Origin of the sequence: Xanthomonas sp. NCPPB 1325, assembly GCF_041477645.2 — a bacterium.
Taxonomy (GTDB): Bacteria; Pseudomonadota; Gammaproteobacteria; order Xanthomonadales; family Xanthomonadaceae; genus Xanthomonas; species Xanthomonas cannabis.
The window spans coordinates 1,952,311-2,009,981 of record NZ_CM192985.1 but is presented as its reverse complement, the minus strand read 5'-3'; the positions used below and the strand labels follow the sequence as shown (position 1 = coordinate 2,009,981).

Sequence of the window (57,671 nt, the reverse complement as noted above, 5' to 3'; positions counted from 1 at the left end):
CGCCCAGGAACGCTTCGGCCGAGGCCAGCTCGAAAATATGCAGCGGCTCCAGCGACCACTCATGCGAGGCGGCCACTTCGGTGAGCTCGTCGATGGTTTCCGACAAGGTCACATACAGGCAGCTTTCGCCCCTGGCTGCGCCATCGAGCAGAAACTGCAACGCCATCGTGGTCTTGCCGGAGCCCGGTTGGCCCTCGAGCAGATACAACCGGTTGGCGGGCAGGCCACCGCGGAGGATGGTGTCAAGCCCCGTCGTCCCGGTGGTAATACGGTTTGCGATCATCGGCTTCACGTTTTCCATGCCGCAGAATTTATCACGCGCCGGTGATACAGCCGCGTCAGGGACTGAATTGATCAGCTTGTTTGGCATGACGTGCTGTGTGTTTTATCGCCCTTCTGCCGTGACACCGCTAACGTTTTACGCCGGCGATGAATCGCACAAAAACTTGCTTGGATCTTGCCTGCCTGCGCCGCCGGCTTTGTGGCAACTCCGACACATCCGTCACGCGCATGCGCATAGCGTGGGCAATGGAAGCGAACGCGCTGTTGCGATCGCTCGAGGACGGCAGTGAACGACGCATCAGGCAATGCACGCATTCTGTTGGTTGAAGACGACGATGCCATCCGTGCGATGGCCGCAGACATTCTGGGTGACGAGGGCTATCAGGTTGTTGTGTCCGCTGACGCCGAGCAGGCGATGCAGCAACTCACCACGGCGTGTCCGTTCGACTTGCTGCTCTCGGATATCTGCCTGCCCGGCATGAACGGACGCGACCTTGCCGACAATGCGCGGCGCCTGTATCCCGCGCTCCCGATCGTCTTCATGACCGGCTATGCCGGTGCGATTGCCAAGCGCGCGGACTTTCTGGACACCGGCATGCGCCTGCTGCCAAAACCATTTTCGTTACGCGACCTGTTGGGTATCGTCCAGAAAGCGTTGTAACGCGTCGCCGAGTGCCACGTGTAGCCGCTGCGCTTGAGCATACCCCAGTAGATGCCGGCGGCTTTGCTCCCGCTGCGCGGTGGAGAGCACAACGCCTGAAGCGCCTCGTCTCGCGCCGTGTCTCCACGCGTGACCGCGCACCGCCCTGAATCACTACGGGCGCCGCTCCAGCAACTGCGCCACGCGCCGTTCCAGGTCAGCCGCCAGGAAGGGCTTGGTCAGAACTTCCATGCCGTCATCCAACTGCCCTGCGCCCACGGCCGCGGTCGCCGCGTAGCCGGTGACAAACAAGACCGGCAGCATCGGGCGATATTGCCGGCCCGCATCCGCCACCTGACGCCCGTTCAAGCCGCCGGTCAGACCGACATCGGTTACCAGCACATCGATCGTTTCCGCTGACCGCAGGCGCTCCACTGCCGCGCTTCCCTCGGCCGTCTCGATGACCCGATACCCGGCGTCCGTGAGCACTTCGGAAATCAGCACACGGATCGCGGTTTCATCTTCGACCAGCAACACCGTGCAACTGTGCATCGTTGCGCGCTGCGGATCATCCTGCGTGGCCGGCCCTTCGTCATGCACCTGCTCGCCACTGAAGCGCGGCAGATACAGCGCCATGGTGGTGCCCACTCCAACGTCCGATTCGATACGCACATGCCCGCCGGATTGGCGGGTAAACCCATAGATCATCGACAAGCCCAACCCGGTGCCCTGACCGATGGGCTTGGTGGTGAAAAATGGCTCGAAAACCTTGGACATGATCTCTTCGCTCATGCCGGTGCCGGTGTCCTGCACGCTCAGGCACACATAGTCGCCGGGCGGCAAATCGAGCAGCTGGGCCGCAGCGTGATCCAGCGAGCGGTTATGCAGGCTGATGGTGAGCTCGCCACCATCGGGCATGGCATCGCGCGCATTGATACACAGGTTGAGCAAGGCATTTTCCAGCTGCGGCGCATCCACCAGCACCTTCCAGGCATCGGCCGCCGGAATCACCTGCAAACTGATCGACGGCCCCAGGGTGCGCGCGATGATCTCGCGCATGCCATGCACCAGTGCCTCCACTTCCAGTGCGCTCGGCGCCAAGGTCTGCCGACGCGAAAACGCCAGCAGACGCTGCGTCAACGCCGCCGCGCGCGCGGCGCTGGTCTGCGCCATCTCCACGTAGCGTTCCAGCCGGTCGTATTTGCCCTGCTGCACGCGCGCTTGCAGCAGCTCCAGCCCCACCGTGATGGCGGTCAGCAGGTTGTTGAAATCATGCGCCAGGCCGCCCGTCAGCTGCCCAACGGCTTCCATCTTCTGGCTCTGGCGCAATTTTTCTTCGGCCAGCAGCAGCGCCGCGCTGCGCTCGCGCACGCGTTCTTCCAGGGTTTCGGTCAGCAGGCGCAATTGCTCTTCTGCCTGGCGTCTATCGGTGACGTCCGATGCAGTGCCGAACCATTCTTCGATCGCGCCGTGCGCATCCAGCAGCGGCACTGCGCGCAGCAGGGTCCAGCGCACGCGCTGGCTGGCATCGAGCACCCGTAGCTCCAGCTCCAGCCCGGATTTGCCAGCGATCGCCGCACCGATGGCGCTCGACAACAGCGCGCGATCGTCCGGGTACACCCAGTCCTGTTGCCAGCGCGCGTTCGCCGGCAAGCTGTCGTTGAGCAGCCCGTCGCGCACGTGCTGGCGCAATGCGCTCCAGTCGGCAGCCGCAGAGAAGATCGATTGCGACGAGGCGCGCACCAGCGCATCCAGGCGGCGCTCGCTCCTGATCAAGGCTTCGCTGGCCAGACGCTCGGCAGTGCGGTCGCGCAGGACCTTGACGAAACCGATCGCCGTGCCGGTTTCTTCGCGCAACACCATCAACGACCCAGTGGCCCAGAACAGCTCGCCGGTCTTGCGCACGTGCCAGCGTTCGTCCATGCCGCTGCCGCTTTCCAGGGCGGCGGCAGCCTCGATGAGGATCTGCCGCTTTTCCACGTCTTCCGGTGTGAACGTGCGCTCCAGCGATTGCCCGAGCATCTCGCTCTCGCTCCACCCCAGAATGCGGCGTGCGCCCTCGTTCCACGAGGTCACCCGGCCGCGCATGTCGGTGGCGATGATCGCGTAGTCCATGACGCTGTCCAGGATCTGCCGGTTGCGCACTTCGGCCTCGCGCACCGCGCGTTCCAGGCTGATGCGGTCGGTAATGTCCAGCCCCTGCACAAAGATGCCCGACACCGTGCCGTCGGCACCGGCGATCGGTTGATAGACCAGATCCAGCAACCGGCGCTCGGTCGGCCCGCCCGGCACGGCCTGCACGTCGTAGGCGAGCGCCGTGGCCGAATACGCACGTCCGGACTGAAACACCTCATCCAGCCGCGCCAGGTGTCCTTGCGCCACCACGTCCGGCAACGCCTCGGCCAACGGGCGGCCGATCACGTCGCGGTGACCGATCAGCCGCGAGTAACACGGATTGACGAACTCGACGACATGCTGCGGCCCGCTCAAGAACGCCATGAACATCGGCGCCTGCTCGAACAGGCGGATCAGGCGTTCGTGCTCGTCGGCCAACCGCGCCTGCGCCACCTTGCGTGCGGTCACCTCGTTGGTCACGCAGAACGCGCCACCCACGCTGCCATCGTCGAGATAGATCGGCGAGAACGAGAACGTCCACCAGGTGTCTTCGGGCGTGCCATAACGGTTCATCGCGATCGGCACTTCTTCGAAGCGCGACGCGCGCCCGGCAAACGCCGCCTCGATCGGCGCACGCACGGCATCCCAGGCATCGGCCCACAACTCGCGCAGCGGCGCACCCAATGCCTGTGCCTGGCGCGGCCCCAGGATCGGCGTATAGGCATCGTTGTAGAAGAACGTCAGCGCCTGCCCCCAGACCACATACATGCTTTCGGGCGAGGCGAGCATCAGATCGACGACATTTCGTAACGGCAACGGCCACTGCGCGGGCGGCCCCAGTGGCGTGCCGCTCCAGTCATGGGCACGGACCGCCTGCGCCATCGCGCTATCGCCATGCGGGAATGCCGCGCTCATGCAGCGCACGACCATGGCGCGCCGCACCGCGCAGCGCACCGCGCAAGTGCAGCACTACGGGGGGCCAGGTGACCTGTCGACCATGGAAGCATCGTTGTGACCATCGGAAAGACTCAGGAATCGGCGCGTGGGTGACAGGCGACACCCACGCCGGGCGCCTATCATCTTGCCTGCGACCGACGCCGTCCAGCGAACGGGCGACACGCCACTGAATCGATTACCTGCCAGCTCGGCAGTGATTGTTCGCTGGCTACCGTACTCCGGCCGGGAGTGGGTGGAGACAGGCCCCTTGGCAGAACGGCCTTACAGGCGGGCATGACGTCTCCACCGGACGATGTGGGTCATGCCAGCTCCGCTCCGGGCTTGGCTCGGCCTTCGCGCGCCCACGCATCGCCGACGCCACCCGGGCGAGCTGGCTGGCGGCTCGACGCCGCCCCGGACGCAGCAACCGTACCTGAATCCCCCGGGCTGCAAAGTTCAGTTCTCCTGGCCGAGGCCGCTAACGGATAGGTCGAGACACACCCAACGCAGCGGCCTTGCGCTGCCCACGGCCGTATCGCGCCTTTCGCCTCGCCATTGCCGCGGGGACCCCTGCCATCCCGCTGTCGGATCACCGATCGAACCCTATGCATCTCCTTTCGAATCTGCGCATTGGTCAGCGCCTGGCGCTCGGCTTTCTGTCCATCATCGTGCTGATGGTGATCCTGACCGTGGTTGGCATCCAGCGCGTACGAAGCATCGACCAGCAACTGACCGCCATCAACGAGGTCAATAGCGTCAAGCAGCGTTACGCCATCAACTTTCGCGGCAGCGTGCATGATCGCGCGATCGCCTTGCGCGATGTTGTCCTGATGGACGCGCCGGCCGACCGCCACGCGGCCGAGCAATTGATCGACAAGCTCGCCGCCGACTACGCGCGTTCCGCGCAGCCGCTCGACGACATGATCGCGGCTTCGACCGACGCAAAAGAAAAAGCCATCCTTCAGCAGATCAAGTCCATCGAGCAGCGCACCATGCCGCTGATCACGCAGGTGCGCTCGTTCCGCGATGCATCGGACCGGTTGCATGCCGAGCAACAATTGCTGCAGCAAGCACGCCCGGCCTTCATCGACTGGCTCGCCAGCATCAACGCCTTCATCGACCTGCAGGAAGCCAAGAACCGCGCAGCGGCCAAGCAGGCCGTCGCCACCGCGCGTGGCTTTGCGATGTTGATGGTGATCTCCACCGTCGTCGCGCTGCTGCTCGGCGCAACCATCGCCTTCCTGCTCACCCGCAGCGTGGTGCTGCCGTTGCGTCAGTCGCTGCAGCTGGCCCAGCGGATCAACGAAGGCGACCTGCGCAGCCAGGACGCCCCGACCGGCAGCGACGAATCCGGCCAACTGCTGCGCGCCATGCAGCTTATGCAGCATCGCCTGCAGGACGTGATCTCCGCACAACGCACCATGGCGTCGCGCCACGATGCCGGCGAGATCAGCTATCGTACCGATGCGCAGCGCTTCCCCGGCGAGTACGGCCACATGGTGCAGGACACCAACGCATTGGTGCACGCACATGTGCAGACGCAGTTGCGCATGACCGAGGTCATGGGCCGCTATGCAGTCGGCGACCTGGCACCGGAAATCGAACAGTATCCCGGCGAAAAGGCCGCCATCACCGCCACCATGCAGCAGGTCAAGCAGAACCTGCGCGCGATCAACGCGCAGATCCACGCCCTGACCCAGGCTGCCTGCGCGGGCGACTTCGCACTTCGCGGCCAGCCGGACAAGTTCGAGCACGATTTCCGCCTGATGGTGGAGAACCTCAACACCATGATGGCGACCTCCGACACCAACCTGGCCAAGTTCTCCGAACTGCTGCGCGCCATCGCCGACGGCGACCTGACCGTGCGCATGTCCGGCAACTTCCACGGCGTGTTTGCGTCCATGCGCGACGACGCCAACAGCACCGTGCACCACCTCACCGATATCGTGACGCGCATCCAGACCACGTCCAACAGCATCGGATTCGCCGCCGAAGACATCACCGGTGGCAACCAGGAACTGACCCGTCGCAGCGAACAGCAGGCGGCCAGCCTGGAAGAAACCGCCGCCTCGATGGAAGAGCTGACCTCCACCGTCAAGCAGAACGCCGAGCATGCAGGCCGCGCCAACCAGCTCGCGCTCGGTGCGGCTACCATCGCCTCGCAAGGTCGCGATGTGGTCGGCCAGGTCATCGAGCAGATGTCCGGCATCGAAGCCTCCTCCAAACGCATCGCCGACATCATTTCCGTCATCGACGGCATTGCCTTCCAGACCAACATTCTGGCGTTGAACGCCGCTGTCGAAGCCGCGCGCGCGGGCGAACAAGGCCGCGGTTTTGCGGTGGTCGCGTCGGAAGTGCGCACGCTCTCGCACCGCTCATCGGATGCAGCGAGGGAGATCAAACGCCTGATCGACGATTCCGTACAGCGCGTGGCCGATGGCTCGACCCTGGTGCATCAGGCCGGCACCACCATGGGCGAAGTCGTCACCAGCGTCCAGCATGTCACCGACATCATCGGACATATTTCCGCCGCCTCGCAGGAACAGGCCGGCGGCATCGAACAGGTCAACTACACCATCGCCCAGATGGACGAAACCACCCAGCAAAACGTGCGCCTCGTGGAAGCCGCCAGCACCGCCGCGCATGCTTTGGAGGAGCACTCCACGCAACTCACCCGCGCAGTGGAAGTCTTCAAGGTCAATGCAACGGTGCTGTGAGCCCGTATGATCGCGTTCAACGCGCATGCAATGGTTGCGGCCATCGTCTCGGCGTCGACCTACCGCAGGCGCCTACTCGGCAGAAAACAGACCAACCTGCCGCGGCGGATAGATCAGATCGCGCCCAACCGGGCGCGCATCGGCATTCAGCTGGTGCGGCTGCGCCGTGGTTTCGCCAAGGATATGCAGCACCTGCCACCCTCGGTGCAGCAACAGATCTGCAATCAAACGGCGATGGCACTGCCACCATAGCGCTTCGGCACACATCAGCGCGGTACGCCGCTCCCGTGCCATGGCCGTCGCCTGCTCCAGTCCGGCAGCGAACTCGCCACTGGTCATGTGGTCGGCATAGCCCTGAAACGCCGCGTTGCGCCACCCGCCATTCGGCGATCCCGCCTGCGCCTTGCGACGGCCGCCCAGCTCGGGCAGCCACAGATAGCGCACCGATACGGCATCCAGTGCCTGCGCCATCGTGTCGCTGGCAAACCAGGGGTAGCGGCGCGAACCCGGAAAACGACGCACATCCACCAGTGCCTCAATCCCATGCGCGCTCAGCAGCGCAACGAACGCCTCCCAGGTCCTGGTGGAGTGACCGATCGTCCAGACTGTTTTGCCCGCATCGCCCGCCGTCTGCTGCGAACGCGCGTTGGTGTTGATCAAGGGTGAGGTGTCATGCATCGCGGCAGTGGATTGAAGGAGTGCTAGTACAGCACTATCACCGCAAGCGACCATGCCAGGTGATGCCCGCGCGGCCCCACTGCCGTGCGCAATGCGGGCCCGCCTGATTCACACGCCTGCGATTCCTCGCACTCCGGAAGAACGCTGCTTGCTTCAAATCGCCCTGGAAGCGTTAGTCCAGCGCTGCGAGTGGCGGCAACATAACCACCTGCGGTGAACGGTTGACGGGGCTGCTGAGCGATCAGCCTGATGAGAAGTAGCCGCCACGGAAACCATAGCGCTGCGTATGGGATGGAAGATGGGACGACAGCGGACCTTGCAAAAGAAGTCCATCGCCTCAGCAACTTGTGGCAGCGTGTGGCGGAGAGAGTGGGATTCGAACCCACGGAAGGTTTGACCCTTCGCCGGTTTTCAAGACCGGTGCCTTAAACCGCTCGGCCATCTCTCCGATGCTGCTGCGCATGACCGCCGAAGGCATCGGCTGTCACGCTAGCGACCCGCACTGCGCGGGTGGCGCCTGACGGTGGCCGCAGGGACATCTTGTGCGGATCCACAATCCCCGGAACGCTCCCGGGCGCGCATTCTCGCATGCCCTGACGCGTTTTGCTTGGTGGCAGCACGCGCTTCTGGCTGGCCCAGCGTCGTGCGGCGCTACTCGTGGCCGGCCGCTGCATGTCGTGGTCGGCGGGCTGCACCCAAGCATGGATGCGGCCTGCCGAAGGTCTGCAGCGAAATGACTGCCGAGCAGCTCGCTGGCTGCCAGCCAACCTGTCAGCCAGCCGCGGCGGCCAGACGCAGCCCTCAGCCGGCATTTGGCCACGACCGCTCAGCCGGCTTCCGCCACCACCAAGCGCGGCGCGGTGCCGGCGGCGCGCTTGAGCTTTTCCGCCAGCTCGGCGCAGTTGCCGCCGCAATCCAGGCGCGAGCGTTCGATTTCCTGCGGCAGGTGCTCGGCCAGGAAGTCGATGAACACGCGCACCGCGGGCAGCAGGCCGCGGCGCGAGGCGAACACCGCATGGCAGATGCCCTGCGGCAGCGACCAATGCGGCAGCACCACTTCCAGTTCGCCGCTGCGCACCGCTTCGGCGCACACGGTCTCCGGCAGCATGGTGATGCCGAAGCCGTCGCGCGCCATCGATTGCAGCAGCGGGAAGTCGAAGCCGGCCAGGCGCGGCTGCAGGTCCACGCGGCGCATCTCGCCGTTGGGCCCATGCAGCTCCCAGCGCTGGTGCGCCTCGTCTTCGCTGGTGCTCATGGTGGTGTGGTTGGCCAGCTCGCTCGGGTCCTTGGGACGGCCGGCGCGGTCCAGGTACTTCGGGCTGGCCACCAGCAGCTCCTGCACCTGGCCGAAGCTGCGCATCACCAGGCTGCCGTCGTCGTCCAGGCGCGAACGCACACGCAGGGCGATGTCGTAGCCCTCGTTGATCACATCGACGCGGCGGTTGCTGATGTTGAGCTGCAACCGCACCTTGGGGTACTTGGCCAGAAATTCCGGCAACAGCTTGGGCAACTGGATCTGCGCGAGCGAGACAGGAACGCTCACACGGACAAGACCGCGCGGCTCGGCGCTGAGACGATCCACCACCTCGCGCGCGGCCTGGGCCTCGGCCAGCATGGTCTGGGCATGCCGGTGAACGCTGGTGCCGACGTCGGTAACCGCAAAGCGGCGTGTGGAGCGCTGCAGCAGGCGCACGCCCAGGTCGGTTTCAAGCTGGCTGATACGCCGGCTCAGGCGCGACTTGGGGATACCAAGCGCACGCTCGGCCGCGGCAAAGCCGCCGTGGTCCACCACCATCGCGAAGTAGTACAGGTCATTCAGGTCGTGCATGGCGCATGTATCCATGGATAGAACGATAAGTGATATTTAACCACCTTTATCCCAACAGGGCAACGACCTAGTCTGCGCATCTCCGCGGCGCTGCCGCTTGCCACAGGTCTCGCCATGAAGCTGCTCCACATCGACTCCAGCGCCCTGGGCGCCAATTCCGTCAGCCGGGAACTCAGTGCCGCCGCCGTTGCGCAGCAGCAGCGGCTGCACCCCGGGCTGCAGGTGACGTACCGCGATCTGGATCAGGAGCCAATCCCCCACCTCAGCGGCAGGTCGTTGGCACAGGCGGACGCGGCCGAAGCGGCCTTGGCCGAGCAGGCGATGCAGCAGTTCCTGGAGGCCGATGTCATCGTGATCGGCGCACCGATGTACAACTTCGGCATCCCTTCCACGCTCAAGGCATGGATCGACCGCATCGCGGTTGCCGGGCGTACCTTCCGCTACACCGCATCCGGCCCGGAAGGCCTGGCCGGCGGCAAGCGCGTCATCGTCGCCAGCGCGCGCGGCGGCATCTACCCCGACCCGAGCAATGATTTCCAGGAGCCCTACCTGCGTCAGCTGTTCGGCTTCCTGGGCGTGGACGACGTCAGCTTTGTACGCGCCGAAGGCCTGGCCTATTCGCCGCAGCACCGCAGCGACGCGATTGCGCAGGCGCTGACCGGCCTGCAGCAAACCGCAGACGCAGTGGCATAAGCGCGCGGCACCAAACGCAGGCCAGTGCCCTCGCCTGCGCCACAAGAGCGATAGCGACGTGCTGGGTGGGCGCAACGCGCTGCAATCCTGAGCGTGCTGCGTCATCCCGTGACTCGCGCCAGGCACTGCGCCATACGACCAGCCAGCCGCGTACAACGCGAAACGGGGCCACTGCTGGCCCCGTTTTTTTGTGCTGAAAGTGCACCGTTAGCCTGCAAGAGACACTGCACTTGCTCGTGCAAATGCGTACGTGCTGCCGATCCAACGATCACTCCAGACTGCGCGCGTGTATGCCGAGATCACTCGACATCCCTCCACCGCTGGACAGCGCTCGCCGGCTGCACCGGCCACGCCGACGTCAACCGATCTTTTCCATCCCACCCATATACGGGCGCAACACCTGCGGCACATCGATCGAGCCGTCGGCGTTCTGGTAGTTCTCCATCACCGCAATCATGGCGCGGCCCACTGCAGTACCGGAGCCGTTGAGCGTATGCAGCAATTCCGGTTTGCCGCTGGCCGGGTTGCGCCAGCGTGCCTGCATGCGCCGCGCCTGGAAATCGCCACAGTTGGAGCACGAGGAGATTTCACGATAGGTGTTCTGCGACGGCAGCCAGACCTCCAGGTCGTAGGTCTTGATCGCCGAAAAGCCCATGTCGCCGGTGCACAGCAGCACCTTGCGATAGGGCAGATCGAGTTGTTCCAGCACCACCTCGGCGCAGCGCGTCATGCGCTGGTGTTCGGCATCGCTGTCCTCCGGCGCGCAGGCCGTCACCAGCTCTACCTTCTCGAACTGATGCTGGCGAATCATGCCGCGCGTATCACGACCACCGCTGCCGGCCTCGGCCCGGAAGCACATCGAATGCGCCGTCATGCGCAGCGGCAGGCGCTCGGCATCGATGATCTCGTCGCGCACGATATTGGTCAGCGGCACTTCCGAGGTGGGGATCAGATAGCGGCGCGACTCACCCACTTCAGTCTGGAACAAATCGTCTTCGAACTTCGGCAGCTGCCCGGTGCCGCGCATCGAATCGGCATTGACCAGCAGCGGCACGTTGGTTTCTTCGTAGCCGTGCGCACCCACATGCAGGTCCAGCATGAACTGCGCCAGTGCGCGGTGCAGGCGCGCGATCGGCCCGCGCAGCACGGTGAAGCGTGCGCCCGACAACTTGGCCGCCGTCTCGCCGTCCAGCCAGCCGTGCGGCGCGCCAAGTTCCACATGGTCCTTGACCACAAAGTCGAACTGCCGCGGCGTGCCCCAGCGCGACTGCTCGACGTTGTCGCCTTCGTCCTTGCCCAGCGGCACGTCGCTTGCCGGCAGATTGGGCAGCCCCAACGCAATGGTGTCGAGCTTGGCGCGAATCGCATCCAGCGCCTCTTCCGACGCCTTGAGCTCATCGCCGAACCCGGCCACCTCGGCCATCAGCGCGGCGACATCCTCGCCTTTCGCCTTGGCCTGCCCGATTGCCTTCGACTTGGCATTGCGCTGGCTCTGCAGCTCCTGCGTACGCACCTGGATGCGCTTGCGCTCGCTTTCCAGCGACTCCAGTTCCGCGGTGTCCAGCGAGAAACTGCGGGTGCTGCGCAGGCGCTCGGCAAGGTCGGCGGGATGTTGGCGAAGCAGGGCCGGATCTAGCATCGGAAGTCTGTGTGTCGGTGAGGAGCGCGAGATTATCGCCTGTTCCGCCACCTGCTGCGATCGATTCACCGGGGCTATGCAAGAATTATGGCGATCCTTCAGGTGAGCCCTATGCCCGCGCCCCGCCCTGCGTCCGACCGCCAGATCGTTTTGCGCCTGCCCCGCCACACGCTGAAAATCGCCGGTATCGCGTTCGCTGCCGGCCTGCTGCTGTTCCTGTTGGTGTGGGCGACCGGCCGCAAGGACGATTTCTACAAGGCCTCCCCCACCCAACCGAGCGCCGGCACGCCGGCGGCGGACGACGCCGTTCAACCGCTGCCAGCGCCGCTGCCCGCCCAGGATAGCGCCAGCGACATGCCACAGGCCAAGCCGCAGGAAGAAGCGCCCACGTTGGTCGACACCGCGCCGGCGGCTCCGCCCGCGCCCGCGCCACTCCCGGAAGAAGCCGTCCCCGGTGCACCAGGAACCGCAGCGCCGGCCTCGGCCCCGGTGGCCGGCGGCAACCGCCCGGTGCCGATCCAGGGCCAGATGCCGCCGCCGCGGTATCCCTCCGCTGCGTTGCGCCGTGGCGATGCGGGCGATGTGGTGGTGCGCGTGGACGTGGATGCCGCCGGCAATCCCGGCGGCGTCACCCTGGTGCAGCGCAGCGGTTCGCGGGATCTGGACCGCGCAGCGATGGAGGCGGTCCGCCACTGGCGCTTCCACCCGGCACAGCGCAATGGCCAGCCGGTGGCCGGCAGCCTGGATGTTCCGTTCGAATTCAAGCCTGCTCAGTAAGCGCCACTGACGGCAGCGCTGATCGGCATCGCCCGGTGCTGCTGATCGGGCGGACGGCAGCCGTCGATATGCACTGATCGAGCCCGTACACGGCAATCGATTCGCCCGGATGCAACGGCCGCCACCGTCACTAACCTGAACATCCGCACGCCGGCAACTGCTGCCAGGCCTCGCGCCTTAGCTGCGCCTCAGGCAGTGCCGACCAGACTGGCTGCGTCATCCCAAAGATGCGCCAGGAGGTCGGCCATGTCCTTCATCTCGAACCCCTCAACGCCCCAGGCGCCAGCGATGTCGCGCGGCGCTCCGCCTGTGACGGGCCGGGGGCCGGATGCGGCAGACGACGGCGCCTCGCCATGGCTGTGGGCAACGCTGCTGGCTCTGCTGGTGGTCATTCCGGCCTGGTGGTGGAACCGGCATAGCGACGAGTCGTTTGCGACCGATACCGGCCCCGCTCCCGTCGCGAGCCGCCAGATTCTGCCCAGTGCCGATGGCCCCCGCGCGATGACCATGGTGGCGCATGCACCGGCACGCGCGGCTACCACCAGCATCGAAGCCCAACCGTTACCCGGCAATGCAATGCCCAGCTATCCCGCCGAACTGGCGCGCGCCGGCATCCAGGGCAGCCGTACCGTGCGCCTTCAGCTCGATGTGCAGGGCCGGGTGCGCGAGGTGGTCATTGTCGAACGCACCGGCAGCAACGACCCGCGCCTGGATGCGGCGGTGACCGACAGCCTGCGCCAGTGGCGCTTCGCGCCGGCCACGCGCGATGGTCATGCCGTGATCAGCAGCGTGCAGGTGCCGGTGGACTTCAGCGCAGCGCGCTGAGCCCGAAGCCGGCATCCCGCGCCAGGGTGTCGAAACCCGGGAACGAGGTCGCGACATTCGCTACATCGTTGACCTGCACGCTGCCGGTGGACAGCTGGCCGGCGATGGCAAATGCCATGGCAATGCGGTGGTCGCCATGGCTTTCGATCACGCCGCTGCCAATGCTGCCGCCGTGGATGGTGGCGCCATCCGGCGTTTCATCGACCTGCACGCCCAAGGTGCGCAGGCCAGTGGCCATGGCCGCCAGCCGATCCGATTCCTTGACCCGCAATTCGGCAGCGCCGGTGACCACGGTCTGTCCGCTTGCCGCAGCCGCAGCCACGAACAAGGCCGGAAACTCGTCGATCATGTCCGGCACCAGTGCTTCGGGAATGTGCGCGCCCTGCAACGGCGCGTAACGCACGCGCAGGTCGGCTACCGGTTCGCCGCCGTGTTCGGCATGACGTTCTTCGGTGATGTCGGCGCCCATCAGGCGCAACGCCGCCAGCAGCCCGGTGCGCCGCGGGTTCAATCCCACCGCGCGCAATACGACCTCCGAGCCGGGGATGATGCTGGCAGCCACGATGAAGAACGCCGCCGACGAAAAGTCGGCAGGCACCGCGATATCGGTGGCGCGCAGTCGCTGGCCGCCACGCAGACGCGCGGTGCCGGGAGCGAAATCGATCTCCACGTCGAACGCCGACAACATCCGCTCGGTGTAGTCGCGTGTGGGATGCGGCTCGGTCACCGAGGTCTCACCCTGTGCGTACAGGCCGGCCAGCAGCACCGCCGACTTGACCTGGGCGCTGGCCACCGGCGAAACGAATGCAATGCCCTGCAATGTCTGGCCACCGTGCACCCGCAGCGGCGGCGTGCCGTCATCCTGGGTGTCGATCCTGGCGCCCATCTGCGCCAACGGGCCGGTCACCCGCCGCATCGGCCGCTTGGACAACGAGTCATCACCGACCAGCACGCTGTCGAAGCGCTGCGCGGCAAGCACGCCGGCCAGCAGCCGCATGCCGGTGCCGGCGTTGCCGCAGTCCAGCGCCTCGGACGGCGGCTGCAAGCCATCCACACCGACGCCATGCACGATGCGCTGCGACGCCGATGGCGTTTCGATACGCACGCCGAGCTTGGCGAAAATGGCCGCAGTGGAGCGCGTATCTTCACCTTCGAGGAAGCCGTCGATCTGCGAGACGCCATCGGCGAGCGCGGCAAACATCACCGCACGGTGCGAGACCGACTTGTCGCCGGGAATGGCCAAGGTGCCACGCAAGGCGCTGCCTTGCCGGGCGATCCAGTGTTGCGTGCTGTTGCTCATGCGAATGATCCGAATGCTGCGCATCGCCACGGGCGGTGGCGATGCGCTTTGAAAGAGGGGCCGCGTTGCCGACACCAACGCAACGCGCCGATGGCGGCGGCTGTTCGTGCGCCTAGGGAATCGCCACCGGATACGACCCCAGCACCTTGATCTGTGCCGAATGCGCTTCCAGCTCGGCGAGTGCCTGCTTCATCGCCTCGTCTTCCACATGGCCGACCAGATCGATGAAGAAGCCGTACTCCCACTTGGCCTGGTGCGAGGGCCGCGACTCGATGCGGTTCATGCTGATGCCGTGGCGTGCGAACGGGCTGAGCACATCGAACAACGCACCCGGCTTGTCATGGATGAACACCAGCACCGAGGTGCGGTCGTGCCCGGACGAGGGAAAGATCTGGCGGCCGATCACCAGGAAGCGCGTGGTGTTGTCGTCGTCGTCTTCGATCGACTTCATGATGACCTTCTTCAGGCCATACACGTGCGCCGCGCTCTCGCCGCCGATCGCCGCAGCGTCTTCGGCGTTACGCGCGCGCCGTGCACCCTCGGCGTTGCTGGAAACCGCAATCTTCTCCACCTTGGGCAGATGCGACCGCAACCAGCCGGCGGTCTGCGCGAAGGACTGCGAATGCGCATAGATGCGCTCGATGTCGTCCAGCCGGCCGTTGCGCGAGAGCAGATACTGATGCACGCGCAGTTCGACTTCGCCGCAGATTTTCAGGTTGGAGGTCAGGAACATGTCCAGCGTGACCTGGATGGTGCCCTGCCCGGAATTCTCCACCGGCACCACACCGAAATCGGCATTGCCGGCTTCCACTTCCTGGAACACTTCCTCGATGGTCGCCATCGGCAGACCCACCGCCGAGCGCCCGAAATGCTTGAGCACGGCCTGCTGGCTGAAGGTGCCTTCCGGCCCCAGGTAACCGATCTTCAATGGCTCCTGCTGGGCCAGACACGCAGACATGATTTCGCGATACACGTGCACCAGCACTTCATCGCTGAGCGGGCCCTCGTTGCGGTCCACCACCATGCGCAGCACCTGCGCTTCGCGCTCGGGGCGGTAGTAGTCCACCGCCGCTGCCAGTTTGCCCTTGGCCTTGCCGACCTGGTGCGCGAAGTTGGCCCGCTCGGCGATCAATGCCTGGATGTTGCGGTCGATCTCGTCGATCTTGGCGCGCACATCGGCCAGCACCGGTGCGGCCGCGACAGGCTTGGCGACGGATTTGGCAGCCACCTTGGCAGGTTTGCTGCCGGGCGCACGCGCAGATGTGTCGGCAGACGTGCTCGCCGGGCTGTGTTTGCCGCCATTGGCGGCCTTGGGCTTGTTGGACTTGGGTGCCATCGCTGGGCATTCCTTGAAAAGACGGCGCACGCGCCTGCGCGGCATGCGCCGCGGTCGAAGTTGGACTCAGCCGTGACGCTGCTGGAAGTCGTGCATGAAGGCCACCAGTGCCTGCGCACCGGCCACCGGCATCGCGTTGTACAGCGATGCACGGATACCGCCGACGGCTTTGTGGCCCTTCAACGCAAGCAACCCGGCGGCCTTGGATTCGCTCACGAACAACGCATCCAACTGCTCGTCCGGCAGGAAGAACGGGATGTTCATGCGCGAGCGCACCGCCGGTGTGACCAGGTTGCGATAGAAGCCGCCGGAACGATCGATGGCCGCATACACCAGGCCGGCCTTCTCCGCGTTGCGCCGCGCAAACTCGGTCACCCCGCCCTGCTCCAGCATCCACTTCACGGTCAGCCCGAGCAGATACCAGTTCCAGGTTGGCGGCGTGTTGAGCATCGAATCGCGTGCCGCATGCGAGGCGTAATTGAAGATGTCGGCGCGCGGCTGCCCGGCGCGCTCGAGTAGGTCGCGCCGCACGATCAGCACCGAAATCCCCACCGGCCCCAGGTTCTTCTGCGCACCGGCATAGATCAGCCCGTAACGCGAGATATCAAGCGGCTCGGACGCAATGGATGAGCTGAAATCGGCAAACAACGGCAGTGTGCCCACATCCGGTGTCTCACGGAATTCGACACCGTGGATGGTTTCGTTGGCGGTGATGTGCACATAGGCCGAGTGCGGCGACAAGGTCCAGCTGGCTACCGGCGGAATCTCGGTAAAACCGCCCGCCTGTGCATCGGCAGCAATGCGTGCGTCCACGTAAGGTGCCGCCTGCTTGATCGCGGTCTTGCCCCAGTGGCCGCTGATCACATAGTCGGCCGCCTGGCCGGGCGCGGCGAAGTTCAGCGGCAGCAGCGCCTGGATCGTGGTGGCGCCACCGGCCGTGAACAGCACGGCATAGTCGTCGGGGATCGACAGCAAGGTGCGCAGATCGGCTTCGGCCGCGGCGGCGACCGCCATGAAATCCGCGCTGCGATGGCTGATTTCAACGATCGAGGCACCAACGCCATTCCACTCGACCATCTCCGCCTGCGCCTGCCGCAGGACCGATTCCGGCAATGTCGCAGGGCCGGCACTGAAATTGAACGCGCGAGTCATGGCACACCTTGTCGAGCTAGCCTTCTAGTATGCCGCAGCGCATCGGCCTTGGCAGCGGGCAAAAAAGTTGCAGCTGCATCCTTTTGACTGAGCCTGACGTAACGTAGTGACAGCCGCGGGACGAACTTCTGCCCCGGTCGGCTACTCTCACGCTGCAGCCATTGCCGGAGCCTGCCATGTCGTTTCGCACTGCTTTCAACCTGCCGTCCAGCGAGATCACCGATGAGGCCGTTTACCGCGACCGTCGTCGGCTGCTGCAACTGCTTGCGCTGACGCCGGCACTGGGCGTGGCCGGCTGCGCCGAGGCCGACCCGCCGCCACCGCCCAAGACGGTGGTGACCCCGGCGCAGGCGCGCAGCGGATTTCGCACCGCCGAGGAGTTGACCAAGCTGGAAGATGTCACCAGCTACAACAATTTCTACGAATTCGGTACCGACAAGACCGACCCGTCGAAGGCCGCCAAGACACTGAAGCTGTCGCCGTGGTCGGTGAAAGTGGGCGGCGAATGCGAAAAGCCCGGCAGCCTGTCGCTGGATGAACTGCTCAAGGGCGTCACGCCGGAAGAGCGCATCTATCGGCTGCGTTGCGTGGAAGGCTGGTCGATGGTGATCCCGTGGACCGGCGTGCCACTGGGCGAGGTGCTCAAGCGTTTCGCGCCGACCTCCAAGGCCAAGTATGTGGCGTTCACCACGCTGGCCGACCCGCAGCAGATGCCGGGTGTGCGCTATCGCTCGATCAACTGGCCGTATCGCGAAGGCCTGCGCATCGACGAAGCGATGCATCCGCTGACCTTGCTGGCCACCGGCCTGTACGGCAAGCCGTTGCCACAGCAGAACGGTGCGCCGCTGCGCCTGGTGGTGCCATGGAAGTACGGCTTCAAGAGCATCAAGTCGATCGTGGAGATCCGCTTCGTCGAGAAGATGCCCGAGACCGCCTGGCACGATCTGCAGCCGTCCGAATACGGCTTCTTTTCCAACGTGAACCCGGCGGTGGATCATCCGCGCTGGAGCCAGAAGACCGAGCGCCGCATCGCCGGCACTGCCAGCAAGCTGTTTGCCGAGCGCATTGCGACCAAGCCGTTCAATGGCTATGCCGATCAGGTGGCGTCGTTGTACGCAGGCATGGATCTGAAGAAGTGGTTCTAGGCAACACTCACTCCGGTATCGACCGGCCGTAGGAGCGCACCCGGGCGCGACAGGCCTTACCGGTAAGGCCCGGCGCGCCCGGGTGCGCTCCTACGCTTCATGCCCACGCGGCGTCGCTCCCCTCTTCGAGATGGCATGGCCAAGACCTCTGTTGCATTGATCGCCGCAAAGACTGCGGTACACGTTGCCGCACTGGCGCCGATGGCGCTGCTCTGTTGGCAGTTCTGGCAGGTGTGGCAGAACGGCAGCGATGCACTGGGCGCCGACCCGGTGGCCGAGATCGAGCACCGCACCGGTTTTTGGGCACTACGGTTTCTGCTGATCACGCTGGCACTCACGCCGTTGCGTCAGCTCACCGGCCAGGCGGTTGTGATCCGCTTCCGCCGCATGCTGGGGCTCTACGCGTTCTTCTACGCCAGCGTGCATCTGCTGGTGTACCTGACCCTGGACCTGCGCGGCTTCTGGACGCAGATCTTCGAAGAGATTCTCAAGCGTCCCTACATCACGGTGGGATTTGCGGCCTGGCTGCTGTTGCTGCCGCTGGCGATCACCTCGACCCAGGGCTGGATGCGCCGGCTCAAGCGCAACTGGGGCCGCCTGCACCAGCTGATCTATCCGATCGGCGTGCTGGCGGTGCTGCATTTCTGGTGGCTGGTGAAGTCCGACATCCGCGAACCGGCACTGTATGCCGGCATCCTGGCCGTGCTGCTGGGCTGGCGGATCTGGAAAAAGCTCAGCGCGCGCCGAACCACAGCAGGGCGCTCAGCGCCGCCGCCAGCAACACCGCGCTGAGCAGCAGCCAGGGCCAGCGTGCGACCTTCATCGGTGCGCGCGCCGGCGCGGCGGTGGCACGCGGCGGCGGCGGCGGTTCGGAATCGGGAATGTCCCAGGTGGTGCCGTGATGGATGCGCGGGACTTCCACCACGAAGCGGTGACGCGCATCGAACACGACCTGGTCGCCGGCCTGCAACCAACCATCGCGCACCTGCACGCCATTGATCCAGCTGCCCTCTTCCGACCCCAGGTCGCGCATCAGCACGCGGTCGCCATGGCGTTCCAGGCGCGCGTGCTGGGCAGTGAACGCCGGGTCGTCGATGACGATGTCCGACGCCGGGTCGCTGCCGACCAGGCGTGAGCGGTCAAGGGTGAAGCTGCGTCCGTGGTGGCGCCCGCCCAGCCCGCGCAGCAGCAGGCAGACTTCGCTCAGGCCGGCATTGTCCTCCGGCGCATCGTTGGCCGGTGCGCTCGACGGCGCGCTGCGCAACAGCATCTCCACACCGTCGGCGTAGATCGCATCGCCGGGACGCAGCAAGGCCATGCGCCGCACCGGGCGTCCGTTGACGTGGATGCCGCGGATGCCATTGGCCACCTGCAGCCACAGGCCACGCTGGTCCAGGCAGAACTGCGCCAACAGCAGCGCACCCTGCGCATCGGCGACCACCCGCACGCTGCCGGAGGCATGACGGACGATCCGGTGGACGCCGGGCGTGAGGGAATGATCCGGCTGCTGCCGGTGGGTGAAATGAACTTGCAGGTCGCGCACCCGCCGCAGCCTAGCAGGTTTGCCGCCAGCAGCGGCCAACCCGGCATCTTGCACACCGCCGGAGGGCGGCGTCGGGCTGTTGTGCAGCGAAGCGTACGCGCTGGAAATGCGCGCATCGGCACCGACGCATATGTCTCCACGGTGCCGCCTGGAGCGCGGCGCGAGCGGTCGCACTTGGAGCCGGACGCGCGCATGCGCACAATGCGCGCCTACTTTCGTCTCACCCAGGCAGCTCATGTCCAGCATCGATATCCGCCACGACCATTCCCTGCCGCCGGCCCAGGCCCGCGCGGCGATCGACGAGGCGGCGCGCAAGCTGACCGATCGCTACGGCGTTGCCTCGCATTGGGAAGGCGACACCTTGCGCATCGCCCGCGCCGGTGTGGATGGTGCAATCACCCTGCTGCCGCAGCAGGTACACGTGACAGCCGAGCTCGGCTTCCTGCTGTCGGCCGTGCAGCCGATGGTGGAATCGGAAATCCGCCGCCTGCTGGCGGAAAAACTCGCCTGAGCCAGCGCTGCGCGCAGGTTTGCCGCTTCAGCGCCAAGTCACCCGCCCCGCATGCGATGGGCGGATGCTTGGGCCAGGCCTGATCGGGTGGCGCTTCACCTGCCCGATGCAGGACCGGCACTAGGGTGAACGCAACGTCACTTTGGCAATCGACAGGAGCACTCCATGACGACCGGATACGACCAGAACGGCAATCGCGACCACACGGCGTCGGGCTTCCAGGCCCAGGCAGAGCAGATCTCGCGCCGGCTCGGCGAATCGGCGCAGACCGTGTGGCTGGCGGGACTCGGCGCGCTGGGCCGGGTGCAGAGCGAAGGCGGCAAATTGTTCGACTCGCTGGTGCGCGAGGGCGCTGCCTACGAGCGCACCGGCCAGCGCAAGGCGGCCGAAGGCGTGGACGAGCTGCGCGAAGAAGTGGAAACCCAGTTCGAGCAGGCACGCGATACCGCAGTGCGCGGCTGGGACAAGTTGGGCAAGGCCTTCGACGAACGCGTCAAGGGCGTGCTGCGCACGCTCAACATCCCCGAGCAGGAAGAGCTGGAAACACTTCGGCGTGAAGTGGAATCGCTGAAGGCACAGGTGCGGGCCAATACCGCCGCGACCAAGCGGGCCAACCGCACGGCCAATCAGGCCGCGCAGGCTGCCAGCAGCGAGACGACCAGTGCAGGCACCACCGCCGGCACCTCGCAGACCGGCAATACGGCGGCTTTCGACGGGGAGTGAACTGCGGGAAGGGGTCGGCTTGGTGCACGGGATGCAGGGCGTCGCACCGGCGCCCGTCGACAGTTGCTGTCCTGCGCAGCCAGGTCGCCCCGGACCGCACCGGGGCCATGCGATAGCCGCCCCGTCACCGTGTTGCAAAGCAGCATGGTTTTACAGACAATCGGGAACGACCCGCCAGTCCTGTATCACGAAGTCCGTTTGCTCCCCTCCCCTCACGGCTTCGGACTGGCGGGTCTTTCGTTGCCTGGGTCACGGCTCGTGACATCGCCGCCCGCGATCCATTGACGAATCCGGCACGAAGGATTCTTCTAGGCGCATCGACTCGTAATACGCGCCATCCCTTCGCTTGATGCTTATGCCTTCCTGGATTTTGGCGCTCGTGGCTGCACTGCTGCTCTGGTTGGCGGTGTGCGCCTACTTCTGGCTGGTGCGGCGTCGCGCCAACGAAACCGACGAAGGCATCCGTGCCCTGGCTGCCCTGCATTGGCGCGACTTCTCCGCGGTGGTGCTGCGGGTGCTGCAGGACCAACGCGGCTGGCAACCAACCCAGCTGCCGCAGGATGGCCTGCCCACCGCCGATTTCATGATGCAGACCGATCACGGCACCCGCCTGGTGGCCTGCAAGCATGGCCGCGGCTATCGCATCGGCGTAGCTGCAGTGAACGAACTCGGGGCGATGGCACGGCTGGCCGGCGCTGGCGGCGGGGTGATGGTGACCGAAGGCCGCATGGAGCGCGAAGGCCTGGCTGCGGCAGACAAGCAATCCATCGAAGTGCTGGACGGCACGCGCATGTGGCCCTTGCTCAAACCCTATCTGCCGGGCGATGTGGAGACCCGCGTGGTGACCCTGGCGCGACGACGCGCGCTCCGCCACAGCGTCATTGCCGGTGCCGTCCTGGCCACGCTTGCCCTGGTGGCGGTGCTGGCACTGCGCCCGCCCGAGCCACACCCCGCACCGCCCGCCGCGGCTTCGCGGGCGGGCACAACGCAGCCGAGCCCTACCGCTGCGGCCGCCATGAACGCTGCGCAGTCCACAGCGCCGGCAGCGCCAGTCGGCGCCGCGACGGCAACCAGCGCAGAGCCGGATGCCGAGACCCTGCAAGGCTATCGGCGCGAGGTGTCCAGGGCATTGGCGCAGACGCCGGGCCTGGTGCGCGGGATCTGGATCACCCAGGCGACGCTTGCGGTGGATCGTGCGGTGGACGACAGCACGGCATGGCCGCTGATCTGCCGCGAACTGCAGCGTTACCCCTATCTGCGCACGGTGCGCGTGCAGCTCAACCCCCGACCGGGCGTGGACGAGCCGGTGCGATGGCGACAATGCACCACGATCTGATGCGGGTGGGCCGCGATGGTCTGCCACCCCGCAGGTAAACATATCGGGCGTCTGGCGTGGGCACGCGCGAGTCCAGTCGATCCCGCGCTGATCTGTGGGCGCGGCTGGGCGATGACTGCGACGCGCTCCCGTCATTGCGCATGCAGCGGCTGGCCATTTACGACAGCTGGGTCAGGCGAGCCGCGCTCTCGAAGCCGCCGTGCACACCGGCGTTGCAGCGACTGCGTTCTGCAACGCGATAGGCCCTACGCCGGAGGCGCGCGCGAGGCTCCAGTACAGCGTCAGCGCATGCCCGGCGCAAACCGCGCCACCAGATCGTAGGAGCCGCCCAGAAACAGCTGGCGCACATAGGTCACCGGTTGCTCGCCACGCCAGGTGTGGCGGTCGATCACCAGACAGGCCGCGCCTTCGTCCACCTGCAGGCTGCGTGCCTGCGCGGCATCGGCGCTGACTGCGCTGATGCGGTGTTCGGCACGCGTCCACGGCACATTGCGCAACAGCCAGCTGCCGGGAGCGAGCGTGGTGAATGGCTCTTGCAGGGCCTCGGGCACGGTGGTGACATCGATCACCCGCTGTTCCAGCGCAAACGGGCTGCCATCGGCCAGATGCAGGCTGTCCAGCGCGAGCAGCTTGCCGGTGCTGCCCAGCGCGCGCTCCTGCGGCACGCGCGGGCGCACGTTGCGCAGCCGCCGCGACAACAGCGAAAACGCGTAGCGATGTCCGCGCGTGGTCATCTCCACTTCGATATCCGGGATCGACAGCGCCACCTGCTCCAGATGCGGATGCGGGCGCGCCACGAACGAGCCGGTGCGGCGGCGACGCTCGATCATGCCGGCGTCGGCCAGCAGGCCGAGCACCTTGTTGACGGTCATGCGCGAGCAGCCGTACTGCGCCATCAGTTCGTGCTCGGGCGGGATGCGGTGCCCGGGCGGCCAGTCGCCGCTATGAATGCGTTGCTCCAGATCCTGCCGGATGCGGTGGTGCAAGGTGCCGGGCGCGGCGATGGGGGTGGCGGTCAAAGCGGAGGTCTCCGGTCAGACCTGCATTGTGCGCGCATCGGCTCCTTTGCCCAGCACTGTGCGCAACACCTGTGCGAACCGCGCGGCGATGCGTGCGCGGTCGATATGCCGGCCATCGCGCACCACCGCACGCCCGGCGCGCCAGACGGTGCGCACCGCCCCCGCGCGTGCGGCGAATATCCAGCTGTCCAGCAGCGCGTCGTCGTCGCGTGCGAGCAAGGCCGGGTGCGAGGCATCTAGCTCCACCAGATCGGCCGCGGCGCCTGTCTGGATACCGTGCACCACACTGCCCAGTGCCTGTGCCGCGCCCCTGCCGGCCTGGTCGTACAACCAGCGTCCGCTCGACACATCGGCGGGCGCCAGCACGTTGCGCGCCTGCACGCTGAGCCGCTGGCCATATTCGAGCAGGCGCAGCTCCTCGGCGGCATCGATCAGCACATTGGAATCGGAGCCCACACCGAAGCGGCCACCCGCGGCGGCGAACACCTGCATCGGGAAGATCCCATCGCCCAGATTCGCCTCGGTGATCGGGCATAGCCCGACCACCGCGCCGCGATCGGCAATGGCCTGCACTTCACTGCCGGTGACATGCGTGGCGTGCACCAGGCACCAGCGTGCGTCCACCGGCGCATTGGCCAGTAACCAGTCCACCGGGCGCTGGCCCGACCAGGCCAGGCAGGCATCGACCTCGCGCTGCTGCTCGGCAATGTGGATGTGCACCGGACCATCGGTCAGCGGCAGCAGTGCCATCAGCTGGTGCGGCGTGACCGCGCGCAGGCTGTGCGGCGCCAGGCCGAGCACGCCGTCGGGCAGCGCAGTGAGGCTTTGCCTGCAATCGTCGAGCAGCCGTGCGAAGCCGTCGATGTCGTGGATCAGGCGCTTCTGCGCCGCGCTGGGTGCGGCGCCGCCAAAATCCGAGTGCGCGTAGAACACCGGCAGCAGGCTCAGCCCGATGCCGGTATTGGCAGCGGCAGCGACGATGCGCCCGGACATTTCGCCGGCATGCGCGTAAGGCGCGCCGCCGGGGCTGTGGTGCAGGTAATGGAATTCGCCGACGCGGGTGAAGCCGCTTTCCAGCATCTCCACATACGCCTGCTCGGCGATCGCCTGCAGGCTGTCCGGGTCGAGCCGGTCGACAAAGCGGTACATCAGCTCGCGCCAGCTCCAGAAGCTGTCACCGCGACGCCCACCCACTTCGGTCAGGCCGGCCATGCCGCGCTGGAAGGCGTGGCTGTGCAGGTTGCCCAGGCCGGGCAGCAGCGTCCCGGCACGGGTATCGGTGGCAGCCACCGCGGTATCGGCCTGCACCGACACGATGCGCCCCTGCGCCAGGCCGATGCGCACACCGCTGGCCCAGCCGCCTGGCAACAGGGCCCGCGCTGCCCACAACGCTTGTAACGGCTGGTCTGCCACTGGACACCCTCGATTGACGAATCTATTGTATATACATATCAGACACCACGAGCCTGCGCCATGCATTGCGACGTTCTCTGGCACAACGCGCAGCTGATGACCCTGGACGCACCAGGCGGCGGTCTGGGTCCGGTGGACGATGGCGTGGTCGCCTGCCTGGACGGCCGCATCGTGTATGCCGGCCCGGCCGCGCAGGCGCCAGGGTTCGCAGCGGCCACCACGCACGACTGCCAACGACGCTGGATCAGCCCGGGCCTGATCGATTGCCACACGCACCTGGTGTATGCAGGCAACCGCGCCAACGAATTCGAGCAACGTCTGCGCGGCGCCAGCTACGCCGACATCGCCGCAGCCGGTGGTGGCATCGTGGCCACCGTGCGGGCCACCCGCGCTGCCGACGATGCCGTCCTGCTCGCTGCCAGCCTGCCGCGCCTGGATGCACTGCTTTCCGAAGGAGTGACCACGCTGGAAATCAAATCCGGCTACGGGCTGACGCTGGAGGACGAAACCAAGCAACTGCGCGTGGCGCGCGCGCTCGCCGGCCTGCGTCAGGTCGAGGTGGTACCGACCTTTCTCGGTGCGCATGCGGTGCCGCCGGGCAGCGCTGCGCAACCTTACATCGATGCGGTCTGCACCCGGATGATTCCGGCGATTGCCGCGCATGGCCTGGCCGAAGCGGTCGACGTGTTCTGCGAGCACCTGGCGTTTACGCCTGCCCAGGCCGAACAGGTCTTCATCGCCGCGCAGGCGCACGGGCTGGGCATCAAGATCCATGCCGAGCAGCTGAGCAACCAGCATGGCGCGGCGCTGGCCGCGCGCTACGGGGCGTTGTCGGCCGACCACATCGAATACCTGGACCAGGACGGCGTGGCGGCCATGGCCGCTGCCGGCACGGTGGCGGTACTGCTGCCCGGTGCGTTCTATTTCACCCGCGATACCCAGTTGCCGCCGATCGAGGCCCTGCGCACGGCGGGGGTGCCACTGGCCCTGGCCACCGACTGCAACCCCGGCACCTCGCCGCTGACCAGCCCGCTGCTGGCGATGAACATGGCGGCCACGTTGTTCCGCATGACGGTGGACGAATGCATCGCCGGCTTCACCCGCGAGGCTGCGCGTGCGCTCGGCCGCAGCGCGCGACTGGGCCGGTTGCGCGCCGGCCTGGACTGCGACCTGGCGATCTGGGACATCGATGCGCCGGCCGACCTGGTCTATCGCATGGGCTTCAACCCGCTTCACGCCCGCGTCTGGCGCGGGCATTCGACCTGATTCACTGGAGTTGTCATGAGTGCTTCTGTTGTCTTGCAACCCGGCCACGTGACGCTGGCGCAGTGGCGTGCGCTGTATCGCGGCGCCGAGGTGAGGATGGACGACGCCTGCGCGGCCGCGGTGCTGCGCAGCGCACAGACGGTGGAGGCCATCGTCGCGCGTGGCGAGCCGGTCTACGGCGTCAACACCGGCTTCGGCAAGCTGGCCAGCGTGCGCATCGAGCGCGACGACCTGCAGACCCTGCAGCGCAATATCGTGCTGTCGCATGCGGCCGGCGTCGGCGAGCCCACGCCGGTGCCGGTGGTGCGGCTGATGATGGCGCTCAAGCTCACCAGCCTGGCGCAGGGTGCGTCCGGCGTGCAACCCGGCACGCTGGCGTTGCTGGACGCGATGCTGCATGCGGGCATCACTCCGGTGGTGCCGTGCCAGGGGTCGGTCGGGGCGTCCGGCGATCTGGCGCCGCTGTCGCATCTGGCCGCAGTGATGATCGGCGTTGGCGAAGCCTTCGTCGGCGGGCAACGGTTACCTGCTGCCGACGCGCTTGCACACGCGCAACTGCAACCGCGCGTGCTTGGCGCAAAGGAAGGCCTGGCGCTGCTCAACGGTACGCAATTCTCCACCGCCTGCGCGCTGGCCGGCCTGTTCGAGATCGAAACCGTGTTGCAGGCCGCGCTGGTGACCGGCGCGCTGTCGGTGGAAGCGGCCAAGGGCTCGGATACGCCGTTCGATGCGCGTATCCATGCATTGCGCGGGCAGCCGGGGCAGATCGCGACCGCCGCGGCGTTGCGCGCACTGATGGCCGATTCGGCGATCCGCGAATCGCACCGGCTCGGCGATGTGCGCGTGCAGGACCCGTATTGCCTGCGCTGCCAGCCGCAGGTGATGGGGGCAGCGCTGGACATCATGCGGCAGGCCGCGCGCACGCTGGAAATCGAAGCCAACGGCGTGTCCGATAATCCGTTGGTGTTCAGCGATACCGGCGAGGCACTGTCGGGCGGCAACTTCCATGCCGAGCCGGTGGCCTTTGCCGCCGACATGCTGGCGATGGCCGTGTGCGAGATCGGCTCGATCAGCGAACGCCGCACCGCGATGCTGGTCGATCCGGCCTTGTCCGGTCTGCCGGCGTTTCTCACCCCGCGCCCGGGTTTGAACTCCGGCTTCATGATTCCGCAGGTCACCGCCGCGGCCCTGGTGTCGGAGAACAAGCAGCGCGCCTACCCGGCCAGCGTGGATTCGATTCCAACCTCCGCCAACCAGGAAGATCATGTGTCGATGGCCGCGCACGGTGCGCGCCGTCTGCTGGCCATGGCGGATAACGCCGCGCACGTGATCGGCATCGAGCTGCTGGCGGCGGTGCAAGGCTGCGACTTCCATGCGCCGCTGCGCTCCAGTGACGCACTGGAAGCGGCACGCGCATTGCTGCGGGCGCAGGTGCCCACGTTGCAGGACGATCGCTACTTCCACCCGGACATGCTGGCCGCCAGCGCACTGGTGCGGTCGGGCGCCCTGGCCGAGGCGGTGGCGATTGCGTTGCCGGGTGTGGAGCCGCAGGCATGATGCGACGCGTTGCAGCTCGCCTGTGCAACATTCCGGTGCCATGCGATGCAGCCGCGCGCGCATGCGCAGGATCTGCGGGCACTGCGTTTGCCTGCTGCGTCCAGCGCGAAGCCGGCCTGTACGCCCCTGATTGCTGCCACCGGCCGCACTCGCTCGCCGCTGCGCGCGACACCGGAGCGCAACGATGAGTGCCCTGCCCGACTGGCTGGAGATCCACCGCGGCAACGCCCCCTTGCTGATCAGTTTCCCGCACACCGGAACCGAGTTACCCGATCTGGTTGCCGACCAGTTCGCCTCGCCGTGGCTGGCGCGCCGCGATGCAGACTGGTGGGTGCATCAGCTCTACGATTTTGCGCAGTCGCTGGGCGCCACCACGGTGCGCACCACGATCAGCCGCTCGGTGATCGACGTCAATCGCGACCCCAGCGGCGTTTCGTTGTATCCGGGCCAGAACACCACCGGCCTGTGTCCGCTGACCACCTTCGACAATCAACCGCTCTATGCCCAAGGCCAGGCGCCGGATCAGGCACAGATCGATCTGCGCCGCACCCGCTGGTTCGACCCGTACCACGCCGCGCTGGCCGACGAGATAGCGCGCCTGCGCCAGCGGCACGCAAGCATCGTGGTGTACGACGCGCATTCGATTCGCTCCTTCATCCCGCACCTGTTCGATGGCGAACTGCCGCAGTTCAACATCGGCAGCAACGACGACCGCAGCTGCGACCCGGCGCTGGCCGACGCGGTGGAGCAACTGTGCCGCAGCAGCGGCTCCAGTACGATACGCAACGGGCGTTTCAAGGGCGGCTGGATCACCCGCCATTACGGGCAACCCGACCAAGGCGTGCACGCCCTGCAGATGGAGCTGGCCTGCCGCGGCTACATGCGCGAACCCGACACCATCACCCCGGACAACTGGCCCACTCCGTGGCAGCCGGTGCATGCCGCTGCCCTGCGCGCGGTGTTGCGGCACGTGCTGCTGGCCTGTCTGGCATTCGCCAACGCACCCCGAACCGACACCACGCCGCACGCGGCCCACCGTTGATTGCAAGGAACCCGGCATGACCCGTCACGATGCTACCCGCGTCATCCGCGCTGCCACCGGCACCACGCTCACCGCCAGGAGCTGGCTCACCGAAGCGCCGCTGCGCATGCTGATGAACAACCTGGACCCGGACGTGGCCGAGCGCCCGCAGGAACTGGTGGTATACGGCGGCATCGGCCGCGCCGCGCGCGACTGGGAATCCTTCGATGCGATCGTGGCTGCGCTCACGCGACTGGAAGATGATCAAACCCTGCTGGTGCAATCGGGCAAACCGGTCGGCGTGTTCCGCACCCACGCCGATGCGCCGCGCGTGCTGATCGCCAACTCCAATCTGGTACCGCGCTGGGCCAATTGGGACCACTTCAACGCGCTGGATCAAAAAGGCCTGGCGATGTACGGGCAGATGACCGCCGGCAGCTGGATCTACATCGGCGCGCAGGGCATCGTGCAAGGCACCTACGAAACCTTCGTGGAAATGGGCCGCCAGCACTACGGCGGCAGCCTGGCCGGCAAGTGGCTGTTCACCGGCGGGCTGGGCGGCATGGGCGGCGCGCAACCGCTGGCTGCGGTGATGGCCGGCGCGTCCTGCCTGGCCGTGGAATGCCGCCGGTCCAGCATCGACATGCGCCTGCGCACCGGTTACCTGGACACCTGGACCGACTCGCTGGACGAAGCGCTGCGCCTGATCGAGCAATCGTGCACCGCGAAGACGCCGCTGTCGGTCGGCCTGCTCGGCAATGTCGCCGACGTCCTGGACGAACTGCTGCTGCGCGGGATCAAGCCGGACCTGCTGACCGACCAGACCTCCGCACACGACCCGGTCAACGGCTACCTGCCGCAAGGCTGGAGCGTGGAAGCGTGGGACGCGAAGCGCGTGAGCGCACCGAAGGAGGTGGAAGCCGCCGCACGCGAGACGATGGCCAACCACATCCGCGCCATGCTCACCTTCCACGCGCTCGGTGTGCCCACCGTGGACTACGGCAACAACCTGCGCCAGATGGCGCTGGAACAAGGGGTCGACGATGCATTCGACTTCCCCGGCTTCGTCCCCGCCTACATCCGCCCGCTGTTCTGTCGCGGCATCGGCCCGTTCCGCTGGGTCGCGCTGTCCGGCGACCCGGAAGACATCGCCAGGACCGATGCCAAGGTCAAGGAACTCATCCCCGACGATGCGCACCTGCATCGCTGGCTGGACATGGCGGCCGACAAGATCGCCTTCCAGGGCTTGCCCGCGCGCATCTGCTGGGTCGGGCTGGGCGACCGCCATCGGCTGGGCCTGGCCTTCAATGCGATGGTGCGCAGTGGCGAGCTCAAGGCGCCGGTGGTGATCGGCCGCGACCATCTGGATTCGGGCAGCGTGGCCTCGCCCAACCGCGAAACCGAAGCGATGGCCGACGGCTCCGATGCCGTGTCCGACTGGCCCTTGCTCAATGCCCTGCTCAACACTGCCAGCGGCGCCACCTGGGTGTCGCTGCACCATGGCGGCGGCGTTGGCATGGGCTTTTCGCAGCATGCCGGCATGGTCATTGTCTGCGACGGCAGCGAGTCCGCCGACAAGCGCCTGGAGCGCGTGCTCTGGAACGACCCCGCTACCGGCGTGATGCGGCACGCCGACGCCGGTTATGCGATTGCCCGGGATTGCGCAGACGCAAAGGGACTGGATTTGCCCGGGATTACGGGCAAAAGAGGTCAATGAGATCTGCGATCGTTCGATAGCCACTGATTGCGTCAGCGGCCGGGCATGGAGCCGCCGCCCTTGCCGCAGCGGAGCTTAGGGCCGCTCCGGCGTCGAGTGCCCCTCGCCCCCCGCGGGCGGGGCTGGACGCGCTCCGCATGGGCAACGCCGACCTCACGCCTGGCCACCGCATCACACTCCCGGCGATTGCCCTCAAGAACGCCGCTGCCTGGCCGACAAGGTATGCAACGTTTCGAGGAATCTCCATGGGCATCTTGATCTACCTGGTGCCTGCATTCGCACTCTGGGCCCTGATCGCCACGGCACTGGCATTCGTCCGCGGCCGCCAGCTGCGCGCCGAGTCCGGCCAGCTTGCCAGCACCCAGGACAGCCTTGGCCGCTACCAGGCGGCGCTGTCTCAGCTGAAGGCGCGTGCGGCAGCCAGCGCACTGGAGCTGGAGTCGCTGCAGCGCAGCTACGCTGTGCTCAAGCAATCGCTGGACCAGCAGGAGCAGAATGCAGCCGAGCAGCAGGACGCCGCGGCCACCGAGGTGATCCCGATGGTGATGGTGCAGCGGCTGGATATCGCCAACGAGATCGGCACCCTGTTTGCGCATGTCGCCCGCGTGGCACGCAGCCTGCGTCGCTACAGCGCGTACAGCCGCGGTCACAGCGCGCCGGAGCCGAGCACCGCGCGCTACGACCTGCACTGGCTGGCGGACTGCCTGCACAGCTTCGATCAGATCGGCCACGCGCTTGTACGCGGCAATGTGGCGGCCTTGATCACCGCCTGCCAGGATCTGCTGTCGATGTACGACCATTATTTGAAGGACGGCTCCGGCTACAACAGCCGTGACACCTTCCAGCGCCTGAGCAGCGATGTACCGCTCTCCGAGGCCACCGATGCCATCCGCTCCATCATCGTCAAGGCGACGCTGGCGCAGGATATGCGCGATGCGGTGCGGGACGATGCGGTGGCGGCGAACGTTGGGTGAATCGGGAATCGGGAATCGGGAATCGGGAATCGGGAATCGGGAATCGGGAATCGGGAATCGGGAATCGGGAATCGTAAGAGCGTACGGCCTGATGCATTCCGATGTGGCGTTACGCCTATTGCCGAGGAAGCGTACCGTGCGAATTAACAGTGAATCGAAAATCGCAGGAGCGTACTGCCTGATGCATCGCTAATGTGGCGTTGCGCCTCTCCACGAGGATGGCGTATCGAGCGAATCAAGCGTTTTAGCCCCCGTGATTTTCTGCAAGAAAGCGCACCGCTTGCGGTGCGCTTTCTTCGTTTCATGCTTCGGCACTCTGGAGCAGCCGACGAGTGATGCAGACGAGCGTGGTTGCGGGCGGCCGTGCGCCTGGTCGCGCCATATATGCATCGGCGCATTCCGATTTCAGACACCGGCCGCGCGGCTCGGCAGCCACGCAGCCGTGTCATCGCCGGCTTTACCTGCGGTCTTCGATCGCCCCCAGCATCATGGCGCCTGCTGCGGTAGCGCGTAGGCCACCAACGCATCGCCTGCCGGGGTCTCCATGAATTGATGCCCGCCGGCCATGATGACCAGATATTCGCGGCCACCGTATTCGTACACCATCGGGTTGGCCTGGCCGCCGGCTGGCAACTTGGCATGCCACAGCTCCTTGCCGGTGACCAGATCGATGGCGCGGATCAGGTCGTCGGTGGCGGCGGCGATGAAGATCAAACCACCGGCCGTCACTACCGCACCACCGTTGTTGGGCGTGCCGATCTCGATCGGCAACCCGGAGCGGATGCCGAATGGGCCATTGCCGCGTGCGCTGCCGAACGGGCGGTCCCACAGCGTCTTGCCGCTGGCCAGATCGATGGCGCGGATGCCGCCGTACGGCGGTTCCTTGCACAGCAATTTGGTGAACGGCAGCCGCCAGCCGGCATTGACGTTGATCGCATACGGCGTACCCGCCTGCGGATCGCCCGCGCCTTCTGCGCCACCGGCATCGCCACGTACCTCGTCGCGCGGTGCCCAGCCCAGTTTGTCGGCCTTGGCGCGCGGCACCAGCAGGTTGTAATTGGGCATGTCGTTGTAGTTGGCCACGATCACGCCGCGCCGCGGATCGACCGCCACGCTGCCCCAATCCGAACCGCCGTTATAGCCGGGGTATTCGATCGAATGGCGCTCCGCTTCCGGCGGCGTGTAGATGCCCTTGTAGCTGGCGGTGCGGAACTGGATGCGACAAACCAGCTGGTCGATCGGGGTCATGCCCCACATGTCGCGCTCGGTCAGATCCGGCTTGCGCAGCGTGTGATACAGCGAGAACGGCTGGGTCTTGGCGCGCATCTGCGGCTCCACGCCGCCGCCCGGCACCGCATGTTCTTCCACGCCCACCAGCGGCTTGCCGGTGCGCCGGTCCAGCACATACAACTCGCCCTGCTTGCTCGGCAGCAAGACCGCCGGCACGTTGACGCCGTCCTTGGGGAAATCGATCAGGCTTGGCTGCGAGCCAAGGTCGTAATCCCAGGCATCGATGTGGGTGGTCTGGAAATTCCACACCGGCTTGCCGGTGGTCACATCCAGCGCCACCAGCGAGGTCGCGTAGCGATTCTCCTGCGGCGTGCGCGAGCTGCTCCAGTAATCTGCGGTGGAATTGCCCATCGGCAGGTACACATAGCCCAGCTGCTCATCGGCGGCCGCCGTGGTCCACATGTTCGGCGTGCCGCGCGTCCAGCTCTGGCCCGGCGGCGGTGCACCGTTCCAGTCCGGATGCGTCATGTCCCAGGCCCAACGCAACTTGCCGGTCACTGCATCGAACCCTTCGATCACACCGGAAGGCTCGAAACGCTTCTGCCCGTCGAGCACCTGATGGCCGGTGACCACCACACCACGCACGATGGCCGGTGGCGAATTGATCGACACATAGCCCGGCGGCGTCTGCCCCATGCCGACGGTGATATCGACCTGACCATTGCTGCCGAAGTCCGGGCATGGCGTACCGCTGCGTGCATCCAGTGCGATCAAGCGGCCGTCCAGCGTGCCTTCGATCACCCGCGTGCGGCACAGCGCTGCCGGCGACGTTGCCGTTGCGTCTGCAGTGTTGGCGGCTGCCGGCACTTCGTAATACGAAACGCCGCGGCAGGCCGCGGTGTATGGAATCGCCTCGTCCTTGACCTTGGGATCGTAGCGCCAGCGCTGCTTGCCGCTGGCGGCATCCAGCGCGATCACCTGGTTGCGCGCGGTGCACAGGTACAGGCTGTCGCCCACCTTCAGCGGCGTGGTCTCCGCGCCCCAACGCTTGCTCGGCAGATCGCCGGTATGGAATACCCACGCCTGCTGCAACTGCGCCACATTGTCGCGATTGATCTGCTGCAGCGGCGAGTAACGTTGCCCGGCCTGGCTACGTCCGTAGGCAGCCCAGTCGCCGTCGGCAGGTGCGTTCGCCGGCTGTGCGCCAGATGCCGCACCCGGGGCGGATGCAGTGCGACTGAGCAGACCACCCACCGTGCCGGCCGCCTGCGCTAGCGCGCCATCGGCTTCGGTGACGCCGTGCGGCACGAAGGCCAGCACGAAGGCGACCACGAACACTGCCGCCAACGCGCCCGCTACGCTGCGCGAGACCGCGCGCGACACCGGGCGTTGCAATTTCGGGAGTAGCAGCGCAAGCACGAATGCCAGGCCAACGATCAAACCCAGGCGCGGCACCCAGCGCCAGTAATCGCTGCCCGATTCCCACCATGTCCACAGCAGCGAACCCACCACCACCGCAGCAAACCACCATGCGCCCGCATTGCGGCCCCGCACCAGCAAGACGCCGGCAATCACCATTGCCGCACCGGCCGGCAGGTAATACCAGGAGCCACCCAGCGCGGCCAACCACACGCCACCGGCCAGCAGTACTGCGCCCAGCACGGCAATCACACCTCCCAATATCGCCAGCGCCCAATGGCAGCGACCGGAAGGACGATCCAGAATCGTCATCAGTTGTTCCTCTTCGACTCAGCGGCAACGCAACGCCGCCGCACCGCCGACCACCTTCGGCCCGCGCGGGTGAAAGTGCCGCCTTTTTTGCGGCAATCGGTCGAGGACACTGCGTTGCAGATGTCATGGCCTGCAACAATGACGGGCATAAAAAAACGCCGGCTTCCGCCGGCGTTTTCGGTGAGCTGCAGCAATGCCGCTGCACGATCAACCGATCATTCTTCGGTTGCCGGCGGCACTACGGTGGCCTGCGCGGCCACCTCTTCCACCACATCGTCCACTTCATCCATCGATGCATCCAGGCGTTCGACCGCCTGCAGCTTTTCGCCCTTGGACAGCCGGATCAGCGTCACGCCCTGGGTGTTGCGGCCCACGCGCGAGATTTCCGAACCGCGTGTGCGCACCAGCGTGCCGCCATCGGAAATCAGCAACACTTCGTCGGTGGCGCCCAGCAGCACTGCACGCACCAGCTTGCCGTTGCGCTCGGTGGTCTGGATGCCGATCACGCCCTGGGTGCCACGCCCCTTGCGCGGATATTCGGCCAGCGGGGTGCGCTTGCCGTAGCCGTTCTCGGTGGCGGTCAGGATGTAGGCCACGTTGCCGTCGTCGGCGACCTCGATCACGGCAGGCTCGCCGCCATCGGTGGCTTCCACCACGTCATCGACCTCGTCGCCTTCGATCTCCTCTTCGACACCGCCGGCACGCTCGGCCACGATCAGGCTGACCACTTCCTCGCCCTTGGTCAGGCGGATACCGCGCACACCGGTGGCGGTACGGCCCATCGAACGCACGGTGGATTCGCCAAAGCGCACGGTCTTGCCGTTGGAGGCGAACAGCAACACGTCGCGGTCGCCATCGGTCAACGCCACGCCCACCAGCGCATCGCCTTCGTCCAGATTGATCGCGATCTTGCCGCGCGCCAGACGGAAGGCGAATTCGCTCAGCGGCGTCTTCTTGACCGTACCGTTGCGGGTGGCGAAGAACACATAGCGGTTGTCAGCGTATTCGCGCACCGGCAGCACCGCCTGCACGCGCTCGCCGGATTCCAGCGGAATCCAGTTGATGATCGGGCGGCCACGCGCATTGGAGCCGGCTTCCGGCAGCTGATGCACCGGCAGCCAGAACACCTTGCCGCTGCTGGTGAAGGTCAGCAGCGTGTCGTGCGTGTTGACCAGCCACAGCTGGTCGATGAAATCTTCTTCCTTGGTCGCGGCGGCAGACCGGCCACGGCCGCCACGGCGCTGCGCACGATAGGCGCTCACCGGCTGGCGCTTGGCATAGCCGGCATGCGACAACGTCACCACCACGTCTTCCGGCGCGATCAGATCCAGGATGTCCAGATCTTCTTCGCTGTGACGGATTTCGGTGCGGCGTTCGTCGCCGTATTCTTCGCGGATATTGATCAGCTCGTCGCGGATCACCTGCAGCAGCACGTCCGGATTTTCCAGGATGCGGATCAGGCCTTCGATGACGCCGAGCAACTGCTTGTACTCGTCGGTCAGCTTTTCCTGTTCCAGGCCGGTCAGGCGATGCAGACGCATTTCCAGGATCTGCGACGCCTGCACTTCGCTGAGCTGGTAAAAGCCCTTGATCAGGCCCACGCCCGGCGGCAGATCTTCCGGCTTGGACGCCTCGGCACCGGCCGCACCCAGCAGTGCGCCGACCAGACCCGGTTGCCAGGTCTTGGCCAGCATGCGCTCGCGCGCTTCCTGCGGGTTGGCCGAGGTCTTGATCAACTCGATCATTTCATCGATGTTGGCCAATGCAACGGTCAGGCCTTCCAGCACGTGCGCACGCGCACGCGCCTTGCGCAGCTCAAAGATGGTGCGGCGGGTGACGACCTCGCGGCGGTGGCGGATGAACGCCTCCAGCATCTGCTTGAGGTTCATCAACTGCGGGCGGCCGTCGATCAGCGCCACCATGTTGATGCCGAACACCGACTCCATCTGGGTCTGCTGATACAGGTTGTTGAGCACAACCTCGGCCGAATCGCCGCGCTTGATCTCGATGTAGATGCGCATGCCGTCCTTGTCGGACTCATCGCGCAGCTCGCTGATGCCTTCGAGCTTCTTTTCCTTGACCAGCTCGGCGATCTTCTCGATCAGCCGCGCCTTGTTCACCTGGTACGGGATCTCGGTGACGACGATCGCCTCGCGGCCGTTGTCGGCCACTTCCACATCGGCCTTGGCACGGATGCGCACGCGGCCACGGCCGGTGCGATAACCGGCGGCAATGCCGGCGGTGCCGTTGATGATGCCGGCGGTGGGGAAATCCGGGCCCGGGATGTATTCCATCAGGCCTTCGACATCCAGCTCCGGGGTGTCGATCAGCGCGATGCAGGCGTTGATCGCCTCGGTCAGGTTATGCGGCGGGATGTTGGTGGCCATGCCCACAGCGATACCGGCCGAACCGTTGACCAGCAGGCTCGGGAACCGGGTCGGCATGACCGTCGGTTCCAGTTCCTTTTCGTCGTAATTGGGCTGGAAATCGACGGTTTCCTTGTCGATGTCCGCCATCAGCTCATGCGCCAGCCGCGACATGCGCGACTCGGTGTAACGCATCGCCGCCGCGGAGTCGCCGTCGACCGAACCGAAGTTACCCTGGCCGTCCACCATCATGTAGCGCAGCGAGAACGGCTGCGCCATGCGCACCAGCGTGTCGTACACCGACTGGTCGCCGTGCGGGTGGTACTTACCGATGACGTCGCCGACGATACGCGCCGACTTGAAGTAGGCCTTGTTGCTGTGGGCGCCCAGCTCGTGCATCGCGAACAACACGCGACGGTGCACAGGCTTGAGGCCATCACGGGCATCGGGGAGTGCGCGGCCCACGATCACGCTCATCGCGTAATCGAGATAGCTCTTGCGCATCTCGTCTTCCAGATTGACCTGGATGATTTCCTTGGCGGTTTCTGCCATTCGGGTTCCGTAAGTGAGGTGGCGGGCGAGCCGGAAAGCCGCGTCGGGGGCGCCTTACCCACAGGCTGCCGACCCCACGCTCCCGCCGATCGATTCAAGCCCCGGATTGTACCACGAAGGGGCAGCCCGATGCCTCCGGTTTACCAGCCAGAAACAAGCACTTGCAGGACTTTGCCGGACGTTTGCAGCGCGGGTGCGCCGCGCCGGGTTCAGGCGCCGAAGGCTGCCTGCATCCGCGCCAGGTCCGGCTGCACGATCACCCCGCGCTCGGTGACGATGGCATCGATCAGACTGCCGGGGGTGACGTCGAATACCGGGTTCCAGGCATGGATGCCGTCGGCCACCGTACGCACCCCGCCCACACCGAACAATTCGCCTGGATCGCGCTGTTCGATCTCGATCTGGTCGCCACTGGCGGTGGCCATGTCCACGGTCGACGACGGCGCCACCACCATGAACTTGACGCCGTGGTGGCGCGCGGCAATGGCCAGCTGATAGGTGCCGATCTTGTTGGCGGTATCGCCATTGGCGCAGATGCGATCGGCGCCGACGATCACCCACTGCACCAGGCCGGACTTCATCAGATGCGAGGCCGCCGAATCGGCGATGAGGGTGGCGTCGATGCCGTCCTGCTGCAGCTCCCACACGGTCAGGCGCGCGCCCTGCAGCCAGGGCCGGGTTTCGCCGGCAAACACCTTGGCGATGCGCTGCTGCGCCATGCCGGCGCGAATCACGCCCAGCGCCGTGCCGAAACCGGCAGTGGCCAGCGAGCCGGTATTGCAGTGGGTCAGCACGCCGCTGCTGGGGGCGATCAGGTCGGCGCCGAGCGCACCCATATGGCGGTTGGCCGCCAGATCCTCATCTGCGATTGCCTGCGCCTCGCGCGCGATCACCTCGCGCCAGTCCGCGCCCGCCGCGCCCAACACCCGACGCATGCGCATCAGCGCCCAGGCCAGGTTGACTGCGGTCGGGCGTGCGGCATTGAGCCGCAGCAGCGCCGGTTCGAGCTTCTGCAGCGCGGCGCTGCCGTCATCGGCGTCGATGTCGCGCGCGGCCAGCACCACGCCCCACCCGGCCGCAATGCCGATCGCCGGCGCACCGCGCACGGCCAGCGAATGGATCGCTTCGGCCACCGCGTCGCTGGTGTCGCAACGCACATGCTCCACCACGAAGGGCAGCTTGCGTTGGTCGAGCAATTCCAGGGCATCGCCGGTCCACAGTAGCGGCCGGATGTGGTCGTAGCGGGCGTAATCGATATGGGCGCTGTCGTTCATGCGTCCATTGTAAGGCGCAGGGGCGGTGCAGTCAGTGGGCCTTCAATGCTCAGCTCACAGTCCTCAAGCAGCAGCAAACACCTGGTTGGCCGGGAGCGCGGTGCCCTCACCAGACAGTTGGCTGGTGCCTTTATTGAAGAACGAGAACACCGCATAACGCGGTTTGCTGGTCGCTTGTTGAAAACGTTGCGCACCGACCATCTCGACCGGTCCTTGCCCGCCCACCGTCGCGGGACCTTGAGCGGCATGGATGCCGCGCCAGAGCCTTCAGGGACGGATTCACGGCGTGTCCCGCGATGGTGGGCGGGCAAGGGCCCTGCAGAAAACGCAAAGACGTCGAGGGCGCGGTGCCCTCACCGCTCGCGGGACACGCCGTCAACCCGTCCATGGGGCTCGGTGGCGGCATCCATGCCGCCAACGGTCCCGCAATCGGCGAGGACACCACGCCAGACAGTGGCTGGTGGTTTTGTCGAAGAGCAAAGGTCACGCATCGCCACCTTGTGAGTCGCTGTTGATATCCATGCGGACCGACCATCAGGACTGGTCCTTGCCCGCCCACCATCGCGGGACCCTTGGCGGCATGGATGCCGCCAAGGAGCTATATGGACGTACTTGCGGCGTGTCCCGCGATGGTGGGCGGGCAAGGGCCCTGCAGCAAAGGTGCAGATGATCCGCTCTGCGCCTGGTCTGTCCGTAGCGAGCCATGACGTACTTGCAGCGTATCCCGCGACGGTCGGCGTACAAGGGCCCGGCAGCCAGACCACAGGGCAGCCGCCGCGTGGCGAAGACCTAAATCCTCCAGCCAGCACTAGACCGATACGTAGTCGCGCAGCAGTCCTGATAACCGCTCAGTCGACGATGAACTCGGCGCGGCAACCGTCGTTCACCCAGACACCGTCGCGGCTCCAGCCCCAGGTCTGGCCTTCCACGCAGGGCGTCCTGGACATCTGCCGCCCCAGTCGTACCGCACGCTCCACTGACACCCCGCAGGTGCGGCGCGCGCTCTTCTTGGATTCGCAGGTGACCATGCGCGGCACCGTCACGAAGCCGGAGCCGTCTTCGGCACCCACTTCGAACTCGCCATCGCACCCACGCGACACCCAGATCTCGTTACGGCGAACGCCCCAGGTGCGGCCTTCCTTGCACGGCCACATCGAACGCTGCCGCAGCAGCCGCACCGGCGCGCCACGCAACACCACCGGGCACGCCACCTTGCCGCCATTGGAATCGCAGCGCACCACACGGCGCATCACCGTTGCGGTCTGCACGCGGGACGACGCGAATTCGGCGCGGCAGCCCTGTTCGACCCACACGCCATCGTCTTCGACGTCCCATTCGCTGCCGCGGATACAGCTGGTCTCGGAGAGCTGGCGCACCAGCTGAACGCCATTGGCGATGTTCATCGCGCAATGCACGCGTGCCATGTCCTTGGACTCGCAGCGCACCACACCAGCCGCACGCTCGGAGGCGCGCGCATCGGCGAGCATCAGCAGCGGCAGGCACCACAAACCGCATAAGCTGATCAGCCACTTCATGCCAACAATCCTCACCCCGAAACGATCTACGTCGCGCCCCCGTGGACGTGAAGATGAGAGCATCATCGATGTGAAGATAGCAATACGGCGCAGGTGACAGCGGCATGGCAGCGCGGTGCACGCGCACTGTCGCGCGATACGCGTGGAGCGGTGTCGTTGACGGATCCGCCACGTCTGTCATGCCCTACGCCGGCCTGGTGCGCAGCAAGCTGCAGCGGAGCACCTGCGTTCGGGAGCGCCTTGGCGGTCTAGCGCGATGCCCGCCGCGCCGAGGCTCAGGCGCGCGAACTCGAACGTCAGCACGTCGGCGATCTGCGTGGTGCGATCCAGCGCGACGCCGGCCGCCCCCGTCCTCAGGCACGCGCGAACTCGAAGGCCAGCACGTCGGCGATCTGCGCGGTGCCGCGCAAGGCCATCAACAAACGGTCCACGCCCACCGCCACTCCCGCGCAGTCCGGCAGCTGCGACAAGACTGCAAGCAGCTCCTCGTCCAGCGGCAGCTGCGGCAAACCGCGCGCCGCGCGCCGCGCGTTGTCGCGCAGGAAACGCACGCGTTGCTCCTGCGGGTCGTTCAACTCGTGGTAGCCGTTGGCGACCTCGTAGGCGCCAAGATACAGCTCGAACCGTTCGGCCACCGGCGGGTTGTCGTGGCGGATCCGGGCCAGCGCGCACTGGCTGGCCGGCCAGTCGTGCACCACGGTGAGCGTGTCGCCGGAAAACCCCGGCTGCAGGCGATGGGTCATCAGCAGGTCCAGCCAGTCATCGCGCGTGAGCCCCTGCGGGTCGATGGCGATGTCCTGCAGCGGCGCACGCAACGCCTGTTCCGGCGCCAGCAGCGGGTCGATGCCCAGCCGCTGCACGAACAGCTCGCGGTAGCTGAGCACCTGCACCGCAGCCGCGCGCCCGACCAGCGCAAGCGCCCGCTGCACCAGCGCGATGGCTTCCTGCGCCAGCGCGCGGTCGTCCCAGCCCACCCGGTACCACTCGAGCATGCTGAATTCCGGGTTGTGCCGGCCGCCGGCTTCGCCATTGCGAAACACACGCCCCAGCTCGTAGCAATCGCCCAGGCCGGCGGCAAGCAGGCGCTTGAGCGGGTATTCCGGCGAGGTGCGCAACCAGCGCACGGGCGGGCCGGCATCCACGTGCCCGCTGAAGCGGGTACTGAAACTCTCGATGTTCGGCTCGGTATTGCCGGCCTGCGAGAGCACCGGCGTTTCCACTTCCAGCACGCCGCGCTCGGCAAAAAACGCACGAATCGCCGCGTTGAGCTGCGCGCGCAGTTGCAGCGCAGCCAGATCCAGTTGCGCTGCCGTCACGGCTGCTGCCCGTGTTCGCCCAGGAAGGCCAGCAGCCGTGCTTCGTCCCAGATCTCCACGCCCAGCGATTGCGCCTTGTCGAGCTTGGAACCGGCCTCCTCGCCGGCGACCAAAAACGCAGTCTTCTTGGAGACGCTGCCGGCGACCTTGGCGCCCAATGCTTCGAGGCGTTGCTTGGCGGCATCGCGCGTCAACGCGGCCAGGGTGCCGGTGATCACCACCGTCTGGCCGTCGAGTGGACCGGCCTGCACGGCCTCGGCCTCCGGCAGCCGCGTCAGCACCGTTTCCATCGCCTGTTGCGCCGCGCTTGCCAACGCGGCGTTTTCCGGGCGATCCAGCCATTGCAGCAACGCGGCGACCACCGGCGCCGGCACGCCGGCCTGCTGCAAGGCGTCGGCGCCCGCAGTGCGCAGCGCATCGAACGACGGCACCGCGGCAGCAAGCTGCTGCGCACGCACCGGGGTCACCTTGGGGATGTCCATGTCTTCCAGCACGCTGGCAAAACTCAACGCCTCGCGCAGCCTGGGCGATGGCGGATGGCTATCGCCGATACGCACGCCACGCTGCAGCAGATCGTCGATGGCCTGCTGATTGCCGGGCTGGTCGAGGAAGTGCCCGAGCGAACGCGCCACTTCGCCACCGATATCCGGCACGCGCTTGAACAACGGCCACGGCAGATGGCGGATCAGTTCCAGATCGCCAAACCAGGCCGACAAGGCCTTGGCCGTGCTCTCGCCTACATGCTCGATGCCCAGCGCGAACAGGAAGCGCTCCAGCGTGGTGTCGCGCGATGTTTCGATCGCCTCGATCAGGTTCTCGGCCCACTTGGTGGCGATCTTCCTGCGGTTCCATTCGAAGCGCGGCAGGCCTGCGCGCAGCAGATCGGCCTGCCAGGTCTGCGGCACCTCGCGCTCCCCGGCCAAATCCACGCCGATGCCGACCACACGGGTTTCCAGCTGCGCATACGCACCGCTGGCCAGATGCTCGCGCGCCTCGCGCAGGAACGCATGCGGGCTCTCGGCGTTGCTGATCAGGCGTAGTTGCAGCAACTGATCCACGGTGAGCAGATACAGATCGGCCACGCCCTGCACCAGCCCGCTGTCGACCAGCACCTCGATGAATTTTTCGCCGAGGCCATCGACATCCATTGCACGACGCGAAACGAAATGCCGGAACGCTTCCTTGCGCTGCGCCGGGCAGGTCAACTCACCCGAGCAACGCCACACCGCCTGGCCCTCCTCGCGCACGATCTCCGAACCGCACACCGGGCACTGCGTGGGCATGCGCCATTCCTGCGTGCCGGCCGGTCGCTGGTCGGCGACCACACCGGCCACTTCGGGAATCACATCGCCGGCACGGCGCACGATGACCGTGTCGCCCACGCGCACATCCAGCCGCGCGATCTGGTCGGCGTTGTGCAAGGTCGCATTGGTGACCACGACGCCGGCCACGTGTACCGGCTTCAGACGTGCCACCGGCGTGGCCGCACCAGTGCGGCCGATCTGGATCTCGATCGCCTCCACCGTAGTGGATTGCTCCTGCGCCGGGAACTTGTGCGCAATCGCCCAACGCGGCGCGCGCGAGACAAAGCCCATCTCGCGTTGCCCGGCCAGATCGTCGAGCTTGTAGACCACGCCGTCGATATCGAATGGCAATCCATCGCGCGCCTCGCCAATGCGCTGGTAGTATGCCAACAGGCCCTCACTGCCCTGCACCACCTCGACCAGCTGACTGACCGGAAAGCCCCAGTCGCGCAACTGCGCCAGGATGGCCGAATGCGTCTGCGGCAATGCGCCTTCGCTCACCTCGCCGACGCCGTAGGCAAAGAAACTCAGCGGGCGCTGTGCCGTGATGCGCGCGTCCAGCTGGCGCAACGAACCGGCCGCGCCGTTGCGCGGATTGGCCAGCACCTTGCCGCCCTGCGCTCGCATCTGCGCGTTGTAGGCCTCGAAGGCAGCGCGCGGCATGTAGACCTCACCGCGTACCTCCAGCACCTGCGGCCAGCCCTCACCGCGCAGGCGCAGCGGAATCGCCTTGACCGTGCGCAGGTTGGTGCTGACATCCTCGCCGGTGGCGCCATCGCCGCGGGTGGCACCCTGCACGAACTCGCCGTTTTCGTAGCGCAGGCTGATCGCCAGGCCATCCAGCTTGGGCTCGGCCGAGAAGACCGGTTGCTTGATCTCCAGGCGCTCGCTGATACGCCGCACGAACTCGCGCACTTCCTCGTCGCTGAAGGCATTGCCCAGCGACAACATCGGCAAGGCATGCCGTACCTCGGCAAAGCGCGAGGCGGCCAGATAGCCAACCCGCTGCGTTGGCGAATCGGCACTGGCCAACGACGGGTGCTCGGCTTCCAGCGCTTCCAGCTCCCGCATCAGACGGTCGTAGTCGACGTCGGCCAGCTGCGGCTCGTCGAGCACGTGATAGCGGTAGTTGGCATCGTCGATGCGGCGACGCAAGGCAGCGATGCGCTGAGCGGGATCCGGGCTGGCAGTCATGGTCGCGGGGCTGGCTCTGGGACGCCCATTCTAACGGGCCGTGCCGATGCCAAGCGTTGGCGCAAGCGCCTTCGGTCGCGCAGATTGATCGATGGATGAAGTCGTTGGCATTGGCGGCGTCGGCCGCGGTGGCCATGCGTAAACCGCACCTTGCCAGGGTGCGGGCAGCGGAGCGAAGCAGGTGCTACAGCCACTGCCCGGAGCCCGCTGGAAGCGAGCCCGGCAGTTACCTGACCTGTGTACGCAAACGCGGGAAACACCACCGTCGCTGCCACCTGACTGCAGCGCGCGCGCCTGCGCGACCGGCCCTGCGGGTATTTCCCGATAGGCAGACACGCCCAAACCGGCTAGCGTGGCGCCCTCTCTGCCCGCCGCCTCTGGAGTTCACCCGTGTCGTTGCCCGTCTCGCGCCGCTCGTTTCTCAGCCTCGCCACCACCGGCGTGGCGGTTTCCGCACTGGGGCTGGCACCCGCGGCCGAGGCGGCCCGCAAGCGCGCCGCGGCGCCGGCAACGCCGGGCGTGGCCGCCGCGGCCGGCACCGTGTACCTCAACCTCAATGAGCACCCGCTCGGGCCTGCCCCGGCGGCGGTTGACGCTGCCACGCGTTCGCTGACGCGTTCGGGCCGCTACCTGTCGGAGATGGAGCAGGATCTGCGCAACCTGATGACCGGCGAGCTGCAGTTGCCCAACGATCATCTGTCGTTGTTTCCCGGTTCCAGGGATGCATTGAATCGCGCCACCAATCTGTTCACCTCCGCGCGCGCCGGGCTGGTGGTAGCCGACCCGAGCTTCGACCCGCTGATCGAAAGCGCCACTGCCCACGGCGTGGCCGTGCGCAAGGTGCCGCTGCGCGCCGATGGCGCACACGACGTCAAGGCGATGGCCAAGGCCGACCCGACCGCCGGCCTGATCTATGTGTGCAATCCCGGCAATGTCACCGGTTCCATCACCCCGCGCGCCGACATCGAGTGGCTGCTCGCCAACAAGCCGTCCAGCGCGGTGCTGGTGGTCGACGAGGCGTATATCCATTACAGCAACGAGCCGTCGGTGGCCGATCTGGTGCGTCAGCGCCAGGACCTGATCGTGCTGCGCAGCTTCTCCAAGCTCTACGGCATGGCCGGCCTGCGTCTGGGCGCCGCCCTGGCCCCGCCGGGACTGCAGACCAAACTTGCCGCCTTCGGCAGCAACCCATTGTCGGTACCGGCGATGGCCGCCGGCATCGCCAGCCTGCGCGACCCGCTGCTGGTGCAGACCCGCCACGCCGACAACGCCCGCGTTCGCGACGAAACCATCGCCTGGCTCAAGGGCAAGGGCTACACCTGCCTGCCCTCGCAGGCCAATTGCTTCCTGCTGGACGTCAAACGCGACGCTGGCGTGTTCGCCGATTCGATGCAGAAGCAGGGCGTCATCGTCGGCCGCAGCTGGCCGATCTGGCCCAAGCGCGTGCGTGTCAGCGTGGGCACCGAGGCGGAGATGGTGCGTTTTCGCGAAGCATTCGGCAAAGCCAAGCGCTAACTCGCAAAGCGTTCGATAAAGCCAACGCGAACCCTTCTCCCATCGGGACATTGTCCTCCTTTATGGAGGAGAAGGTGCCCCGCCAGGGGCGGATGAGGGGCGCATCGCGAAGTGGTCACCGCCTGGGAGGTCAAGCGCGTCGCTACGCGCCTTCAGAAATGACACACCACAAGTGGCTTCGCCCCGTACCCTCACCCCAATCCCTCTCCCGCCGGGAGAGGGGCTTTAAAACTACTGGTCCAACGCCTCGCTCTGCGGTGCGCGTAGCGTGCGCCGGATCCACAGGTAGCTGATGACGAAGGTCAGTGCCATCGAGCCGGCGTTCCATAGCAGCAGCTCGCGCAGCATCGGCGGGCCTTGCAGGATGTGCGTGTAGTAACGGCGGTCGAACAGCGCGATCGCATGCGGCAGGAACACGCTGATGAAGGGCGTCGGTACCGGCGCCACCAGCAAGGTGATAGCGGCTGCAAAACCGCCAATCACCCACGGCGAGTTGCGCGGGCGCTTGCGCAGCCGTGCGGCGATTCGGGTAAAGATCCACAGCAGCGGCATCGCCAGGATTGCCCACAGCACCAGCAGTAGCGCCACTGCCAACACGCCCTGCAGGCTCAACATTGCTCAACTCACCAGCGCGGCGATTTGGTCAGCGGCGGTGCCTGATGTTGACGGTCGTAGGCACGCAGCTCATCGCGGATATGCGCCACACGCTGCCGGCCCAATGCGTTGCGGCTGTCATCCAGCACCACGCCGTCCAGCAGCTCGGCCATGCGCTGCACGGTCGGCAGCATCTTTTCCCAGGCATCCAGCGCCGTCATCGGCGCAGGCAGGGTCAGGAAGAACGCGATCGCCGGCGTCTGCATCTCGCGGATGTTGGCCATGTCGAAGCTGCCGGGCTTGAGGATGCTGGCCATGCTGAAGATCGGCCCGCGCTCGGGATGCCCTTCCACCAGACGGTGAAAGACATTCATGTGGCCGAACACCAGCCCGGTCTTTTCCGCGGCCACCACCACATCCTCGCCACGCAGGATCTGCCCGGCCTTGGCGGCCACGAACAGCGACACGATCTTGTCGAAATCCTGGTTCGGGCGCTTGCCGACATCGTTACCGCCGGCCGCGTCCTGCGCGTCCAGCGACAGCTCGCTCTGTTCGGCACTGCCCTCGCTGCGCTCGAAGGCAGCACCGTCGACATCTGCATCGCCGGAAATCACCGGCTCGCGCCGCTCGCGCGGCTGCCCGTCGTCCTTGTCGACGCGACGGCCCTGCGGCGATTTCTTCGGGCGGCCGAACAGGAAGATGGCCGCGACCAGCAGCAGTCCAGCGATCAGGATCCCGATCCGGATCATGGCCATGTCGGACATTCAGCGTGCCTCCGCGTAAAAGTGACGGGTGGAATCATTCCAACAAGCATGGCACGTCATGCCGCACCCGCCAAACGTGCGGCTTCTTCCAGGTCCACGCTGACCAGGCGGCTGACGCCGGGCTCGCGCATGGTCACGCCGGACAACTGGCGCGCCGCTTCCATCGTGGCCTTGTTGTGGCTGACGAACAGGAACTGCACCTTCTCGCTCATCTCACGCACCATGTTGGCCAGGCGGCCGACGTTGGCCTCGTCCAGCGGCGCGTCCACCTCGTCGAGCAGACAGAACGGCGCGGGATTGAGCTGGAAGATCGCAAACACCAGCGCCACGGCGGTCATCGCCTTCTCGCCGCCGGAGAGCAGCGAGATGCTGGACACACGCTTGCCCGGCGGGCGCGCCATGATGGTCACGCCTGTGTCGAGCAGGTCTTCGCCGGTGAGTTCCAGATACGCATGGCCGCCACCGAACAGGCGCGGATACAGCGCCTGCACGCCCGAGTTGACGCGGTCGAAGGTGTCCTTGAAACGCCCGCGGGTTTCGCGATCGATCTTGCGGATGGCTTCTTCCAGCGTTTCCAGTGCGGTATTGAGATCCAGGTTCTGCGCGTCCAGGTATTCCGAGCGCTGCGCGGCCTCGCCGTATTCCTGGATGGCGGCCAGGTTCACCGGCTCCAGGCGGCGCATGCGCGCGTCGATCTGGCCCACCGCTGCTTCCCATTCGGCCGCATTGGCCGCCTCGGGCAGGCCGTTGACCACGTCTTCGAGCACGAAGCCGGCCTTGACCACGGCAGCCGACAACTGTTCGGCGCTGAGTACCAGCGCCTGCTGATCGAGCTTGCGCTGGGAGATGCGTTCGCGCTGCGCCAGCGCCTGTTCGTCGCGCTGCTGACGGGTTTGTTCAAAGCTGCGGAGTTCGCTGTCGATGCTGTCCAGCAGGGTGCGCGCCTCGCCCAGCGCGCGCTCGGTGCGCACGCGCTCGCTCAATGCGGCCTGATGTTCGTGCTCCAGCGTTTCCACCGGCGAATCGCCGTCGCTCAGCTGGGCGACCAGATCTTCCAGGCGCGTGTCGAGCTGGCCGCGCTGGCTGTCCATGCGCTCCAGCGTCTGGCTGAGCGAGGTGATCTGGGTGCGTTGCGACTCCAGCGTCAGCGCCAGGGCATGCATTGCATCGCGCACGCCGCGCGCGGCATCGCGCGCCTGATCGCGTGCATCGGTGAGTTGACGACGCTCGCTTTCCAGCGCTTCGCGCGTACCCTGCAGATCGCCCATCAAGGTGACCGCATCTTCGAGTTTGGCACGCGCTTCGCGGGCCTGCTCGCGGCTGGTATCGAGCGTTTCCAGCAATTGCGCCAGTTCGCTCTCGATGCGGTCGATGCGCGTGCGCGCCGCGTCGACCTTGCCCTGCTGGCTCTGCAACTGGCCGGCCAGCTCGGACACGCTGCGGTGCGCCATGTACAACTGGCGCTGCGCATCTTCGCGCTGCTGCTCGGCCGCCAGCGATTGCTCGCGGAAGCTGGTGAGTTGGTGTTCGAGCTCGGCTTCGCGCTCCTGCAGGGTTTCGATCTGGGTGCGCAGGTCCTGGATTTCGCGCTCGCGCAGCAAGGCGCCCTGCTTGGCGGCGCCGGAGCGCGACACCCGCACCCAGCCCTCGCCCAACCGCTCGCCATTGCGGGTGATGACCGAGTCGCCCTCGGGCAGGCTGCGCTGCAGCGCGCGCGCGGCCGCCAGATCGTCGGCAGCGTGCAGGCGCGCCAGCAGGCGACGGATCGCGATCGGCCCCTGCACCTTGGCGGCCAAGGAGGTCGGCGCGAACGTGGCGGTGTCGGTGGCATCGGACACCAGCGCGATGCGGCCTTCGCCCAACTCGCCCAGGGCGTCCACCAGCTGCTCGGGCGCTTCCACCAGCACGCCTTCGATCAACTGCCCCAGCGCGCTTTCGACGGTGTTTTCCCAGCCGCTTTCCACGCTGATGCGCTCGCCCACCCGCGCCGCCGAGTCCAGCCCGCGCGACTTCAGCCACGCCACCGCCGCCCCCTGCTCCTGCCCGAGCGCGGCCTGTTGCAGGGTTTCCAGCGACGACAGCCGGCCACGCGCGGCCTGCGCCTGCTTGCGTACTTCCGCCAGCTCGCCCTGGCTTGCCCGCTGCCGTTCCTGCAGGCCGCCGAGGGCGTGCTTGCGCGCCTCCACCTGCTCGGTCAGCCCGTCCAGCGACGCCTTTTGCGTTTCGTGGCGCAGTTCGATCTGCTCGAACGCTTCGGCCAGCGCATCCAGATCCAGCCCGGCACGTTCGTTGAACAGCGCTTCGCGGCGGCGGTCGGCTTCCAGTGATTGGCGGTCCAGGTAATCCACGCGCGTGCGCTCCACTTCGCCGGCACGCGAGGCTTCGCCGGTGTCGCGGTTATGGGCTTCCCAGCGCTGCTGCCAGTCGGCCAGCCGCGCCTCGGCTTCACGCAGCGCTTCCTGACGGAATTCGTGGTCTTCGCGCAGTTGTTCCAGCTGCGGCTCGGCGTCGGCCACCGCCTCGCGCAGCACGGCCAATTTGGCCGAATCGCCACTGATGTGCTGGGTCAATTCCTGCAGCTGGCTTTGCGCCTCATCGCGCGCCTTGTGCAGGCGGTGCGAGAGCTCGCGCTGATGCTGGATCTGCTGCTCGATGCGCGCCAGCGCGCTGCCCACCTGGTACACGTCGGCCTGCGCCTTGGCCACCGCCTCGGCGGCCTCCTCACGGCGTACGCGCCCGGTTTCGATGCGTGCTTCGGCATCGCGCTGATCGGCGATCAATTGCTGCAGGCGGGTTTCTTCCTGATTCAATTTTTCGCGCAGGCCCTGCAACTGCCCGTCCAGGCCGCGGTATTCCAGTGCCTTCCACTCGGCATCCTTGATCCGGCGCTCTTCCTGCAGGGCCTGGTATTGCTCGGCCTGACGCGCCTGGCGCTGCAGATGCGCCAGCTGCTTGGTGATTTCCTCGCGCAGGTCGCCCAAACGGTCGAGATTTTCGCGCGTATGGCGGATGCGCGTTTCGGTTTCCTTGCGGCGCTCCTTGTACTTGGAAATGCCGGCGGCTTCTTCCAGATAGACGCGCAGGTCTTCCGGGCGCGCCTCGATGATCTGGCTGATCATGCCCTGCTCGATGATCGAGTAGCTGCGCGGCCCCAGGCCGGTGCCCAGGAACAGGTCGGTGATGTCGCGGCGCCGGCATTTGGTGCCATTGAGGTAATAGGCGCTGTTGCCGTCGCGGCTGACCAGGCGCTTGACCGAGATCTCGTTGAACGAGGCGAACTCGCCGGTGATGGTGTGATCGGAATTGTCGAAGATCAGCTCCACCGTCGCCTGCGACACCGGCTTGCGCGCCGAGGAGCCGGAGAAGATCACGTCGGTCAGCGAGTCGCCGCGCAGGCGGCTGGCCGAGCTTTCGCCCATGACCCAGCGCACCGCATCGATGATGTTGGACTTGCCGCAACCATTGGGGCCGACGATGCCGGTCATATTGGTGGGCAGGTGCAACGTGGTCGGGTCGACGAACGACTTGAAACCGGACAGTTTGATCGTGGACAGGCGCATGGGGACTGGAGATTCCGGGCACCGCGCGGACGAAGCCGGCAGGCACTGTTCCTGTGAAGCCAGCGCCCAAACCCTTGATCCATAAGATCTGCGGGCCGTGGAACCGGCAATGGGGCATGAGTATAACGGGCATGCCTGCGCTGGCGGCGGCGCCCCAAAAACGAAGGGCGCCTAACAAGGCGCCCTTCGGGTGACACTGACGGCCTGGATCAGGCGTCGGATTCGACGATGACCTTGACCGAGGTTTCCACATCGGCGTGCAGGTGCAGCACAACGTCGTATTCGCCGACATTGCGGAAGGCGCCTTCGCCCAGGATCACTTCGCTCTTTTCCAGCGGCAGGCCGGCGGCGGTGAACGCCTCGGCGATGTCGCGCGGGCCAACCGAGCCGTACAGCTTGCCTTCGGTCGACGCATGCGCGCCGATGGTGACGCTGGCGCCTTCGAACTTGGTGGCGCGGCTCTGTGCGTCGGCCAGGATGGTGTTGGCCTTGGCTTCGTACTCGGCGCGCTTGGTTTCAAACGCCTCGACGTTCGCAGCGGTAGCCGGAACGGCCTTGCCCTGCGGCACGAGGAAATTACGGCCGTAGCCCGGCTTGACGCTGACCTTGTCGCCCAGGTTGCCGAGGTTGGTCACTTTCTGCAGAAGAATCAGATCCATGGTGGTGCTCCGTTATTCGTTAGCGCCGGCCGGTGGGCGGGCGCAACGGGTGCTGTCCGAAAAGACGGGATTCGGGAATCGGGATTTGGGAATCGCAAGAGCACGATCAACACCGCATCTCGAATGACCGGCCTCTAATTTTTAATAACCCGCACATGGATGTGCGGGCTCTTGTGAAGGACTCACACAAAACCGTGCGGGTTCTTGTGAGGGACTCACACAAGACACGTGTGGGTCTTGCGCAAGAAACCGCATGACTGCGGATTCCTGCGCGGAACTGCTTAGACGTCGTGGTTGTCCGTGTACGGGATCAGCGCCAGGAAACGCGAGCGCTTGACGGCCGTGGCCAGCTGACGCTGGTACTTGGACTTGGTACCGGTCACGCGGCTCGGCACGATCTTGCCGTTCTCGGTGAGGTACTGGCGCAGGGTGTTGAGATCCTTGTAGTCGATCTCTTTGACGCCCTCGGCGGTGAACTTGCAGAACTTGCGACGACGGAAGAACTTGGACATGACAGCGCTCCTTAAGCGGCTTCGGCGTTGTCGCCGTCGGTATCGGTGGCAGCGGGGGCTTCGCCCTCTTCATCGTCACGACGACGACGCTCGCTACGCTCGGGCTTGTCGCCCTTCTCGTCCTTGCTCTTCATGATCAGCGACTGCTCGGTGTCCGGGCCATCGCGCTTGACGACTAGGTGACGCAGCACCGCATCGTTGAAGCGGAAGCTTTCCACCAGCTCGCTCAGCACGGCCTGGTCGACTTCGATGTTGAGCAGCACGTAGTGCGCCTTCACCAGGTTCTGGATCGGGTAGGCCAGCTGACGACGGCCCCAGTCTTCCAGACGGTGGATGGTGCCGTTACCGCCCTCGATCAGCGACTTGTAGCGCTCGATCATGGCCGGGACCTGCTCGCTCTGGTCCGGATGGACCAGGAACACGACTTCGTAATGACGACTCATGTTGTTTTACCTTTCGGATGTGGCCACGTGGGCCGGACAGCTCCCCGGGAAGTCCGCGCAAGCGGCCGGTGGAGCAAGGGTTCCCACCCGGACCCGGGCAGGAAGCAGGAAAGTATGGCAGTTCAGATGCTTAGCCGCAACTGGACTTACGGCAGCCAGCCCACGAACGTGGCGTCCTCGCAGGCGCTCAACCCCTCGCCCCGCGGGCGAGGGGTTGGGTGAGGGTACGGGGCGAAGCCACTCGCGCCCTTCCACTGCATGAAGCTTTGCCCGCACCCTCATCCGCCCTTCGGGCACCTTCTCCTCCATGAAGGAGGACAATGTCCCGAGGGGAGAAGGGACTCCAGTGCCGATTGGCTCAGCCGGCCTCAGCGATGCTCGGCTTCGGTCGTAAAGCTCTCCCCGCAACCGCACTCGGCCGTGGCGTTGGGATTGCTGAAGATGAAGGTCTCGCTGAGCCCATGCTTGCCGAAATCGATGCGGGTGCCGTCCACCAGCGGCAGGCTCACCGGGTCGACGAAGATGCGTACCCCGCCCTGCTCGAATACCGCGTCGTCATCGCGCTTTTCGCGCGCCAGGTCAGTGATGTGGCCCCAGCCGGAACAACCGGTCTTGGTCACGCCAAAGCGCAGGCCCAGCGCACCCGGGGTCTGCTGCACGAAACGCTGCACGCGCTCCAGCGCGGCGGGGGTGAGGCTGATGGCCATGGGACACTCCAAAACAGTGGTGACAAGTATAGCGAGACCGCCACACCCCGGCGGCACGCTAGGCGATGACGTCCGCAACATATGGGGGCAGCGCGCGCCGGCGACAAGCGCAGCTTGGCGCACCGTGTTCAGGTGCTCGCGCCCGCGCGCCCGCAGCCAGTAAACTCGCAGGCCATTCAAGGTCGCTACGGCGAGGAATAGTCATGACGGTGGTCAGCGTTGAACATGCGCTTGCGGGCAAGCTCCCTGAAGGCGGCGAAGTCACGGTACGGGGGTGGGTGCGCACGCTGCGCGGATCTGCCGGACTGGCCTTCATCAACGTGACCGACGGTTCGTGCTTCGCTCCGATCCAGGTGGTGGCCAACGACACCCTGCCCAATTTCGACGAGATCAAGCGGCTGACCAGTGGCTGCTCGCTGATCGCCAAGGGCGTGCTGGTGAAGTCGCAGGGCAAGGGCCAGTCGTTCGAGATCCAGGCCAGCGGCGTGGATATCGTCGGCTGGGTCGAGGACCCGCTCACCTACCCCATCCAGCCCAAGCCGATGACGCCGGAGTTCCTGCGCGAAGTGGCGCACCTGCGCCCGCGCACCAACCTGTTCGGCGCGGTCACCCGCATCCGCAACTGCCTGGCGCAGGCGGTGCACCGGTTCTTCCATCAGAACGGCTTCAACTGGATCAGCACCCCGATCATCACCACCTCCGACGCCGAAGGCGCCGGGCAGATGTTCCGCGTCTCCACGCTGGACATGGTCAACCTGCCGCGCGATGCCGCTGGCAATGTGGATTTCAGCCGCGACTTCTTCGGCAAGGAAACCTTTCTCACCGTGTCCGGCCAGCTCAACGTGGAGGCGTACTGCCTGGCGCTGAGCAAGGTGTACACCTTCGGCCCGACCTTTCGCGCGGAGAACAGCCACACCACGCGTCATCTGGCCGAGTTCTGGATGATCGAGCCGGAAATCGCCTTCGCCGATCTGGCCGAGGATGCACGTCTGGCCGAGCAGTTCCTCAAGTACCTGTTCCGCGCGGTGCTGGACGAACGTGGCGACGATCTGGCGTTCCTGGCCGAGCGCGTGGACAAGAACGCGATCAGCAAGCTGGAGGCCTTCATCAATGCGCCGTTCGAGCAAATCGACTACACCGATGCGGTGAAGCTGCTGCAGAACTCCGGCAAGAAGTTCGACTTCCCGGTCGAATGGGGCCTGGACCTGCAGACCGAGCACGAACGCTGGCTCACCGAAGAACACATCGGCCGCCCGGTGGTGGTGACCAATTATCCCGAGCACATCAAGGCGTTCTACATGCGCTTGAACGACGACGGCAAGACCGTCGCGGCGATGGACGTGCTGGCGCCGGGCATCGGCGAAATCATCGGCGGCAGCCAGCGCGAGGAGCGCCTGGACGTGCTGGATGCGCGCATGGCGCAGTTCGGGCTGGATAAGGAGCACTACAGCTGGTACCGCGATTTCCGCCGCTATGGCTCGGTGCCGCATGCCGGCTTCGGCCTAGGGTTCGAGCGCCTGGTGGTCTACGTGTGCGGCTTGAGCAACATCCGCGACGCCATCGCCTATCCGCGCGCGCCGGGTAGCGCGGAGTTCTGAGGTGAGTCTGCTGGTGGCCTCCACGCTGCAATTGCTGGCCTTCCTGGTGGCATTGCTGAGTGCCGGCATTGCTGGGGTGCGTGGCCTGCGGCTGGCGCAGCTGGCGTCTGCTCACCCGAACCCAGGCGCGTGGTGGCAGGCCGATACGGCGCGCAAGGCCGTTGGCCATGCCGTGCGGCCGTTGTGGTGGACCATTGCTGCGCTGGTCGTCGGCGCAGCGCTTCCCAAACTCGCACTCCTGCTGGCGGGCACATGACTCTGTTCTTCGCGCTGTGTTTCGTGGGTGTCGCCGTTGCGGGGCTGACAGCACTGCTGATCTTCTGGCCACTGACCCTGGTGCACTTGCGCGACCGGCATCCGGAGGCATTGGCCAGCTTCGGCGACCCGGCTTTCATCAGCCCCGTGGCATTGCGCTGGTTGCTGGCGCGCCGCTACCGCAGCTACCGCGACGGTGCCCTATCCGGCCTGGCCACGCCCGCGCGGCTGTCGCTGCTTACCATCTTTTTCGGCCTGGGCATGGCAGCCCTGCTCGGGCTGCTTTCCAAGGTAATGCCATGACTATCGAGCTCGACGACCGCGACACCTCCACCGGCCACGACCAATGGTGGCTGGCCACCATTGGCCGCACGTTGATCTGGGCACGCCTGCGCATCAAGGATGCCGGCACCGCCGAGGTGCTGGACAGCGATGGCAAGACACTGGCCTACGACAGCGAAGACAGTGCACGCGCGGCGCTGTTCGATGCCGAGTTCGTCGCGTTGGACGGGCTGGACGAAGAAGACGCGCTGATCCGCGGTTTCTCGCTGCACGAGATCTCGCCACCGCAAGGCGACGACGATGCCGACCTGCGCGAACGCATGGTCATCAGCATGGGCGGCCGCGCCTGAGATGTACGCCCCGCGCGCGTTTGCACAGACCGATCTGGCACTGCTGGACTGGCTGCTGGCGCGCGACGCGTTCGTCACCCTGATCAGCCAGGACGAAGACGGGCGACCGGCCATCTCGCACCTGCCGGTGCTGTACCGGCGCGATGGCGAGGACATCACCATCGAAGGTCACTGGGCACGACCCAACCCGCAGGCGCGCGCACCTGGCGAGACTGTGATCGTGGTGCACGGCCCGCACGCCTATGTGTCGCCCACCTGGTATCCAGACAAGGAAACCGTCGCGCGCGTACCGACCTGGAACTACGCGTGGCGCATCTGCATGGGCATTGCAGCCGGGTGGACGACGAGCAGGCGCTGGGCGACCTGATCGGGCGCATGAGCGCGCACTTCGAACACCGCATCGGCAGCGACTGGCAGTTCGAAATGGCGCGCGACAGCCATCGCCGGCAACTGCGCGGCCTGGTGGGCTTCCGTTTCGTGCCCAGCCGTATCGAGCTCACCTTCAAGCTCAGCCAGAACCACCCTGCCGCCAATCAACGCAGTGTCAGCGAATTCCTTGCGCAGCAACCCAACCAAGCCTCGCAAGCGGTCGCAGCATTGATGCAGGCGGCCATGGACGCCAATACGACGCGCTGAGACGGCAGCGGTCGCACTCTCGAAGCCTGATCACCAGACGGTTGGGACGCGTCGGCCGTGCCTCGGGCGACACCGGAATCGAGCTACCTGCGGGTCGTCGCACCACTACCTCACTGCGCCAGACATCGCCCCCGCTCCACGCTCACAACCTGCTCAGCATGCGCTAGCGCTGTACACGCTGCGGTGGTGGTGCATCGGCCACCGGGGATGCTGATGTGCATAAGCCAGCGCCTAGCACCTGCGTACCTGCACCAGTGTCCATACGGCCGGTGTGCCGCTGTGCGTTGCCGGGATGCCTCAGCCGGCACGGCGCATGTGCTGCGCTACGCATGCATCGGGCGGCTCACCACTGCCGTCGATTGCTGCTTCGAGCGAAGAAAGGCCCTGCGCGATCGCATAACGGGTCAGCTGAGCGATGCTTTGGATATTGAGCTTCAACATGCAGTTTTCGCGATGCGTTCCCACCGTTTTCACGCTCAGGTGCAAGCGGGTAGCGATCTGCCTGGTGGACAGGCCCTCCGAATAGAGCTGCACGATCTCGCGCTCGCGTGAGGTCAGTCGGGTGTAGGCAGAATCGGCCCTGGCGGGTCGACGCAGCCCTGCGATCAGTGAACGCGACATCTGCGGGCTGATATAGGTCTGATCCTGGGTGACGCATTGAATCGCACGCAGCAATTCGGCGAAACGGCTGGTTCGCGCCAGATATGCTTTGGCACCAGCTTCGAAGACTGCGCTGGCCTGCATACAGGCATCGGACGGAGCGATACAGATTGCCCGGCTACTGGGGCTGCGCTGCATCAAGCGCCGCGTCAGATCGATACCATTGAGGCCGGGGAGCAGGACATCCACCAGGACGATATCAGGCAGTTCTCTTGCGGCGATCTGAAGACATGCCAGCCCGTCTTCCGCATGCCCTACCACTTCGAATCCCGGAACCTTTTGCAGCAAAGCGACCATCCCTTCCACGAGGATGGTGCGATCGGCAGCAACGACGATACGTGTCTTCATCATACCCTCTGGTGCACGAATGGGGACCGCGATGTGCAGCGGCTTTCAAGCGGCGCGCTGCAGCGAATCGGCAGATGCTCGGCAGGAGCACTAGAGCGAGCTTGTCACACGCTCACCGCCGGGCCATCGGTCTTGAACTGATTTGGCGGGCATCGGATGCTGATATCGATAACGATGCCGACGTCGCTGAGACACCATGACGGGTGCTCCTGCCTGAAGCGTGTTAGGCAATTTGCGCCGAAGCGGAAGCGAGCCATGCCGCACGACGCGAAAACGTGCTGCCACCTGCTGCTCGGCTGACTCTGCCAAACCGCGCTCCTGCTTACAGCCGGCATAAAAAAAACGCGCGTGCCTTACCGCATCTCACTAACGAACGATTACGAATCGTCGGACATCATCTGCCTGGCAAGGCCGGTCAGTTGCTGGCGCACCTGATCCAGACGCGGGTCCGCCTGCATCTCGCGCTGCAGGTCCAGTAGACCTGCAGCAAGTTCGCCACGCGCGCGGATGCTTTCGGATTCGGCCGACGCACGCTGTGACTGGATGGCGGCAGCGGCTTGTTGGCCGGAATCGCCGCGCACGACCGTTTCCATGACCTCGACCATGCGTTGCAGCAGGCGGTACACCGCGCTTGCCGAGAAGCCGCCCATCATCGCCAATGCGGGCTTTCCGAACGCGCCCAGGCTGCTTTCAGCGAAGAGATTCTCCGGCAGCAACTCCACCAGGATCAGGCCGGCGATGAGACCAAGGATCATGCGCGCCGCATAGGAGGAATCGAAGCGCGGATCGTATGTTGCGTCGGCAACGTAACGATGGGCTTGGAACAACGCAGAAAACGCGGCACCGAGTCCGGCGCAGGCCAGGATGAACATCACATTCCAGCCCAGCGTACTCCCCGAGGAATCGAGGAAGCCCAGCGTGATGTTGTGCGCGTTCACAAGGCTGGACATCGCCAGTCCGACTACTGAAGCCAGACAACCGACCGAGGTCAAGGTCAAGGTGCGGATCAATGGAATCGGCCCGAGCCAGCGCAGCCAGCCACCGCGTAGGCGCTCGCGCTCGATCAGCACAACCGCCTGTGGCGTTGCCGGGTGGATCGCACGCACCAGCTGCCGGTGCAGACCGGCCAATTCGCGCGCGCCG

The 57,671-nt window shown here is 66.0% G+C and carries 47 protein-coding genes, 1 tRNA gene and 1 pseudogene (2 of these 49 only partly in view); 21 read left to right on the top strand and 28 right to left on the bottom strand.

Annotated elements, in window-relative coordinates; all coding sequences use genetic code 11:
* Positions 1-301 carry the 5' end (the start) of an ATPase domain-containing protein gene (locus ACCQ10_RS08465; protein ID WP_372362763.1) on the bottom strand. 1,214 nt of this gene lie to the left of the window's left edge, so only the first 301 of its 1,515 coding nucleotides appear in the window; it begins with the start codon at positions 299-301; its stop codon lies off the left edge, out of view.
* 297 nt (positions 302-598) lie between these two features.
* On the opposite strand from ACCQ10_RS08465, the gene ACCQ10_RS08460 reads away from it, so the two are divergent.
* Positions 599-943, top strand: coding sequence for a response regulator (locus ACCQ10_RS08460; RefSeq protein ID WP_039409498.1), 345 nt, complete (start codon positions 599-601; stop codon positions 941-943).
* Positions 944-1,096: 153 nt separating this feature from the next.
* Here ACCQ10_RS08460 and ACCQ10_RS08455 read toward each other — a convergent pair whose 3' ends face one another.
* Entirely contained in the window at positions 1,097-3,952 is a 2,856-nt protein-coding gene (locus tag ACCQ10_RS08455) for a hybrid sensor histidine kinase/response regulator (RefSeq protein ID WP_372362762.1), read from the bottom strand.
* Positions 3,953-4,578: 626 nt separating this feature from the next.
* Here ACCQ10_RS08455 and ACCQ10_RS08450 point away from each other — a divergent pair.
* Positions 4,579-6,690, top strand: coding sequence for a methyl-accepting chemotaxis protein (locus ACCQ10_RS08450; RefSeq protein WP_372362761.1), 2,112 nt, complete (start codon positions 4,579-4,581; stop codon positions 6,688-6,690).
* Positions 6,691-6,762: 72 nt separating this feature from the next.
* On the opposite strand, the gene ACCQ10_RS08445 is transcribed toward ACCQ10_RS08450, so the two are convergent.
* From ACCQ10_RS08445 to ACCQ10_RS08435, 3 genes are all read right to left on the bottom strand, one after another.
* Positions 6,763-7,368: a DUF488 domain-containing protein gene (locus ACCQ10_RS08445; protein WP_372362760.1), complete on the bottom strand. Its 606-nt coding sequence runs from the start codon at positions 7,366-7,368 to the stop codon at positions 6,763-6,765.
* A 358-nt stretch (positions 7,369-7,726) separates the two neighbouring features.
* Positions 7,727-7,816: transfer RNA gene (locus tag ACCQ10_RS08440), tRNA-Ser, on the bottom strand.
* A gap of 378 nt (positions 7,817-8,194) precedes the next feature.
* Positions 8,195-9,211, bottom strand: coding sequence for a LysR family transcriptional regulator (locus ACCQ10_RS08435; RefSeq protein ID WP_003485786.1), 1,017 nt, complete (start codon positions 9,209-9,211; stop codon positions 8,195-8,197).
* Between the two features lie 99 nt (positions 9,212-9,310).
* On the opposite strand from ACCQ10_RS08435, the gene ACCQ10_RS08430 reads away from it, so the two are divergent.
* Entirely contained in the window at positions 9,311-9,889 is a 579-nt protein-coding gene (locus tag ACCQ10_RS08430; RefSeq protein ID WP_372362759.1) for an FMN-dependent NADH-azoreductase, read from the top strand.
* 358 nt (positions 9,890-10,247) lie between these two features.
* Here ACCQ10_RS08430 and serS read toward each other — a convergent pair whose 3' ends face one another.
* Complete coding sequence (serS, locus tag ACCQ10_RS08425; RefSeq protein WP_372362758.1) at positions 10,248-11,528, bottom strand: serine--tRNA ligase; 1,281 nt, start codon at positions 11,526-11,528, stop codon at positions 10,248-10,250.
* A 111-nt stretch (positions 11,529-11,639) separates the two neighbouring features.
* Between serS and ACCQ10_RS08420 the strand changes: the two genes are divergently transcribed.
* Together ACCQ10_RS08420 and ACCQ10_RS08415 are read left to right on the top strand one after the other, a co-directional pair.
* Positions 11,640-12,305: an energy transducer TonB gene (locus ACCQ10_RS08420; protein ID WP_372362757.1), complete on the top strand. Its 666-nt coding sequence runs from the start codon at positions 11,640-11,642 to the stop codon at positions 12,303-12,305.
* Positions 12,306-12,662: 357 nt separating this feature from the next.
* The gene (locus ACCQ10_RS08415) at positions 12,663-13,130 is read left to right on the top strand and encodes an energy transducer TonB (protein ID WP_047696771.1); all 468 of its coding nucleotides are present in this window, start codon (positions 12,663-12,665) and stop codon (positions 13,128-13,130) included.
* Here ACCQ10_RS08415 and aroA read toward each other — a convergent pair.
* The 3 genes from aroA to serC form a co-directional block, all read right to left on the bottom strand.
* On the bottom strand, positions 13,114-14,430 hold the full coding sequence (aroA, locus tag ACCQ10_RS08410) for a 3-phosphoshikimate 1-carboxyvinyltransferase (protein ID WP_372362756.1): 1,317 nt from the start codon (positions 14,428-14,430) through the stop codon (positions 13,114-13,116). The genes ACCQ10_RS08415 and aroA overlap by 17 nt on opposite strands.
* Before the next feature lie 112 nt (positions 14,431-14,542).
* Positions 14,543-15,766 (bottom strand): prephenate dehydratase, encoded by a 1,224-nt coding sequence (gene pheA, locus ACCQ10_RS08405; protein WP_372362755.1) that lies wholly within the window; start codon positions 15,764-15,766, stop codon positions 14,543-14,545.
* Positions 15,767-15,832: 66 nt separating this feature from the next.
* Entirely contained in the window at positions 15,833-16,918 is a 1,086-nt protein-coding gene (gene serC / locus ACCQ10_RS08400) for a 3-phosphoserine/phosphohydroxythreonine transaminase (RefSeq protein ID WP_184374136.1), read from the bottom strand.
* A 176-nt stretch (positions 16,919-17,094) separates the two neighbouring features.
* Between serC and msrP the strand changes: the two genes are divergently transcribed.
* A complete protein-coding gene (gene msrP / locus ACCQ10_RS08395) occupies positions 17,095-18,063 on the top strand; it encodes a protein-methionine-sulfoxide reductase catalytic subunit MsrP (RefSeq protein ID WP_039412641.1) in 969 nt (322 codons plus the stop codon).
* A gap of 135 nt (positions 18,064-18,198) precedes the next feature.
* A complete protein-coding gene (gene msrQ, locus ACCQ10_RS08390; RefSeq protein WP_372362754.1) occupies positions 18,199-18,855 on the top strand; it encodes a protein-methionine-sulfoxide reductase heme-binding subunit MsrQ in 657 nt (218 codons plus the stop codon).
* Here msrQ and ACCQ10_RS08385 read toward each other — a convergent pair.
* Complete coding sequence (locus ACCQ10_RS08385; protein ID WP_372362753.1) at positions 18,797-19,606, bottom strand: FHA domain-containing protein; 810 nt, start codon at positions 19,604-19,606, stop codon at positions 18,797-18,799. The genes msrQ and ACCQ10_RS08385 overlap by 59 nt on opposite strands.
* A 235-nt stretch (positions 19,607-19,841) precedes the next feature.
* On the opposite strand from ACCQ10_RS08385, the gene ACCQ10_RS08380 reads away from it, so the two are divergent.
* From ACCQ10_RS08380 to ACCQ10_RS08370, 3 genes are all read left to right on the top strand, one after another.
* Positions 19,842-20,117 (top strand): polyhydroxyalkanoic acid system family protein, encoded by a 276-nt coding sequence (locus ACCQ10_RS08380; protein ID WP_039412646.1) that lies wholly within the window; start codon positions 19,842-19,844, stop codon positions 20,115-20,117.
* A gap of 165 nt (positions 20,118-20,282) precedes the next feature.
* Positions 20,283-20,840, top strand: coding sequence for a phasin family protein (locus ACCQ10_RS08375; protein ID WP_039412647.1), 558 nt, complete (start codon positions 20,283-20,285; stop codon positions 20,838-20,840).
* A gap of 349 nt (positions 20,841-21,189) precedes the next feature.
* Positions 21,190-22,176: a restriction endonuclease gene (locus ACCQ10_RS08370; protein ID WP_372362752.1), complete on the top strand. Its 987-nt coding sequence runs from the start codon at positions 21,190-21,192 to the stop codon at positions 22,174-22,176.
* Between the two features lie 281 nt (positions 22,177-22,457).
* Here ACCQ10_RS08370 and hutC read toward each other — a convergent pair whose 3' ends face one another.
* Both hutC and ACCQ10_RS08360 read right to left on the bottom strand, forming a co-directional pair.
* Positions 22,458-23,195, bottom strand: a complete 738-nt coding sequence (gene hutC, locus ACCQ10_RS08365; protein WP_372362751.1) for a histidine utilization transcriptional repressor HutC — start codon at positions 23,193-23,195, stop codon at positions 22,458-22,460.
* A gap of 15 nt (positions 23,196-23,210) precedes the next feature.
* On the bottom strand, positions 23,211-24,608 hold the full coding sequence (locus ACCQ10_RS08360; RefSeq protein WP_372362750.1) for a formimidoylglutamate deiminase: 1,398 nt from the start codon (positions 24,606-24,608) through the stop codon (positions 23,211-23,213).
* 60 nt (positions 24,609-24,668) lie between these two features.
* Between ACCQ10_RS08360 and hutI the strand changes: the two genes are divergently transcribed.
* The 5 genes from hutI (at position 24,669) to ACCQ10_RS08335 (ending at position 31,143) form a co-directional block, all read left to right on the top strand.
* The gene (gene hutI / locus ACCQ10_RS08355) at positions 24,669-25,874 is read left to right on the top strand and encodes an imidazolonepropionase (RefSeq protein WP_372362749.1); all 1,206 of its coding nucleotides are present in this window, start codon (positions 24,669-24,671) and stop codon (positions 25,872-25,874) included.
* A gap of 15 nt (positions 25,875-25,889) precedes the next feature.
* Positions 25,890-27,431 (top strand): histidine ammonia-lyase, encoded by a 1,542-nt coding sequence (gene hutH, locus ACCQ10_RS08350; protein WP_372362748.1) that lies wholly within the window; start codon positions 25,890-25,892, stop codon positions 27,429-27,431.
* 184 nt (positions 27,432-27,615) lie between these two features.
* Complete coding sequence (gene hutG / locus ACCQ10_RS08345; protein ID WP_372362747.1) at positions 27,616-28,473, top strand: N-formylglutamate deformylase; 858 nt, start codon at positions 27,616-27,618, stop codon at positions 28,471-28,473.
* Between the two features lie 16 nt (positions 28,474-28,489).
* A complete protein-coding gene (gene hutU, locus ACCQ10_RS08340) occupies positions 28,490-30,169 on the top strand; it encodes a urocanate hydratase (RefSeq protein WP_372362746.1) in 1,680 nt (559 codons plus the stop codon).
* 245 nt (positions 30,170-30,414) lie between these two features.
* Complete coding sequence (locus tag ACCQ10_RS08335) at positions 30,415-31,143, top strand: hypothetical protein (RefSeq protein WP_228888754.1); 729 nt, start codon at positions 30,415-30,417, stop codon at positions 31,141-31,143.
* A 486-nt stretch (positions 31,144-31,629) separates the two neighbouring features.
* On the opposite strand, the gene ACCQ10_RS08330 is transcribed toward ACCQ10_RS08335, so the two are convergent.
* From ACCQ10_RS08330 to ligA, 7 genes are all read right to left on the bottom strand, one after another.
* Entirely contained in the window at positions 31,630-34,104 is a 2,475-nt protein-coding gene (locus ACCQ10_RS08330; RefSeq protein ID WP_372362745.1) for a membrane-bound PQQ-dependent dehydrogenase, glucose/quinate/shikimate family, read from the bottom strand.
* A gap of 215 nt (positions 34,105-34,319) precedes the next feature.
* Complete coding sequence (gyrA, locus tag ACCQ10_RS08325; protein ID WP_372362744.1) at positions 34,320-37,022, bottom strand: DNA gyrase subunit A; 2,703 nt, start codon at positions 37,020-37,022, stop codon at positions 34,320-34,322.
* A gap of 209 nt (positions 37,023-37,231) precedes the next feature.
* Positions 37,232-38,296, bottom strand: a complete 1,065-nt coding sequence (gene mtnA / locus ACCQ10_RS08320) for an S-methyl-5-thioribose-1-phosphate isomerase (RefSeq protein WP_372362743.1) — start codon at positions 38,294-38,296, stop codon at positions 37,232-37,234.
* 63 nt (positions 38,297-38,359) lie between these two features.
* Positions 38,360-38,497 (bottom strand): hypothetical protein, encoded by a 138-nt coding sequence (locus ACCQ10_RS08315; RefSeq protein ID WP_372362742.1) that lies wholly within the window; start codon positions 38,495-38,497, stop codon positions 38,360-38,362.
* A 647-nt stretch (positions 38,498-39,144) separates the two neighbouring features.
* On the bottom strand, positions 39,145-39,831 hold the full coding sequence (locus ACCQ10_RS08310) for a DUF3011 domain-containing protein (RefSeq protein WP_039411479.1): 687 nt from the start codon (positions 39,829-39,831) through the stop codon (positions 39,145-39,147).
* 353 nt (positions 39,832-40,184) lie between these two features.
* Positions 40,185-41,147, bottom strand: a complete 963-nt coding sequence (gene epmA / locus ACCQ10_RS08305) for an EF-P lysine aminoacylase EpmA (protein ID WP_372362741.1) — start codon at positions 41,145-41,147, stop codon at positions 40,185-40,187.
* Complete coding sequence (gene ligA / locus ACCQ10_RS08300; RefSeq protein ID WP_372362740.1) at positions 41,144-43,645, bottom strand: NAD-dependent DNA ligase LigA; 2,502 nt, start codon at positions 43,643-43,645, stop codon at positions 41,144-41,146. Before ligA ends, epmA begins: the two co-directional genes overlap by 4 nt.
* 390 nt (positions 43,646-44,035) lie before the next feature.
* Here ligA and ACCQ10_RS08295 point away from each other — a divergent pair, with 390 nt between their 5' ends.
* Positions 44,036-45,160, top strand: coding sequence for a pyridoxal phosphate-dependent aminotransferase (locus ACCQ10_RS08295; RefSeq protein WP_372362739.1), 1,125 nt, complete (start codon positions 44,036-44,038; stop codon positions 45,158-45,160).
* Between the two features lie 231 nt (positions 45,161-45,391).
* Here ACCQ10_RS08295 and ACCQ10_RS08290 read toward each other — a convergent pair whose 3' ends face one another.
* The 7 genes from ACCQ10_RS08290 to ACCQ10_RS08260 all read right to left on the bottom strand — a co-directional run bounded on the left by ACCQ10_RS08290 (position 45,392) and on the right by ACCQ10_RS08260 (position 52,399).
* On the bottom strand, positions 45,392-45,775 hold the full coding sequence (locus ACCQ10_RS08290; RefSeq protein ID WP_372362738.1) for a hypothetical protein: 384 nt from the start codon (positions 45,773-45,775) through the stop codon (positions 45,392-45,394).
* An 8-nt stretch (positions 45,776-45,783) separates the two neighbouring features.
* Positions 45,784-46,518, bottom strand: a complete 735-nt coding sequence (gene zipA / locus ACCQ10_RS08285) for a cell division protein ZipA (RefSeq protein ID WP_039411463.1) — start codon at positions 46,516-46,518, stop codon at positions 45,784-45,786.
* A gap of 56 nt (positions 46,519-46,574) precedes the next feature.
* Positions 46,575-50,078 carry a chromosome segregation protein SMC gene (smc, locus tag ACCQ10_RS08280; protein ID WP_372362737.1) on the bottom strand — a complete coding sequence of 1,168 codons (3,504 nt, stop codon included), beginning with the start codon at positions 50,076-50,078 and terminating at the stop codon, positions 46,575-46,577.
* Positions 50,079-50,287: 209 nt separating this feature from the next.
* Positions 50,288-50,737, bottom strand: coding sequence for a 50S ribosomal protein L9 (gene rplI / locus ACCQ10_RS08275; protein WP_039411457.1), 450 nt, complete (start codon positions 50,735-50,737; stop codon positions 50,288-50,290).
* Between the two features lie 281 nt (positions 50,738-51,018).
* Positions 51,019-51,249, bottom strand: a complete 231-nt coding sequence (rpsR, locus tag ACCQ10_RS08270) for a 30S ribosomal protein S18 (protein ID WP_005991243.1) — start codon at positions 51,247-51,249, stop codon at positions 51,019-51,021.
* Between the two features lie 11 nt (positions 51,250-51,260).
* The gene (gene rpsF, locus ACCQ10_RS08265; RefSeq protein WP_039411444.1) at positions 51,261-51,692 is read right to left on the bottom strand and encodes a 30S ribosomal protein S6; all 432 of its coding nucleotides are present in this window, start codon (positions 51,690-51,692) and stop codon (positions 51,261-51,263) included.
* Positions 51,693-52,060: 368 nt separating this feature from the next.
* Positions 52,061-52,399: a HesB/IscA family protein gene (locus ACCQ10_RS08260; RefSeq protein ID WP_372362736.1), complete on the bottom strand. Its 339-nt coding sequence runs from the start codon at positions 52,397-52,399 to the stop codon at positions 52,061-52,063.
* Between the two features lie 203 nt (positions 52,400-52,602).
* Here ACCQ10_RS08260 and asnS point away from each other — a divergent pair, with 203 nt between their 5' ends.
* The 5 genes and pseudogenes from asnS (at position 52,603) to ACCQ10_RS08235 (ending at position 55,520) form a co-directional block, all read left to right on the top strand.
* On the top strand, positions 52,603-53,997 hold the full coding sequence (asnS, locus tag ACCQ10_RS08255) for an asparagine--tRNA ligase (protein WP_372362735.1): 1,395 nt from the start codon (positions 52,603-52,605) through the stop codon (positions 53,995-53,997).
* 1 nt (position 53,998) lies between these two features.
* On the top strand, positions 53,999-54,253 hold the full coding sequence (locus ACCQ10_RS08250) for a hypothetical protein (protein WP_372362734.1): 255 nt from the start codon (positions 53,999-54,001) through the stop codon (positions 54,251-54,253).
* Entirely contained in the window at positions 54,250-54,555 is a 306-nt protein-coding gene (locus tag ACCQ10_RS08245) for a hypothetical protein (protein WP_372362733.1), read from the top strand. The genes ACCQ10_RS08250 and ACCQ10_RS08245 overlap by 4 nt, the downstream gene beginning before the upstream one ends.
* A complete protein-coding gene (locus ACCQ10_RS08240) occupies positions 54,552-54,884 on the top strand; it encodes a hypothetical protein (RefSeq protein WP_039411430.1) in 333 nt (110 codons plus the stop codon). Before ACCQ10_RS08245 ends, ACCQ10_RS08240 begins: the two co-directional genes overlap by 4 nt.
* Position 54,885: 1 nt before the next feature.
* Positions 54,886-55,520: pseudogene (locus tag ACCQ10_RS08235) on the top strand (FMN-binding negative transcriptional regulator).
* 297 nt (positions 55,521-55,817) lie between these two features.
* Here ACCQ10_RS08235 and ACCQ10_RS08230 read toward each other — a convergent pair.
* Positions 55,818-56,531, bottom strand: a complete 714-nt coding sequence (locus tag ACCQ10_RS08230) for a LuxR C-terminal-related transcriptional regulator (RefSeq protein WP_372362732.1) — start codon at positions 56,529-56,531, stop codon at positions 55,818-55,820.
* A gap of 374 nt (positions 56,532-56,905) precedes the next feature.
* Positions 56,906-57,671, bottom strand: partial view of a hypothetical protein gene (locus tag ACCQ10_RS08225; protein WP_166743408.1) — the 3' portion only. It continues 104 nt past the right edge of the window; the window shows 766 of its 870 coding nt (coding positions 105-870); its start codon lies beyond the right edge, outside the window; the stop codon is at positions 56,906-56,908.

Coding starts and splice junctions, on each gene's coding strand:
- ACCQ10_RS08245 (WP_372362733.1), top strand. CDS start 54,250: ATGACTCTGTTCTTCGCGCTGTGTTTCGTGGGTGTCGCCGTTGCGGGG.
- ligA (WP_372362740.1), bottom strand. CDS start 43,645: ATGACTGCCAGCCCGGATCCCGCTCAGCGCATCGCTGCCTTGCGTCGC.
- hutU (WP_372362746.1), top strand. CDS start 28,490: ATGACCCGTCACGATGCTACCCGCGTCATCCGCGCTGCCACCGGCACC.
- ACCQ10_RS08455 (WP_372362762.1), bottom strand. CDS start 3,952: ATGAGCGCGGCATTCCCGCATGGCGATAGCGCGATGGCGCAGGCGGTC.
- gyrA (WP_372362744.1), bottom strand. CDS start 37,022: ATGGCAGAAACCGCCAAGGAAATCATCCAGGTCAATCTGGAAGACGAG.
- asnS (WP_372362735.1), top strand. CDS start 52,603: ATGACGGTGGTCAGCGTTGAACATGCGCTTGCGGGCAAGCTCCCTGAA.
- serS (WP_372362758.1), bottom strand. CDS start 11,528: ATGCTAGATCCGGCCCTGCTTCGCCAACATCCCGCCGACCTTGCCGAG.
- ACCQ10_RS08230 (WP_372362732.1), bottom strand. CDS start 56,531: ATGATGAAGACACGTATCGTCGTTGCTGCCGATCGCACCATCCTCGTG.
- hutI (WP_372362749.1), top strand. CDS start 24,669: ATGCATTGCGACGTTCTCTGGCACAACGCGCAGCTGATGACCCTGGAC.
- ACCQ10_RS08335 (WP_228888754.1), top strand. CDS start 30,415: ATGGGCATCTTGATCTACCTGGTGCCTGCATTCGCACTCTGGGCCCTG.
- ACCQ10_RS08370 (WP_372362752.1), top strand. CDS start 21,190: ATGCTTATGCCTTCCTGGATTTTGGCGCTCGTGGCTGCACTGCTGCTC.
- ACCQ10_RS08330 (WP_372362745.1), bottom strand. CDS start 34,104: ATGACGATTCTGGATCGTCCTTCCGGTCGCTGCCATTGGGCGCTGGCG.
- ACCQ10_RS08240 (WP_039411430.1), top strand. CDS start 54,552: ATGACTATCGAGCTCGACGACCGCGACACCTCCACCGGCCACGACCAA.
- rpsF (WP_039411444.1), bottom strand. CDS start 51,692: ATGAGTCGTCATTACGAAGTCGTGTTCCTGGTCCATCCGGACCAGAGC.
- mtnA (WP_372362743.1), bottom strand. CDS start 38,296: ATGAACGACAGCGCCCATATCGATTACGCCCGCTACGACCACATCCGG.
- zipA (WP_039411463.1), bottom strand. CDS start 46,518: ATGTCCGACATGGCCATGATCCGGATCGGGATCCTGATCGCTGGACTG.
- smc (WP_372362737.1), bottom strand. CDS start 50,078: ATGCGCCTGTCCACGATCAAACTGTCCGGTTTCAAGTCGTTCGTCGAC.
- ACCQ10_RS08290 (WP_372362738.1), bottom strand. CDS start 45,775: ATGTTGAGCCTGCAGGGCGTGTTGGCAGTGGCGCTACTGCTGGTGCTG.
- rpsR (WP_005991243.1), bottom strand. CDS start 51,249: ATGTCCAAGTTCTTCCGTCGTCGCAAGTTCTGCAAGTTCACCGCCGAG.
- ACCQ10_RS08420 (WP_372362757.1), top strand. CDS start 11,640: ATGCCCGCGCCCCGCCCTGCGTCCGACCGCCAGATCGTTTTGCGCCTG.
- ACCQ10_RS08430 (WP_372362759.1), top strand. CDS start 9,311: ATGAAGCTGCTCCACATCGACTCCAGCGCCCTGGGCGCCAATTCCGTC.
- aroA (WP_372362756.1), bottom strand. CDS start 14,430: ATGAGCAACAGCACGCAACACTGGATCGCCCGGCAAGGCAGCGCCTTG.
- pheA (WP_372362755.1), bottom strand. CDS start 15,766: ATGGCACCCAAGTCCAACAAGCCCAAGGCCGCCAATGGCGGCAAACAC.
- msrP (WP_039412641.1), top strand. CDS start 17,095: ATGTCGTTTCGCACTGCTTTCAACCTGCCGTCCAGCGAGATCACCGAT.
- ACCQ10_RS08445 (WP_372362760.1), bottom strand. CDS start 7,368: ATGCATGACACCTCACCCTTGATCAACACCAACGCGCGTTCGCAGCAG.
- hutG (WP_372362747.1), top strand. CDS start 27,616: ATGAGTGCCCTGCCCGACTGGCTGGAGATCCACCGCGGCAACGCCCCC.
- ACCQ10_RS08260 (WP_372362736.1), bottom strand. CDS start 52,399: ATGGCCATCAGCCTCACCCCCGCCGCGCTGGAGCGCGTGCAGCGTTTC.
- rplI (WP_039411457.1), bottom strand. CDS start 50,737: ATGGATCTGATTCTTCTGCAGAAAGTGACCAACCTCGGCAACCTGGGC.
- hutH (WP_372362748.1), top strand. CDS start 25,890: ATGAGTGCTTCTGTTGTCTTGCAACCCGGCCACGTGACGCTGGCGCAG.
- ACCQ10_RS08315 (WP_372362742.1), bottom strand. CDS start 38,497: ATGGTCGGTGCGCAACGTTTTCAACAAGCGACCAGCAAACCGCGTTAT.
- serC (WP_184374136.1), bottom strand. CDS start 16,918: ATGACTCGCGCGTTCAATTTCAGTGCCGGCCCTGCGACATTGCCGGAA.
- ACCQ10_RS08380 (WP_039412646.1), top strand. CDS start 19,842: ATGTCCAGCATCGATATCCGCCACGACCATTCCCTGCCGCCGGCCCAG.
- ACCQ10_RS08435 (WP_003485786.1), bottom strand. CDS start 9,211: ATGGATACATGCGCCATGCACGACCTGAATGACCTGTACTACTTCGCG.
- msrQ (WP_372362754.1), top strand. CDS start 18,199: ATGGCCAAGACCTCTGTTGCATTGATCGCCGCAAAGACTGCGGTACAC.
- ACCQ10_RS08375 (WP_039412647.1), top strand. CDS start 20,283: ATGACGACCGGATACGACCAGAACGGCAATCGCGACCACACGGCGTCG.
- ACCQ10_RS08310 (WP_039411479.1), bottom strand. CDS start 39,831: ATGAAGTGGCTGATCAGCTTATGCGGTTTGTGGTGCCTGCCGCTGCTG.
- ACCQ10_RS08450 (WP_372362761.1), top strand. CDS start 4,579: ATGCATCTCCTTTCGAATCTGCGCATTGGTCAGCGCCTGGCGCTCGGC.